The sequence below is a fragment of the Aldersonia sp. NBC_00410 genome, assembly GCF_026342035.1.
GTDB lineage: Bacteria > Actinomycetota > Actinomycetes > Mycobacteriales > Mycobacteriaceae > Aldersonia.
Map to the genome: position 1 here is coordinate 1 of NZ_JAPENM010000006.1, position 56,265 is coordinate 56,265.

A 56,265-nucleotide genomic window follows, 5' to 3' on the forward strand; every position below is an offset into this window, starting at 1 on the left:
CACCGAAGCCGCAGGTGAACACTGGCAGATCCTGACCGGCTGCCGGAAAGGACACGTTCGGCGAGCGCTCGAATCGGACGGCCCGGGGGCGGCGGAGCGCACGCTGCGCGAACTCGTCGAGCGGTTCGGGCGCGACCGGGTGAGCGTGGAACTCACCCACCACGGGGTACCGGACGACGACGAACGCAACGAGGTGCTCGCGCAGCTCGCCGGGCGGGTGGGGCTGCCGGTGATCGCCACCACCGGCGCACATTTCGCCGGACCGGACCGGGGACGGCTGGCGATGACGATGGCTGCCGTCCGGGCGCGACAGAGTCTGGACGAGGCCGCGGGCTGGCTCGCCCCCGTCGGTGGTGCCCATCTGCGGTCCGGCGCGGAGATGGCACGCCTGTTCGCCGCGCACCCGTCGGCGGTGCCCGGCGCCGCCGAGCTCGGCCGCGAATGCGCCTTCGATCTGCGGCTCATCGCGCCCCAACTGCCGCCGTTCGACGTCCCCGCCGGGCACACCGAAAACAGCTGGTTGCGTGAACTCACCGAGCGTGGCGCTCGCCGCCGCTACGGCCCGTCCGAGGAGAATCCGCAGGCCTACCGGCAGCTCGAACACGAGCTGAAAGTCATTGCCGAACTGGGCTTTCCGGGATATTTCCTGGTGGTGCACGACATCGTCTCGTTCTGCAAGGACAACGACATCCTCTGCCAGGGAAGAGGATCGGCGGCGAACTCCGCGGTCTGCTACGCGATCGGCATCACCAATGTGGACCCGGTCCGCAACGAGTTGCTGTTCGAGCGGTTCCTCTCCCCGGAGCGCGATGGCCCACCGGACATCGACGTGGACATCGAATCGGACCGGCGCGAGGAGGCGATCCAGCACGTCTACCACAAGTACGGCCGGGAGTACGCCGCGCAGGTCGCCAACGTCATTACCTACCGCGGCAAGTCCGCGGTCCGCGATGTGGCTCGCGCGCTGGGATTTTCCCAAGGCCAGCAGGATGCCTGGAGCAAGCAGGTGAGCCGGTGGAGCGGGGTGGCGCAGGAGGCCGGGACCGACATTCCCGACGAGGTGCTCGCGCTCGCCGGGCAGATCGAGGGCTTTCCCCGTCACCTCGGCATCCACTCCGGTGGCATGGTGATCTGCGATCGGCCGATCGCCGACGTGTGCCCGGTGGAATGGGCGCGGATGGCGGACCGCACCGTGCTGCAGTGGGACAAAGACGATTGCGCCGCAGTGGGTCTGGTGAAATTCGACATGCTCGGTCTCGGCATGCTCTCGGCACTGCACTACATGATCGACATGGTGGCCGAGCACAAGGGGATCGAGGTCGACCTTGCTCGGCTCGACCTGACCGAAACGGCCGTCTACGAGATGCTGCAGCGGGCGGACTCGGTGGGCGTGTTCCAGGTCGAGTCGCGGGCGCAGATGGCGACGTTGCCCCGGCTCAAGCCGCGCAACTTCTACGATCTCGTGGTCGAGGTCGCGTTGATCCGGCCCGGCCCGATCCAGGGCGGTTCGGTGCACCCCTATATCCGGCGCCGCAACGAGCTGGAACCAGTGACCTTCGACCATCCGTCGCTGGAGAACTCGCTGAAGCGCACGCTCGGGGTGCCGCTGTTCCAGGAACAATTGATGCAGATGGCCATCGACGTCGCGGGGTTCTCCGCGGCCGAAGCCGATCAGTTGCGCCGGGCAATGGGTTCCAAACGGTCGCCCGAGCGGATGGAGCGGATCAAGGGCAGGCTGTACGAGGGCATGCGCCGGCTGCACGGGATTCCCGACGAGGTGGCCGACCGGATCTACGAAAAGCTCTATGCCTTTGCCAATTTCGGTTTCCCCGAAAGCCATTCGCAGAGCTTCGCGGCGCTGGTGTTCTACTCCTCGTGGTTCAAACTGCACCACCCTGCGGCCTTCTGCGCAGGCCTGCTGCGCGCCCAGCCGATGGGGTTCTATTCGCCGCAGACGCTGGTGGCCGACGCGCGCAGGCACGGGGTGCTGGTGCATGGGCCCGACATCAACGCAAGCCTCGCCGAGGCCACGCTGCGGGAACGCGGCGCCGAGGTGCAACTCGGACTCGCCGCGGTGCGTCACATCGGCGACGAACTCGCCGAACGGATCGTCGCCGCCCGTGTCGACGATGGTCCCTACCGCTCATTCCTCGATCTCACCGGTCGGGTGGAACTGACTGTGGCACAGGCAGAGTCGCTGGCGACCGGGGGTGCGCTCGGCAGCCTGGGGATCGATCGCCGTGAGGCGCTGTGGGCGGCCGGCGCCGCGGCCGGGGAGCGCCCGGACCGGCTGCCGGGGCTCGGCGCCGCCACCACCGCGCCCGCGTTGCCGGGGATGAGCGATGTCGAACTTGCCGCCGCGGACGTCTGGGCGACCGGCATATCACCGGGTGTCTACCCGACGGAATTTCTGCGTCCACAACTCGCTGCGCTCGGCGTGATACCCGCAGCCGGGCTGCTCGATGTCCCGGACGGGCAGCGGGTACTTGTCGGGGGTGCGGTGACGCACCGGCAGCGACCGGCGACCGCGGCCGGCGTCACCTTCATCAACCTCGAGGACGAAACCGGCATGGTCAACGTCGTGTGCTCGGTGGGTTTGTGGTCGCGTTACCGCAAGCTCGCGCAGTCCGCCCCCGCGCTGCTGATCCGCGGCAAGGTGCAGAACGCCGAGGGCGCGGTGACGGTGGTGGCCGACCGCCTGCAGCGAATGGACCTACGGATCGTCGGCAAGTCACGCGACTTCCGCTGACCCGGCCCAGGCCTATCCGATCCCACATCGTGGATGGAAGATCGTCGCGTCAGGCGGAGTGAACGGAAGCGTTCACTCCGCTCAACGCAACAAATCTTCCGTTCACGACGCAACAGATCTTCCGTTCATGAACGCGCGCACAGCACTACTGCCCGCCCGCGAACCCGGTCTGGCGCCACGCCTCGTACACCGCCACCGCCGCGGCGTTGGACAGATTCAGCGAGCGCCGACCGGCCAGCATCGGGATGCGTAGCTGCTCGGTCACGTGCGGGTCGGCGAGCACTTCCGCCGGCAGCCCGGTCGGCTCGGGGCCGAACAGCAACACGTCGCCATCGGCGTACGCGACATCTGCATACGACGTCGTGCCGTGCGCGGTGAACGCGAACACCCGCTGCGGCGCCAGCGCCGACCAGGCGGCGGCGAGGCTCGAATGCACGGTCACCGAGGCGAGGTCGTGGTAATCCAGTCCGGCGCGGCGCAGCTTCGGCTCGCTCAGGTCGAAGCCGAGCGGCTCCACGAGGTGCAGCGCGCATCCGGTCGCCGCTGCAAGCCGGATCGCGTTCCCGGTGTTCGGCGGGATTCGGGGCTCGAAGAACATCAGGTGAAGCACCCGAACAGCTTGTCACCCCCCGGCAGATCTCGGGTCGGGCACATTTGGGTGCGGCAGCAGCGATGCAGCGGATAATGGCGGTATGTCGACCGTCTCGCCCGACGGCACCATCACGGGCGATGTCCACACCGTGGTGGGCGATTACTCGGACGCGCAGCTCGCCGGGCAGCGTTGGAGCAACCGCCGGTTCGATCACGTCTCATTCCGCGAGGCGGACCTCGCCGGGTTGCACACCGAGCGGGTGACCTTCGTCGGCTGCGACTTCACCGGTGCCGACATGACTGGCTCTCGGCACCTGGCCACGACCTTCCGGCGGTGCACCTTCGTCGGAACGATCCTGTGGCACAGCCTGTTCCGGAGCTGCTCGATGCTGGGGTCGGATTTCCGCGGATGCCGGATGCGGCCTATCGAGTTCGACGGGGTCGATTTCACCCGGGCCACGCTGCGCGGGGCGAACCTGCGCGGAGCCGATCTGTCCGGCTGCCGGTTCCGCGAGGCGAGCCTGGTGCAGGCCGACCTGCGCGGCGCCGAGCTGCAGTCGGTGGACATGCACGGCGCTCGGACCACGGGTATCCGGCTCGAGTTCGCCGACCTGCGCGGCGCCCACGTCGATCCGCAGCTTTGGACCGGCGCGCTGCTCACGCATGCCCGGATCGAAGTGCCACAAGCGGCTGCCTATGCGGCTGCGCACGGCCTCGTGGTGGACTGACCTCGCGCCGTCGTCGGCGTCTTGCGTCCGGCGGGGCGCAGCCGTCTGGAAGAATCGGCACCGTGACCGAACGCAGCTCCGCATCCACCGCAACTGCAACCATCCTCGACGGTAAGGCGACCCGCGACGAGATCTTCGTCGACCTCGCGGAGCGGGTAGCGAAACTGCGTGCGGTGGGCATCACGCCGGGACTCGGCACGGTGCTCGTCGGTGACGACCCCGGTTCGGCGGCCTACGTGCGCGGTAAGCACAACGATTGCGCGAAGGTCGGCATCACCTCGATGCGCCGTGATCTGCCGGCGGATACCACGACCGAGCAACTCAACGACACGATCGACGAGCTCAACGCGAACCCGGACTGCACCGGCTACATCGTGCAACTGCCGCTGCCGCGCCATCTCGACGAGAACGCGGCGCTGGAGCGAATCGACCCGGACAAGGACGCCGACGGCCTGCACCCGGTCAACCTCGGTCGCCTCGTACTCAACGAGACCGCGCCACTGCCGTGCACCCCGCGCGGCATCGTGCACCTGCTGCGGCGCTACGAAATCCCGATCAACGGTGCGCACGTCGCGATCGTCGGGCGCGGTGTCACCGTCGGTCGCCCGCTCGGGTTGTTGCTGACCCGGCGCAGTGAGAACGCCACCGTCACGCTCTGCCACACCGGCACCCGCGATCTCGCCGCGGTGGTCCGGCGCGCGGACATCATTGTGGCTGCGGCCGGTGTGCCGGGGCTGATCACCGCCGACATGGTCCGGCCCGGTGCGGCGGTGCTCGATGTGGGCGTCAGCCGTACCGAGGAGGGGTTGCGCGGTGACGTCGCCGCGGACGTCTGGGACGTTGCCGGCTTCGTCTCACCGAACCCCGGCGGTATCGGACCACTGACTCGGGCGTTCCTACTCACCAACGTCGTCGAGCGCGCCGAACGCACACTGGCAGGTTCGGCGAATTGACCGCGCGGTTGCGGGCAAACCTGCCGATGCTGGCCGTGCTGGCCGTCATCCTGGTCGCCGCCGCATTGGTGATCTCCGATCGCTGGCGCCGTGGCGCGACCGTGTTCGGGGTGGCCACCCTGCTGGCGGGCGCCTGCCGGGCGGTCCTGACCGACGATCAGGCCGGTCTGCTCGCCGTGCGTAGCCGCACATTCGACACCGCGGCGCTGCTCACCGTCGGATCGATCATCGTCGCGCTCGCAACCTCGATCGACCCGCTCGGCAGCGACTAGCGGATCAGCGTGCGAGCCCCAGCCGAGCCAGTTCCATCGTCCGGCCGACGAGCTTGGCGACCGGCACCTCCTCGGTGAGGAAGCCGTCGTGCCCGTCCTTGGACGCGATCACCTCGAGCCCCTCGCAACCGGGCAGGCCGTCGGCGATCTCCCGCACCGTGCGCAGCGGATAGAGCCGATCGGAGTCGATGCCCGCGACGACCGTCGGTACCGGCGTAGCCGCCAGCGCGGCGGCGACGCCACCGCGCCCGCGGCCCACATCGTGCCGATTGAGTGCCTCGGTGAGCAGGACGTATGTCGACGGGTCGAACCGTGCGATCAACTTGTCCGCCTGGTGGTCGAGGTAGCTCTGCACCGCATAGCGGCCCCCCCGCGTCGGGTCCTCACTATCCTGCGCCGAGTTCTCGAACCGGTTGTCGAGTTCGAAATCGGTGCGGTAGGTCAGGTGCGCCATGCGGCGGGCGATGCCCAAACCGGTCGTCGGGGTTCGCCCGGTGCCGTGGTAGTCGCCACCCTGCCAGTCCGGGTCGGCCTGAATGACCGCGATCTGGATGGTCTGGGTACCGATCTGGTCCGCGGTGGCGCGCGGGCCGACCGCGAGCACCAGAGCACTGCCGACCCGCTCGGGCACGGTGATCATCCACTCGAGCACCCGCATGCCGCCCATCGAGCCGCCCACCACCGACGCCAGCCGTTCGATGCCGAGCACATCCGCCAAGGCGATCTCGGCCGCGACCTGATCGCGGATCGAGATGAGGGGAAATCGCGAGCCCCACGGTTCGCCGTCCGGTGCCGGAGACTGCGGCCCGGTGGTGCCACGGCAGCCGCCGAGCACGTTCGTCGCCAGGACGCACCACTCGTCGGTATCGAGCGGCTGTCCAGAACCAACCATGCCCTCCCACCAGCCCGGCGACGGATGATTCGGACCGGCCGGACCGGTCACGTGCGAATCACCCGTCAACGCGTGTTCGACCAGGACGAGATTGTCGCGCGTCGGTGACAGCTCACCCCAGCGCTGGACGGCGAGCGTGACGTCCGGAATGACCTCCCCGGACTCGAGGCGCAGGTCGCCGATCGAGATGTGGCCGAGAGTGCCGTCGGGGGCCGGCAGGGCCGCTCCGGTCGGGCGGGTGGGATCGAGCATGGCTGTCACTGTCATACCACCGCCGCGAATCCAGATTCGAGGTCCGCGATGATGTCGTCGATTCCTTCGATCCCGACGGCCAGGCGGACGAGCCCCGGCGTGACTCCGGACGCCAGCTGTTCCTCTGGGGTCAGCTGCGAATGGGTCGTGGAGGCGGGGTGGATCACGAGCGAGCGCACATCACCGATGTTAGCGACATGGCTGTGCAACACCAGAGCATCCACGAATCGCTTGCCCGCATCGACGCCGCCGACGAGTTCGAACGCGACGATCGCACCCGCGCCGCACGGGGCGATGACCTTTCCGCGTTCGTACCACGGTGACGTCGGCAGCCCGGCGTAGGCGACCGACGTGACGGCCCGGTGTGCCTCCAGGTATTCGGCGACCGCCTTGGCGTTGCTCACGTGCCGTTCGACGCGCAAGCTGAGCGTTTCCAGGCCCTGGCTGATCAGGAAAGCGTTGAACGGCGAGATCGCCGATCCGAGATCGCGCAGCAGCTGCACCCTGGCCTTCAGCGCGAACGCCGGCGCACCCAGATCGGCGAACACCACACCGTGGTAGCTCGGGTCGGGCTCGGTGAAGCCGGGGAAGCGGGGCTTGCCGTCCGCGTCGGTCACCGTCCAGTCGAACGTGCCGCCGTCGACGAGCACACCGGCGATCGCCGAGCCGTGCCCACCGAGGTACTTCGTCGCGGAGTGCACGACGATGTCGGCACCGTGCGCGAACGGTTGGATCAGGTAGGGAGTGGCCACCGTGTTGTCGACGATGAGCGGCACACCGGCCTCGTGCGCGACCGCGGAGACACCGGGAATGTCGAGGATGTCGTTCTTCGGATTGGAGATCGTCTCCGCGTAGAACGCCTTCGTGTTCGGCTGGACCGCGGCCTTCCACTGCTCGAGATCGTCGGGGTCTTCGACGAAGGAGACCTCGATGCCGAGCTTGGGCAGGCTGTAGTGGAACAGGTTGTACGTGCCGCCGTACAGTCGCGGGCTGGACACGATGTGGTCGCCCGCGTTGGCGATGTTGAGGATCGCGAACGTCTCGGCGGCCTGCCCCGAGGAAAGCAGCAGTGCGGCGACGCCACCCTCGAGCGAGGCGACGCGCTGCTCGACGGCGTCCTGCGTCGGGTTCATGATCCGGGTGTAGATGTTGCCCGGCTCGGCAAGCCCGAACAGCGCGGCGGCGTGCTCGGTGCTGTTGAAGGTGTAGGACGTGGTCTGGTAGATCGGCAGCGCGCGGGCATTGGTGCTGCTGTCGGGGATCTGGCCCACGTGGACTTGCTTGGTTTCGAACGACCAGTTCGCGGTCGGGTCGGCCGGGACGGTCAGGTCGTCGGGAAGGTTCAGGTCGGCGTTCTCGGACATGGAATTCTCCGCTGGCGTTGAAGTGTGCAGGTGGGGGTTGGGCTCGGTCAGCGGCGACAACAACACATGGAAAAGCACCTCCGTAGGGGCTTGGTCCGTCCCCACACGGACCGCGCTTGCTCTCGGCGGAAACATCTCGACCGCCGAACAACCAGGTCATCACCCGGAGCACCCCACCGCGGAAGGAGGGTTGCCGACCAGCGAGCCGGGGCTTGGCGCTGGCACTCATGACCTGGTGCGAAGTTTAACCATCTGGCGTGGCCCAACGTAATAGGCATCTGCACACGGGCCCGGATCGCTAACACCGTTCTCCGGGACCGCCCCACTAAACCTGCGTCGCCCACTGCGCGGCAGTAGTCTCGAGATGCTTATGCGAGGTTGAGTAGGGATGCTGTATTTCCGCCCTCGGCGGAGGCCGACAATGACACCTCGGCGAAGGCCGACAATGACAACTGCAGACGCCGACTGCTACGCGGATAGACGCGGAGTACTAGTTTGTCTGTTGACGGCTGCGACCTCCTACAAGGGGGTCTCTCGCGGCCGCAGGCGAGGGAACCTTCCTCTGCGTAACGGATTCAGGAGGACGCGAAGCACCCATGACCAAGATCAAGGTCGAAGGCACGGTCGTCGAACTCGATGGCGACGAGATGACGCGGATCATCTGGCAGTTCATCAAGGACAAGCTGATCCACCCGTATCTCGACGTCAACCTCGAGTACTACGACCTGGGCATCGAGTATCGCGACGAAACCGACGACCAGGTGACGATCGACGCCGCCAACGCCATCAAGAAACACGGCGTGGGTGTCAAGTGCGCGACCATCACCCCGGACGAGGCGCGCGTCGAGGAATTCGGTCTCAAGAAGATGTGGCGGTCTCCGAACGGGACCATCCGAAACATTCTGGGCGGCACCATCTTCCGTGCCCCGATCATCATCTCCAACGTGCCGCGTCTGGTGCCGGGCTGGACCAAGCCGATCATCATCGGCCGCCACGCCTTCGGCGACCAGTACCGCGCCACCGATTTCAAGGTGCCCGGACCCGGCACGATCACGGTCACCTACACACCGGAAGACGGCAGCGAGCCGATCCAGCACGAGGTGGTGCGCTTCACCGAGGAGAGCCTCGGCGGCGTGGTGCAGACGCAGTACAACTTCACGCAGTCGATCATCGACTTCGCGCGGGCCTCGCTCAACTACGGCCTGCAGCAGAACTACCCGGTGTACCTGTCGACCAAGAACACCATCCTGAAGGCCTACGACGGCCAATTCAAGGACACGTTCCAGGAGATCTACGACACCGAGTTCCAGACCCAGTTCGAGGCGGCCGGGCTCACCTATGAGCACCGGCTCATCGACGACATGGTCGCCTCCTCCATGAAATGGGAGGGCGGCTACGTCTGGGCCTGCAAGAACTATGACGGCGACGTGCAGTCCGACACCGTGGCGCAGGGCTTCGGTTCGCTCGGCCTGATGACGTCGGTGCTGCTCACCCCGGACGGCCAGACCTGCGAGGCTGAGGCGGCGCACGGCACCGTCACCCGGCATTTCCGCCAGCACCAGCAGGGTAAGCCGACCTCGACCAACCCGATCGCATCGATCTTCGCGTGGACGCGCGGCCTCGAGCATCGCGGAAAGCTGGACAGCACCCCCGAGGTGATCGGCTTCGCGCAAGCGCTCGAAGACGTGGTCATCAAGACCGTCGAGGGCGGGCAGATGACCAAGGACCTCGCGGCGCTCGTCGGCGGCGATCAGGGCTATCTGTCCACCGAGGAATTCCTCGGCGCACTCGACGAGAACCTGCAGAAGGCGCTCACCTGACGTTGCCCCCGATGCGGCGGTGATGGACTTCACCGCCGCATCCGGGAAGATCGACGGGCGGCCGTGTTGTTGGCCGAAGATATGGCCGAAACTCTCGAGCACGGGTCCGTGACCGCCGAACAGACCGCGTCCGACGGGCCCACCGACGGTGCCGCCCGCACCGGATGGGCCAAGCGGGCGATGGTGGCGCTCGCGCTCGGGGGTTTCGGGATCGGCACCACGGAGTTCGTCGCAATGGGCCTGCTGCCCGACATCGCGACCGGCCTCGACATCTCCGAGCCGACCGCAGGACACGTCATCTCCGCCTACGCGCTCGGCGTCGTCGTCGGCGCGCCGGTCATCGCGGCGCTGACCGCCCGCGTACCGCGCAAGATCCTGCTGGTCGCGCTGATGGTGGCGTTCACCATCGGCAACGCCGCGACCGTCTTCGCGCCCGGTTACGGCGCACTGATGGCGTCACGCTTCATCGCCGGCCTGCCGCACGGCGCCTACTTCGGCGTGGCGGGGCTGGCCGCAGCGTCACTCGCGCCGGTGGGCAAACGGGCCAAGGCGGTCGCGCTGGTCATGCTCGGACTCAGCGTCGCAAACGTGATCGGGGTGCCCGTCGCGGCCTGGGCGGGCCAGCAGTTCGGCTGGCGCAGCGCGTTCGGCATCGTCACCGTGATCGGCGCCGTGACGGTCGCGGCGCTGTGGCGCTTCGTGCCCGAATTGCACGGCTTCAAGGCCACCAACCCGGCCACCGAACTCGGGGCGCTTCGGCGCAACCAGGTGTGGTTCACCCTCGCGGTCGGCACCGTCGGCTTCGGCGGGATGTTCGCCGTCTACACCTACGTCAGCACGACGCTGACCGACGTCGCGGGACTGCCGTCGAGCCTGGTGCCGATGGTGCTGATGATCTACGGCACCGGGATGGTGGTCGGCAACCTGTTCGGCGGGTGGCTCGCCGACCGCGCGCTGGTCCCCGGATTGTTCGCCGTTCTCGTCGCGCTCATCGTGGTGCTCGCGCTGTTCATCGTCGCCGCGCACAACCCGATCACCGCGGTCGTCGTGCTGTTCGCCATCGCGGTCGCCGGCACCGCGCTCGTGCCCGGCCTGCAGACCCGGCTGATGGACGTCGCCGCCGACGCGCAGACGCTTGCCGCATCGCTGAATCACGCCGCGCTCAACATCGCCAACGCCGGCGGTGCCTGGCTCGGCGGCCTGGTCATCGCGGCCGGGCTCGGTTACACCGCGCCCGCCGCGGTCGGCGCGCTGCTCGCGGTGGCCGGCCTGGTGGTGCTCGCCTTCGCGCTGCGCGGGCGCGGCGGGGTGCGTGCCACGGCAGAGCCTGTCACCGTCGCCGGTTAGGGTTTGCGACCGTGCCTCTGATCGTTTCCACCGTGAACGTCAACGGAATCCGCGCGGCCGCGCGCAAAGGCCTGCTCGGCTGGCTCGACAGCACGACCGCCGACGTCGTTGCGCTGCAGGAGACTCGGGCCACCGAGGAGCAGGCGCAGGCCGCGCTGGCGCCGGCGGTCGCGCGCGGCTGGCACCTGGTCGGCGCCGAGCCCGAGGCGAAGGGGCGCAGCGGGGTCGCGATCCTGTCCAGGCAGCGCCCCGAGGCGGTGCGGGTCGGCTTCGGCGACGGTGAGTTCGCCGCGTCGTGCCGATACCTCGAGGCCGATTTCGGACCGGTCGCGGTGGCCAGCGTCTACGTGCCCTCCGGTGACGTGGGGACCGAACGGCAGGACGCGAAGTACCGATTCATGGACGCCTTCGCCGCGCACTTGACGGCCCGGGTCGCCCAACTGCAGGCGGTCGGCCGCGAGCTGCTGGTATGCGGGGACTGGAACATCGCGCACGCCGAGGCCGACATCGCCGCGTGGAAGTCGAACCTGAAGTCCTCGGGGTTCCTTCCCGACGAGCGGGCCTGGCTCGACGGGTTGATCGGGCCTGGAGCGGTGCTGGTCGACGTCGTGCGGCGGCTGTATCCCGACGTCGCCGGGCCGTATTCGTGGTGGTCCTATCGCGGCCGCGCGTTCGACAACGACGCGGGCTGGCGCATCGACTACCACATGGCGACTCCCGGGCTGGCCGAGCGTGCGAAGCAGGCCACCGTGGAACGCGCGCCTGCCTACGATCAGCGCTGGTCCGACCACGCCCCGGTGACTGTCCAGTACCGCTGAGTGGGCTGTGGTCGGTGACGTGGAAAAATCGGTGACCATGTCCACTCCCGCAGCTGCCAAGCCCCGCGTCCTTTCCGGTATCCAGCCCACCGCGGACTCGTTCCACCTGGGCAACCTGCTTGGCGCACTGCGGTACTGGGTTGATCTGCAGAACGACAACGAGGCCTTCTACTTCATCCCCGACCTGCACGCGATCACCGTGCCGCAGGATCCGAAGGCGCTGCGCAAGCGCACCCGGATCGCCGCGGCGCAGCTGCTCGCACTCGGCATCGACGCGGAGCGCTCGACCCTTTTCGTGCAGAGCCAGGTGCCCGAGCATGCACAGCTCGCCTGGGTGCTCAACTGCATCACCGGTTTCGGTGAGGCCAGCCGGATGACCCAGTTCAAGGACAAGGCCGCCAGGCAGGGCAGCGACAACGCCAGCGTCGGCCTGTTCACCTATCCGATCCTGCAGGCCGCCGACATCCTGCTCTACCGGCCGCAGTTGGTGCCGGTCGGCGAGGATCAGCGCCAGCACCTCGAGCTCACCCGCGACCTGGCGCAGCGGTTCAACTCGCGGTACAAGAAGACGTTCCTTGTCCCCGAGGCCTACATCATCAAGGACACGGCGAAGATCTACGACCTGCAGGACCCGACGTCGAAGATGAGCAAATCCGCCGCCTCGGACGCCGGCCTGATCAACCTTCTCGACGACCCGAAAATCTCGGCGAAGAAGATCCGGTCCGCGGTCACCGACACCGAGCGCGAAGTCCGCTACGACCCGGCCAACAAGGCCGGCGTGAGCAACCTGCTGGTCATCCTCGCCTCGCTCACCGACCGGCCGATCGTGACGCTGGAAGCCGACTATGCAGGCAAGGGCTACGGCGATCTGAAAGGCGACGTCGCCGACGCGCTCGGCGAGTTCGTGTTTCCCTTACAACAAAAGGTGGAACATTTCCTGTCGGACGAGGCGGAGCTGGACCGGATCCTCGCGCACGGCGCGGACCGGGCCCGCGAGATCGCGTCTCGCACGCTCGACACGGTGTACGAACGAGTGGGGTTCCTGGCCCCGAAGGGGTGAGACCTATACCCGACGTCAAGGCGACGCTGCAACGACTGCGCGAGCGGCACTGGATCGACCATGTCCTGCGAGCGTGGGAGCGATATCAGCAGCAGCGCGGTGACCACTACGCCGCCGGCATCACCTATTTCACGGTGCTGTCGTTGTTCCCGCTGCTGATGGTCGGTTTCGCCGTGGCCGGGTTCGTCCTCGCGGGCAACGAAAGCCTGCTCACCGACGCGCAGAACAAGATCACCGAGAACGCGCCCGGCGATATGGGCCAGCAACTCAACGACATCATCGATCAGGCCATCAATTCGCGCGCCAGCGTGGGCGCCATCGGTCTGCTCATCGCGCTTTACTCCGGGCTCGGTTGGATGAACAACCTGCGCGCCGCGTTGACCGCACAGTGGGACCAGGAGCACGAAAAGGGCAAATTCGTGATGACGAAGGTTCGCGATCTGGGCGCGCTCGCCGGGCTCGGCATTGCTCTCGTGATCTCGTTCGCGGTCTCGGCGCTCGGTTCCGGTGCCGTGCTGCGACAGTTGCTCGACTGGCTCAACCTCGACGATGTGACCGGGGTCGGTGTCGTCCTGCGGGTGGCCGGGATCCTCGTCGGTATCGCGGCGTCCTGGGCGGTCATGGTCTGGGTGATCGCCCGAATGCCGCGCGAGCCGGTCACTTTGGCGAGTGCGGTGCGGGCGGCGTTGATCGCGGCCGTGGCGTTCGAGGTGTTCAAACAGGTCGGTGTCGTTTACCTGGACAAGGTGCTGCACAGCCCGGCCGGGGTCGCATTCGGTCCGATCATCGGCATCATGGTCTTCGCCTATTTCACCGCGCGGATCGTGCTGTTCTCGACGGCCTGGGCGGCCACGGCGCCAGAAAACCTGGCGTTGGTTCCGGTCCCACCACCGGCCGGTGCGGTGATCGCGCCGCGCCTCGCGGTGCGTGGTGGACCGTCGTTCGCCGAGGGGGCCGCGCTCGTCGGGGCGGGTGCGCTCGCCGTGCTCGGTCTGTCCGAACTGCGCCGGCGCAAGTAGCGGTTTTTCTTGGTCGGCGGCCGCTGAGTCGCTGCTCGTGCTCAGTTCGTCGACGCGACGGTTTCGGCCTCGCGCATGGCCTGGCGTGCTCGGGAACTCATCCTGATCGAGGGCACCACCGCCCCGGCACGACGGGAATATGCGTAGGCCCATAGTGCATTTCGATCGGCGCGGCTCACGGTGATGCCGAGCAACTCGCGTGCTCGATCGTGCTGGAGCGCCCGGACGACGGGGCGCGGAATCGACCGCACCGACCAGTCGTTCGGGCTGAGGACCTGCGACCGGTACTGCTCGAAATGCTCACTCACGCGCAGTTGGGATCGGCAGGCATCGTCGAAGTAGCCGTCGAATTCACCCCACGTGGCCGGCACCATTCGGTCGGATATCCCGTACTTGCGATACCACGTGCAGGTCTCCTGATAGAGCTGCTCGAGTTCGTCGGATGCGAGCGGGCGGATGAACGTGGTGATCATCGTGACCAAGGTGTCGACGTAGGTGGCATGTTGGAAAAAGAAGAGTTCCGGGTTCAGCGCGTGGTACCGATTGCCTCGATCATCTCGGCCCTTCATGTGTTCGTGTGCGTACCGCATGAAGTGCTTCGTCTCCTTCTGCGAATACGCCATTCCGACCAATTGCGGGACGGTGCGCTTCTTGTGCAGCCAGAGGCGAGTCGGGGTCAGGGAGTACTCGGCGGTCGCGGCCGCGATTGCGGGGTGCAGCATCTGCAAGGTGACGGCACGGGGCAGCGTGAGTACGAAGCGCCGGTCGCCGAGGTAGCGCCACAACAACGAGTTCGGGCCGAGTTCGCTCATGGTCTCCTGACGACGGTGTCAGCGGCGCTTGCGCGACAGAGCCGCGGCCACCACGACCAGCACGAGGACCAACAGCGACCCACCGAACAGCACGGCAAGCCTGACGGCATCGGTGTCGGCGGCCGTGTCGGATGCAGCTTCTTCCGGGGCAGTGATGGGCGGCGCGGCGAGCGTGGCCGCCGAGCCGTTCGGCCAGGAGTCGGTCTTCGTCGGGCCGCCATCGTCGGTACGACCTGCACCACCGTCGGTACGGCGCTCACCGACGACGGACAGGGTGCCAATTGTCGCGTCCCGGTCGAGACCGAATCCGTAGTCGAGCAGGTGGGCGCCCTGCTCCCAGGGCCGAATGGGCCGGACATCGGCGGCCATCAGGGTGACGGACAGCCGCCGGCCGTCGCGTTCGGCGCCGGCAACGAAGGTGTGGCGGGCGTCGTCGGTGAATCCGGTCTTCCCGCCGAGGGCGCCGTCGTAGTTGTAGAGCAACTGATTGTCGTTCGCGATCGCGAACGGCGGATGGTCCTTGTCGTCCGGGATGCGAGGGTCGGCCGGGTACCCGGGGAACTCCGCCTGCTCGGTGTGCACCAGTTCGGCGAACGTCGGGATGCGCATCGCTTCACGGAATAGCAGCGCCAGATCGTAGGCCGACGACGACATCCCCGGGCCGTCCAGGCCCGCGGGTGTGGCCGCGCGGGTGTCGCGGGCGCCGAGCGACTTCGCGAGGTCGTTCATTTTCGCCACGGTCGCGGCGTCGCCGCCGAGTTGCGTGGCGACCGCGTGTGCGGCGTCGTTGCCCGATGCCATCACCAGCGCGTGCATGAGTTGCCGGTTGGTGTACTGACCGCCCGGGCCGATACCGACGCGGGTGCCTTCCACCTCGGAGTCTTCGATCGTGCCGGTCACCGTCTTGTTCAGGTCGAGCTCGCGCAGGGCCACCAGGGAGAGCAGGATCTTGATCGTGCTCGCGGGCCGGTAGCGCCCGTGGGGGTCCTTCGCCGCGAGGACTTGGCCGGTATCGAGGTCGGATACCACCCATGACGTGGCCGAGATGTCGGCCGGCACGGGCGGCGCACCATCGGGCGTGACCACACCGCACCCGCCGAGCTCATCCCCGCCGACCGGGTCGGCCGGAACCGCGAGTGGGGTCGGTGTCGGATTGCCCGGCGCAGGTACCTCGGATAGGTCGATGGCCGGGGCGGGTGCGCGTTGGAACGGGCAGGCGTCGGTATTCGGACTCGTGAACGGCGTGCTGGTGACGGTGCTGTTGTCCGGCTGCGCCGTCGCGGCAGCGCACCCCAGCCCAATCAGGGCTGCGGTCAGCAACACCGGGCCGATTACGCGCACGCTCATTGGGAGTGCAGCGTAGGTCACGCGCACGTCGCCGACCAAAAGCCGCGCCGTAGGTCACCGCGTCACAGCCATGCAGCATGCGTCACCCGATGGCGCCGTGAGTGCGGCCCGGCTCAGGCAGTCGGGACGGGGTTGACGAACTCGACGATCTCGTCGCAGGCCGAGGGTTCGAGGTAGCCGCAGGTCTCGAGTTTGCCGGTGCGGTACATGCCGGGCTGCCCGACCATCCAGTCGCCCTTTTCGCCGAGGTAGAAGACGTAGAGGAAGGTGCCGTCGACGGCGACGATGCTGAACGGCTCGCCCTGCCATTTGCACATGGACTTCACATAGACCAGCTTCTCGACCGCGGCGCGTGCGACGGTCTTGATTCCGGCGACGGTGGGAATGGCCGACGTGCTGAATCCGGCCGGGACGTCCTCACCGTCGTAGACGCGCAGCACGACGTTCGCGTCGGAGGTGGTGGCGTGATACTCGCGGCCCTCGAAGGTCGCATAGAACCCGGTGGCCCGCGGGCGTTCAATTGCCAAAGCCGGTCACCCCCACCCATTCCTTGTTGCCGGTGAGGATCGCGGCGAGTTGCTCCTCGCCCTCGGTGGGGATGAACCACAGCTCGGCGCCGGGATCGAGCACGCCGTCGATCATCCAATACTCGGGCAGGTTGTAGTTCTCGCCGCCGGTGAACCCGTTGCCGAGATAGGGCGGTCCGTAACCGAGGTCGACGCCGCCCGCCTTCCCGATGCTGCGCGCCAACGGCTTGTCGGTGACGTAGGCGCTGGCGACCGCGTCGGTGGTGAACCGCAGCGCGTACAAGGGCTCCTCGGGCTTGAAATGCGAACCGGGATAGTCCAACCGCAGTGCGTGATACAGCGCCCTCGCGCCGGTCACCTGCATCGCATGCATGGCCAGTGTCACGAACCCATTCACCACGTCGGGCAGTCCGCTGAAGTACGGCGACACCGCATTGGCGCGCAGCTGATCGCCCTCGATCACCGAAATAACCCGCTGCCAAATAGGTTTCGGGGGCGGGGCAGTCATCGGGGCTCCTGTCCGGGTAGCGGGATCTCGGTCGCGGTTTCTTGGAAGTCGGCGAGATCGCCGAGGGGTGCTTCGCCGTAGATGTCGTACTTATCCGGCCGCTCCATGCCGTCCCACCGCACGACCTTGTCGAGATCTCGGCCGATGTACGCGAGGTATGCGGTGTCGCCGACGAGACGAGTTATCTCGAAGGGCTCGCCGCGATACGTGCAGGTCGTCTTCACTCTGGTGAGTCGATCGACTTCACCGACCGGGACTCGGCGCTGGCCCACAAACCAGGCGAAGCCCGACGGCTCGAAACCCTCCGGCAGGTCGGGACTCGACGAGTAAAGGAGAACGGTATCTCGTAGATGTTCTGCGAAGTACGAATTGCCACGCCAGGCGGCGTATTCGCCGCTGATCTTCGGGCGAATTGATGTCAACTCACTACTCCGATCCACTTCTTCTCTGGCGACAGTACCGCTACGAGCGTTTCGGAGCCGTCGGGGTCGATCCGATACATTTCGGCGCCTGGGTTCATGCGCTCGGCTTCGCCGAGGAAGTACTCGGGGACGGTGTGAGTATCGCTCGCTGTGAATCCGGTGCCGGTGAACGGGTATGCGTACCCCGGATCGAAACTCGGTCCGTGTCCGGCGAGTTCAGAGAGTTGACCGTCGGGTATGTGCAGGTTGTCGTGGCTGTCCAGATCGAACCGCATGGCAAAGACCGGTCTATCCGGCGACAATGGTGACCCGTCATAGTCGAGCGCGAGGGCGTCGAAGATGCTTTCGGGTGTGGTCAGTGTCGCGGTATCGGCGGCGGACGTAACCGAACCCCGCACGCTGCCCGGGTGGTAACTCGTCGAGTTGTTTTGCCTCGCTTCAGCATCTGCCTCATGCGTGACCTTCTGCAGCGGCTCGCCCTCGACCAAATCCGGGAATGCGTTCCGGAAACCGTGCACCAGTTCCCGATCATGCCCGTTCAGCCAGCCCGCCTCCTGCACGAGCAGCGGCTGGATGTCGTCTCGGGTCAACCCCCGGTCGGCCAGCCACGCATACGCCGCTTCGAAACGAGATTGCAAGGCTTGCAACTGTTCCCGGGAGGCCCACACCCGGTGTCGAGTGCCATCGGCGAGGTCGACATAGCGCGGCTCGGGTGTTCCACCGTTGACCGAAGGATCCCCAATCGGTGGTTGGTCCGGCGGTCCGCCATTGTTGCCGCCGTGACCATTGACAGCGGCTTGGCGGGGAGTGTCCGTCCCCAGTGGTACCACCGCCGCGACGTGCGGCATGGCGGCGGCGCGGGCCGGCTCCGGGGCTCGCGCCGGCGCCTGACGTGCGTCCGCGGGTGTCTCCGGCGGTCGGACCACCTCGGGCCGGGCGGTCGGGCCGGCGCTGGGCTGCGGCGATTGCGCTGCGGGCGGTGCGTTCGTTGCGTGCACCGGGGCGACCGCCGGATTACCGGCGGCCGGCGGGGGAGCGCTCGACCCGGGATTCGAGGTGACCGGCGACGAGGTGCTCGGCGAAAAGCCTGTAGGAACAGGCGAACTCGGTGCCCCGGTTGCCGCGGTTGGTGGCGCGTGCGGCGCGGAGGTCGGACCGGCGGACGGTGATGTCGCGGCGCCGGAGGGGGTTTCGCCCGAGGGTGTCAATGTCGATGTCGATGTCGGAGCGGACGTCGGCGCGGTGGGGGGTGCGGTGTTGGCGGCGGAACTGGCGTGTGTCCGTGCCGGGTCGGTCGAGCCGCCTGTCTCGGGACCGGGCTCGGTCGTGCCGGTACGAACCGGTTCGGACGGTGTGGTGTCCACATCGCGCGTTGCCGGGGTTTGGGCGGCGACCGCATGATCCGTCGGTGTGGATTGCGTCTCGGGTGTGGTCGTCACCGCGGGCTCGGAGCCATGCCCGGCCGGTTCCGGTGTCGGCGAATGCTGCTGGGTGCCTGCGGGATTTGTGGCATCTGATGAATCGATATGGCCACCAGGTGGATTGGTCGTCTCGAGTCCGCCCGCACCTTCGCGCGCGCCACCGACGCCACCGCCGACCGCGCCGGAGGTCAACGTCTGCCAGTTCACCTCGTCCCCGGTCGCCGCGGTGGATGCGACAGAGCCCGCGGCACCGGCAGTGGCGCCAACCCCGGCGTGCTCTGCCATCCGGGTCAACGGTGCGGCACCATCGGGCACGAGGCCGCCGAGGCCGCTGCTGACGCCACTGGATACGACCTCGTCCACCGCACCCGACAGCGCCGACTTGCCGATCGAAGCCATGTCGAGGTCGTCTCGGCGCCCGGTCGCCGCCTGCCAGCCCTGGATTCCCGCGTCGAGCCCACCCTGCGTGAGCGCACCGATGAGCGCGTGCCGGCCGGCCGCGAGTGCCAGCTGCTTCGCGGCCTGCATGGTGAGTTGCGCGAGCAGCTTTTGGACAAGCTCTCGAATGATCATCCGGACGGTGACCTGCGTGGCCGCCTCCGCGGCGGCCCCGGCTGCCGCACTGGTACCGAGCGAGATGACGAGCGTCGCTGCAGCGGCAGCCAATTCCGCGGCCAGGATCGTGAGCGCAGCGATGATCATGAGCTTGGCGTGCTCGATATCGGTGGCGCCCTTGTCGAGCGTGTCGGCGAGGTGCTCGCATACCTCGATGAGCTGGCCAACCGCGCCGTCGCCGCCGATCTGCCGCCAGAAATCCGCCATCGCGTCGTGCGTGTCGCCCTCGATGGTGACGAGCGCCTTCGACATTGCCTCGGCCGCCTCGCCGTCGAGCTGGTTGAGCGCGCTCGCGGTGCCGACCCAGGAATCGGCCAGTCGGCGCATCGCGGTTTCGTCGCCGTCCGGCCAGTCCGAGCCGACCGCCACCGACGCGACCGACCGAAGCCAGCCGGGTATTTCTATACCCACTACATCGACCCGTCGAGCGCGCCGCCGAATTGGGTGTCGGTGTCGTCGTAGTTGTCCGCCGTGTGCACCATGCGGTCCCGCATCGACGTCAGCACCTGTGCGAGCTTGGCGACCGTGTCGACGGTGGGCGCTACGTCACCGACATAGCTCTGCGCGAACGACTGGCCGCTCTCATCGGCGCCCCAGCATTCGCCCTCGGCAGCCAGTGCCGATGACAGGTTCCGTTGCGCCGATTCGACCGCATCGGCCAATTCGACGAAACGGGGTGCGACCGCGCGCAGCGCAGCTGGGTCGACGCAAACCTCGGCGCCCATCGTCCGTCCCCCAATTCGCCTCGCGCTGTGCAGTCCCCTTCACTTGATAGGACTCGGCAGCGCCGCGATCGGTTCCACCGAAAACGAAACGAGGGCGCGGCCGGTATCGAAACCGGCCGCGCCCTCGTGCAGAGCATGCGTCGAAAAGATCAGCGCGCGAACAGCAGTGCGCGCTTGACCTCCTGAATCGCCTTGGTCACCTCGATGCCGCGCGGGCAGGCGTCGGTGCAGTTGAACGTGGTGCGGCAGCGCCACACACCCTCGACGTCGTTGAGGATGTCGAGACGCTCGGTGGCGGCTTCGTCGCGGCTGTCGAAGATGAACCGGTGCGCGTTGACGATCGCCGCCGGGCCGAAGTAGCTGCCGTCGTTCCAGTACACCGGGCACGAGGTGGTGCAGCAGGCGCACAGGATGCACTTGGTGGTGTCGTCGAAGCGGTGCCGGTCGGCCTGGGACTGGATGCGCTCGCGGGTCGGCTCGTTGCCGGTGGTGATCAGGTACGGCTTCACCGCGCGGAACGCGTCGAAGAACGGCTCCATGTCGACGACGAGATCCTTTTCGACCGGCAGGCCGCGGATCGGCTCGACGGTGATGGTGAGCGTCTTGCCGTCCTTGGGCAGCATGTCGCGCATCAGCACCTTGCAGGCGAGCCGGTTCACACCGTTGATCCGCATAGCGTCCGAGCCGCACACGCCGTGTGCACACGAGCGGCGGAACGTGAGCGTGCCGTCGAGGTAGCTCTTGACGTAGATCAGCAGGTTCAGCAGCCGGTCCGTCGGCAGGCAGGGCACCTGGAAGCTGTCCCAGTGCGCGCCGAGATCGTTCTCCGGGTTGAGCCGTGCGATCCGCATCGTCACCATGACCGCACCCTCGGGAACGGGGGGCTGGCTCGTGCCGGCGGACTGCGGGGTATCCAGTGACGTCGTCATCAGTACTTGCGCTCCATCGGCTCGTAGCGGGTCTGCACCACCGGCTTGTAGTCGAGGCGGATGTCGGAGAGCAGCGAGTCGCCTTCCTTGTACGCCATGGTGTGCCGCATGTAGTTCACGTCGTCGCGGTTCGGGTAATCCTCGCGAGCATGTCCGCCGCGGGACTCCTTGCGGTTGAGCGCGCCAACCACTGTGACCTCCGCGAGCTCGAGCAGGAAGCCGAGTTCGACGGCCTCGAGCAGGTCGCTGTTATAGCGCTTACCCTTGTCCTGCACCGTGATTCGGTCGTAGCGCTCCTTGAGCGCGTGAATATCGGTGAGCGCCTGCTTGAGCGTGTCCTCGGTGCGGAACACCGAAGCGTTGTTGTCCATCGTGCGCTGCAGCTCCGTGCGGATGTCCGCGACCCGCTCGTGGCCTTCGCCGGAAAGGATCCGGCTCATCCACGTTTCGACCATGCCCTCGGGGTTCTCCGGCATCTCGACGTGTTCGTGACGAAGCGCGTACTCGGCCGCGGCGATTCCCGAGCGACGACCGAACACGTTGATGTCGAGCAGCGAGTTGGTGCCGAGGCGGTTCGCGCCGTGCACCGACACGCAGGCGCACTCGCCGGCGGCGTACAGGCCGTGTACGACCTCGTCGTTGTTGCGCAGCACCTCGCCGTTGATCCGGGTCGGGATGCCGCCCATGACGTAGTGGCAGGTGGGGAACACCGGCACCAGTTCGGTGACCGGGTCCACGCCGAGGTAGGTGCGGGCGAATTCGGTGATGTCGGGGAGTTTCTCCTCGAGCACGTCCTCGCCGAGGTGCGTGACGTCGATGTAGACGTAGTCCTTGTTCGGACCGGCGCCGCGTCCCTCGAGCACCTCGAGCACCATCGAGCGGGCGACAATGTCGCGGGGCGCGAGGTCCTTGATGGTGGGGGCGTAACGCTCCATGAAGCGCTCACCGTCGGCGTTGCGCAGGATGCCGCCCTCGCCACGGACCGCCTCGGAGATGAGGATGCCCAGGCCGGCAAGACCCGTCGGATGGAACTGGTGGAACTCCATGTCCTCGAGCGGCAGTCCCTTGCGGAACACGATGCCCATGCCGTCGCCGGTGAGCGTATGCGCGTTCGAGGTGGTCTTGTACATCCGGCCCGAGCCGCCGGTGGCGAACACGATGCTCTTGGCCTCGAAGACGTGCAGTTCGCCGGTGGCGAGCTCGTAGGCGATGACGCCGGTCGCGGTGAGGCCGCGGTCGGTCTCGGTCAGCGAGATGTCGAGCACGTAGAACTCGTTGAAGAACTCGACGTCGTGCTTGACGCAGTTCTGGTACAGCGTCTGCAGGATCATGTGGCCCGTGCGGTCCGCGGCGTAACACGCGCGCCGGACGGGCGCCTTGCCGTGGTCACGCGTGTGGCCGCCGAAGCGACGCTGGTCGATCTTGCCCTCGGGCGTCCGGTTGAACGGCAGACCCATCTTCTCCAGGTCGAGCACCGCATCGATGGCTTCCTTGGCCATGATCTCGACGGCGTCCTGGTCGGCGAGGTAGTCGCCGCCCTTGACGGTGTCGAAGGTGTGCCACTCCCAGTTGTCTTCCTCGACGTTCGCCAGCGCCGCACACATGCCGCCCTGGGCAGCGCCGGTGTGGCTGCGTGTCGGATACAACTTGGTCAGGACGGCGGTGCGTGCGCGAGGACCGGCTTCGATCGCCGCACGCATACCTGCGCCGCCGGCGCCGACGATGACGACGTCATACCGATGATGCTGCATTGAAGCTTGCTCCCCTAGTTGGCCGGGATGTTCGGGTCGAAGGTGAAGATCACGTAGGTACCCAGACCCACGATGAGGATCATCGACAGCGCCAGCAGCGTGTTCAGCCAGAACCGCGTGGAGTCCTTGCGGGAGTAGTCCGCGATGATCGTGCGCAGCCCGTTACCGCCGTGCAGCTGCGCGAGCCACAGCATCGTCAGATCCCAGAGCTGCCAGAACGGGCTCGACCAGCGGCCGGCGACGAACGCGAAGTTGATCCGGTGCACACCCTCGTCGAGCATCAGCATGATGAACAGGTGGCCGAACACCAGCACCATGAGGGCGAGGCCGGAGAACCGCATGAACAGCCAGGCGTAGAGCTCGAAATTGCCCTTCGAGGCTCGGCGCGGCGAGCGGGGGTTGTCCAGGCTGGCGGGCCGGTCGTAGGACTTGGCGAGAACCTTCGCTTCTGTCATGGCTCAGTGCTCCCGGTTCTTCGCTGCGCTCATCAGTTCCCCGCAAACATGTTGTAGAAGATGCGGCCAGCGCCCGGGATCATCACGACGAACCAGATGCCGATGATGATCCACAGCATCAGGCGCTGGTACTTGGGGCCCTTCGACCAGAAGTCGACCAGCATGACCCGGACACCGTTGAGTGCGTGGTACAGCACCGCGGCAACGAGAGCGAGCTCCATCAGCCCGACGACCGGGTTCTTGTACGTTTCGATGGCGGCGTCGTAGGTGTCCGGGCTGACCCGTACCAACGCGGTGTCGAGAACGTGCGCGAACAGGAAGAAGAACACTGTCACGCCGGTGATGCGGTGCAGTACCCATGACCACATACCCGGGTCGCCCCGGTACAAGGTCCGCCTGGACTCCTTCGTCGGAGCCGCTTCCGTCGTGCTTGTCATCGAATGCTGTGCCTCCAACGTCGTCGATGTGCGCGGGGTGGGTCATGCAACGTCGAGCGTGGGGTTCAGCACGGGGGCGCTAGAACTGCGCGCTCCGGCTCGACGCGGACTTGAACCGGCTGTGGTGAACTTTAATCCCCTGTGAAACCAGGGAACTAGCGCGGTCGGTCGAACGTTCGGCGCGAAAGGCCGTTCTTAGGTTTGCCTGTCCAAATACATTCGGACGTCGTGGCGCCGGGCCGGAACCGGACGCGGCGTCGTCGGAAAGGTGGCCCGGATGCCGGAAGTCGACTGGAAAATGCTGCGTGCCAGGGCATTCGATGTGATGCAACGGGCGTATGCGCCGTACTCGGCGTTTCCGGTCGGGGCAGCGGCGGTTGTTTCCGACGGTCGGATCGTCGCCGGATGCAATGTGGAAAATGTCTCATACGGCCTGGGGCTCTGCGCCGAATGTGTACTCGTCGGTAACCTCGTCTCCTCGGGTGGCGGGCGCCTGATCGGGTTCTCGTGTTGCGACAGCCGGGGCGAAATTCTGATGCCGTGCGGGCGGTGCAGGCAGCTCTTACTCGAGCACGGCGGCCGGCAGCTGCTGGTCGACCATCGCAGCGGGCCCGTCGAGCTGAACGCCTTGCTGCCCGACGCTTTCGGGCCGGACGATCTGGCGGCGGGTGCGCTCGAATGAACGGAAGATTTGGTGCGCTGAACGGAGTGAACGCTTCCGTTCACTCCGCGACGGACCGTGCATTCCACGACGTCGTCTCGATCATCCGGGCGAAGCGGGACGGGCACGCCCTGTCCGACGCGCAGATCGACTGGGTGATAGCCGGGTTCACCCGCGGTGAGGTCGCCGACGAACAGATGGCCGCGCTCGCGATGGCCGTCGTGTGGCGCGGCATGACCCGGGCCGAGACCGATCGGTGGACGGCCGCGATGATCGCCTCGGGCAGCCGGATGGACTTCACCGACCTGCCGCGACCCACCGTCGACAAGCACTCCACGGGCGGCGTCGGAGACAAGATCACGCTGCCACTCGCGCCGCTGGTCGCGGCGTGCGGTGCCGCGGTGCCCCAACTTTCGGGTCGCGGGCTCGGCCATACCGGCGGCACGCTGGACAAACTCGAATCGATTCCCGGCTGGCGCGCAGATCTCGAGCCCGCCCGGATGCGCGAAATCCTCGCCGACCCCGCGATCGGTGCGGTGGTGTGCGCGGCCGGAGCCGACCTCGCGCCGGCCGACAAGCGGCTCTACGCCTTGCGCGATGTCACCGGGACCGTCGAGTCGATCCCGCTGATCGCCAGCTCGATCATGAGCAAGAAGATCGCCGAGGGCACCGGCGCGCTCGTACTCGATGTGAAGGTGGGCAGCGGCGCGTTCATGAAGGAGCGCGCACACGCGGACGAACTCGCCACCGCGATGGTGGAGATCGGTACGGACGCGGGACTGCGGACCGTCGCGCTGGTCACCGCGATGGACACACCGCTCGGCCGAACCGCGGGCAATGCGCTCGAGGTCGCCGAGTCGGTGGAGGTCCTGGCCGGCGGGGGACCCGCCGACGTGGTGGAGCTGACGCTCGCGCTGGCGCGGGAGATGCTGCTCGCGGCCGGGATCGACGGCATCGACCCGGCGGACCGGCTCGCCGATGGCACCGCAATGGACCGCTGGCGCGCAATGATCGCCGCGCAGGGCGGCGACCCGGATGCGGCCCTGCCTCGTGCCCGGCATACCGAGGTAATCCGTGCGCCCGAAGCAGGTGTGCTGACCAGGATGGACGCCATGGCCGTGGGCCTGACGGCGTGGCACCTCGGCGCGGGGCGGGCCAAGCAGGGCGATCCGGTCTCGGCCGGGGCGGGCGTGGAAATGCACGTCAAACCCGGAGATTCGGTCGGGGTGGGCGATGCGTTGTTCACGCTGCACTTCGACGACGAAAGGCAGGACGAGGAGGGTCGATTCAACCGGGCCGGACGGGAGTTGGCGGGTGCCTGGGAGATCGGGGCCGACGCGCCGCAGGCGGTCCCGTTGATCCTGGACCGCATCGGGGACTGAGGCCGCTCAACCCACGTCGCGCAGTGCGGTGGATTGTCCGGGTGCGACCGTGTCGAAGCGTTGCCGCGGCAGCCCGGCGAGAACGGCGCAGATCCCACCGCCGGACCACGACACAACTCAGCGTGATCTCCGCTATCCAGCCCCACTCCTGCTCGACGATCACCGCGTCGTCGATGCGGATCGCGGCGCTGAACGTGAGCTGGATGCCCGCGAACAGATTGCCCAAAGTCGACTGCGCCGCCAGTGTCGCGTGCGTATCACGGTTCCCGGTTACGTCGCAGAGATTTCGCGCGCTGTTCGCCGCGTCGTCGGCCGCCGAGCCCCGGCATCGGGCGCGGACCGGCGCTAGTGTCTGAACATGAACGCTCCCGAGGTTCCCGCCCCAACCGGGCCAGCACCACTGGACCGAGCCTCCCTCAGGCAGGCCCCCAAGGCCCTGCTGCATGATCACCTCGACGGTGGCCTGCGACCGGCGACAGTGCTCGAACTCGCGCGCGAATGTGACTACACGCAGCTGCCCACCGACCATGCCGACGACCTCGCGGTGTGGTTCCGCGATGCGGCCGACAGCGGCTCACTCGAGCGCTACCTGGAAACGTTCGATCACACGGTCGCGGTGATGCAGACGCCCGAGGGTTTGCAACGGGTGGCGCGCGAATGCGCCGAGGATCTCGCCGACGACGGTGTGGTCTACGCCGAGGTTCGATTCGCGCCCGAGCAGCACCTCGGGCGGGGGCTCACCCTCGACGAGGTGGTCGAGCACACGCTCGAGGGATTCGCGCAGGGAATTTCGGCGGCCGCCGCGCGCGGCCGGGTCATCCGGATCGGCTGCCTGCTCACCGCGATGCGCCACGCCGCACGTTCGCGCGAGATCGCGGAGCTGACGGTCCGGTTCCGCGACCGGGGGGTGGTCGGTTTCGACATCGCCGGCGCCGAGGCCGGCTACCCGCCGAGCCGGCACCTCGACGCGTTCGAATACATGCGGGCGAACAACGCGCACTTCACGATTCACGCCGGCGAGGCCTTCGGGTTGCCGTCCATTCACGAGGCGATCGCATTCTGCGGTGCGGACCGGCTCGGCCATGGCGTTCGGATCGCCGACGACATCGTGGAGTCCGACGGCGATGCGCGACTCGGGCTGCTCGCCGGTTACGTGCGCGACAAGCGGATTCCGCTCGAGCTGTGCCCGAGCTCGAACATTCAGACCGGCGCGGTGAAGAGCATGGACGAGCACCCGTTCGGGTTGCTCGCCCGGCTGCGGTTCCGGGTGACGGTCAATACCGACAACCGGCTGATGAGTGACACCACGATGAGCCAGGAGATGCTGCGGCTGGTCGAGTCGTTCGGCTACGGCTGGAGCGACCTGGAGCGGTTCACGATCAACGCAATGAAATCGGCGTTCATCCCGTTCCCGGATCGGCTGCGGATCATCGACGAGGTGATCAAGCCGGGCTATGCCGTGCTCATCGGCTGAGCCGGTGCCGCACCGCGCCTGCGTCCGGGTCAGACCTGGCGCAGCCGGGTTTCGAACTCCCGCACCAGGCCCCGCCATGACTCCGCCTCGGCGGCGAACGGCGGGCTCGGCGCCATCCGGTTCGGGTCCGGGTTCAGGAGGTAGGACACGTACCAGCCGAGCGGCGTCGACGATGCCAGCGCATTCGAAGTCTCCTCGTCACCCACGTAATCGGCTGCGTCGGTGAGTAATTCGACTGCCAGATCGAGCTGGCCCATGTCGACGGCGGCTGGGCCCTCGGCCAGGTCGTCGGCCAGGCCGGGTAGGACATAGATGTTCTCGTCGGTGATTTCGACCTCGAGCGACCCGTCCACGGCGAGCGCCTGAACGTCGGCGAAGGTGCTCACCCGGACCAGGTCGTGTTCATGGTCGTCGGCGAGATAGCGCGCGAGCGAACGCTCGGAGGCGAACACGAAGATCGCGTCCTTGCGGCCGAGGAACACCGGGTCGTCATCGAGGTAGCAGCGCAACGTGAACCAGATGCGGTCGCTGGTGATGATCTTGATCGGATCGATGCCGACCTCGGACCAGAACGTCTCGTCCTCGTCTTCGTCGTCTTCGTCGTCCGCCTCGTCGTCTTCTGCTGCGGCACCGGAGCCCGCGACCGCGGTGCCCGCCGCCGCGAGGTCGACCGTCTCGAACTCGGCCTCGTCATCGGAATCGGCATCGTCGTCGGCCTCGACGATATTCTCCGCGGCCGCGACGAGTTCGGCCTCCGCGACGTCGACCGCTGCCGAATCGACGTCCGGGACTGTGATCACCTCGTCGATCGCGTCGAGCACGCCGTCCCAGTCCTTGGCGATCGCCGTGCCGATCCGGTCCCACAGCTCGAGTCCGTCGCGACCGTCGAATACACGTACCCCCGCGGACACCATGCTCAGCACCGGGTTTGCGCCGAAGAACTTGGTCACCGCTTCGAGTTCGCAGACCTCGCCGATCGTGCGGACCATGCTCAGCGTCTGGTCGAGTTCCTCGACGACGTCCGGATCGGGATCGCTCGCGGCCAGCTCCGGGACGGCGATCAGGTCGAATGCGGCGCTCTCGTCCGGTTCGAACTCGGTGGCCGACAGTGCTGTCACGGTGCGCCACGCCGGATGATCGACGAGGTCGTTGTCGGCGTTGGAGCGGACGAACGCAGCCAGTTCGGCGATCGACTCGAATCCGTAGAGGTCGTCACCGTGGCCGAGGAACGCTTCCCACTCGTCGTCGCCCTCGCGCCACGCCGGTGCCCAAAGGGTGACGAGGTCGCCGTCGGTCAGACCGAGTTCGATAGGAACGATGTCTCCGGAAGCCATGCCGCTGAGCCTATCGACTCGGATGCGAGCTTCTCACCCGACCTGTCCGCCGAATTCGGCGGACAACCGTTCGATGACCCGTGCACGCTGCCGCGCGGCGTCCACAGCGGCCTCTGCGCAGGTGCGGGTGACCAGCGGCCCGATCTCCGCGGGCGGGTGAGCGGTGATGGCCTCGGCCAGGCGCAGATCGACGAGCGCGCCGTTGCCATCGACCTCGGCGGTGACGAGTCCGTCCTGCGCGGTCGCGACTCCGCGGACCTGCGAAATGCCGTGCAGTGCTGCTTCCAGGTTCTCCAGGCGCGCGGTCGCGCTCGCGACCAGCGCATCCATCTCGTTGCCGCTCATACCCGCCGCATCCAGGTCGTAGGGGAGAGGTCGGCGTCATCGGCCGCCGCGAGCCGCTGATCCACTTCCGTGCGCGTCGGCAGCCCGAGTCGATCGAGGACCTCCGCGGTGATGCCCGCCTCGGCGAGTTCGACCCGTCGCCGGGCGCGCGCCTCGAGCGCGGCGGACCGGGACAGCCGCAGAATCTCCGCCGCGAGTGCTTCGGCGCCGTAGCGCAGTTCGCGGCGATCCACCCGGATGTCGGTGGGCAGGCCCTGATCGTTCGCTCGGACCGCGAGCGTGCCCTGGCGGTTCGTGCTGGTGGCATGGGTGACCTCGGGGATCGGCCCCGGAGTGCGCGGCTCGCTCATGCCTCACCTGCCGATGCGGTCGGTCGGTAGAAACCGTAGAACTGCATGCCGATGTTCTCCGTTCTGATCGGTCCGGTGCTGACCGGGTCGCCCGCCTCGACGAGCTGGCCGTTCCCGATCACCATCGCGACGTGGCCGTCCCACACGGCGAGGTCGCCGGGCATCAGGTTGTCCTCCGAGATCTGCAGGTGGCCGACCTGCTGCTCCTGCGCGAGCCTGGGCAGATCCACCCCTGCCTCGCCGTACGCGTACTTGGTCAGTCCGCTGCAGTCGAGTCCCTCGCCGGGGCTGTTGCCGCCCCAGACGTATGGCACGCCCTGCTGGCTCAGCGCAGCGCGCACCGCGGTGGCGGCCTCTTCGTTGGGGGCGACCGCGGTGCTGCCGTCGGGCAACGTGATCTCCACACCCCGACCGGCGAGCTTGTGTTCACCGGGGCCGGCGCCTGCGCCGACCTGTTCGCTGTCGCGTCCGCGCTGCAGCGCCGCGGAGCGGCTGCGCCCGTGCGACGGCGAGGAAAAGACGCTCGACATGCCGCTTGCACCGCTGCCGCCGCCCGACAGCCCGCTCGCGACCTTCGACGCGGCATCGCTCACCTGCGAGGGAGCCGCCGACGCGGCGTGCGTCGGCGTTCCGACGCTCGCCGGTGCCGTGGGGACCTCGGGTGCTGTCAATTCGGTCATGCGGGCGGTGTGCGTACTCAGCTGTGCGCGCACCTTCGCCACGACCGCGAGTGCACGGTTGAGGTGTTCGATCGCGGCAGTGACGATCATCGCCAGCCCGGCCGGCGTCACCAGCGTCGGTGCCGCGGCGACGGCGATCGAGATGAACGACTGCAGGATGCCCTCGAGCTCGACGAGACCGGCATTGACATCGGCACTGGCCGCGCCGACCACGTCGGCAATCGAGTTTCCGCGATCGGAGATCTGGACCGACGAGTCCTGGACGGCCTGCGCCTTGGACACCGCAGTGCCGGCCGCCCTGCCGCGCCAGCCTGCGTCGAGATCCGCGACCGCATCCCGGCCGATGGCGTGCACGGCGTCGATCGCGGCCGAGGACAGCCGCAGCGCGTCGGCGGGGCCGCCCGAGGGCAGAACTCCGCTCCCGAAGCTGCCGAGCAGGTCCGTGATGGGGGCGGCGAGAACGGCGGGGTCGATCACCCGTCGACCCCGCCCGCGATTGTGCCCAGTCCGACCGCGTGCGCGGCATCCGTCCCGGCATAGGCGGCGGCTGTGCCGATCGCGGCGTCACCGATGCCGGCCAGCGTGCTCGAAGCCTGCGCAATGGCGCCGAGATGCGCGGCGTGCGCGCTCGCGAACGCGGCCAGGAAGTCGCCGCCGATCAGGCCGAACACCGGGCCGAGCAGCTCCGGACCTGCGACGGCGGCGGTCGCCGCGGCAGTGGTCATCGATGCGGCCATGCCGGCCGCCGTGGCGCCGTACGCCGCGATACCCGCCGTATCGGCGGTGACCTCGCTCATCGCATGTCCCCCGGGGCTCGACAGATTTCCTCGACATGTTGGACGCAACCGATCGCGCCACGGTTCCGACCTTCCGCGACCGGGCTGCGTCGGCATTATTGTTCGAGCCATGCACACGCATGTGGTCGATCACCCGCTGGCGGCTGCGTTGCTCACCTCGATGCGCGACGAGCGCTCCTCCAATGCGGCGTTTCGTGCGGCGCTCAGCGGCCTCACCCGCATCCTCGTGCATGAGGCGACCCGCGATGCACCGGTCGAGACGTTCGAGGTCACCACGCCACTGACGACGACCGTCGGATACCGGCTCGCCCGCCCGCCGCTGCTGGTTCCGGTGCTGCGCGCCGGGCTGGGCATGGTGGAGGAGGCCAGCAGGCTGATTCCGCAGTCCCGGGTCGGCTTCGTCGGTATCGCCCGCGACGAACAGACGCATCAGCCGGTGCCCTATCTCGAGTCGCTGCCCGACGATCTGTCCGACGTGCCGGTCTACGTGCTCGATCCGATGCTGGCGACGGGTGGCTCGATGTTGCACACACTGGAGTTGCTCGTCGCCCGCGGTGCTCGCGACATCACCGCGGTCTGCGTGGTCGCGGCGCCGGAGGGACTGACGAAGCTGGAGCAAGCCGGGCTGCCGGTGCGGGTGTTCACCGCCGCGATCGACGAGGGGCTGAACGAGAATGCCTACATCGTGCCCGGACTGGGGGATGCCGGGGATCGGCAGTTCGGGCCGCGGTAGCTCGGAGCAGCATTACGACTCCTGCAGATCGTCCTGTGCCGCGGTGTCGCGTTGGATCGATTCCCTGGTCCAGAAGGCGCTGACTGCCCACCCGCAACAGAAGATCCCAACTCCATTCACAACCGACCGCAGCGCCGATTGGCCGGAGTCGGCGAGACCGACGATCAGGAACAACGACAAGGGGAGGAGGAAGACGATCTCGCGCCGCTTCAGCAGATCTGCGTCCTTGAACATCCGCACTCCTCGTCGCTCCAACAATTCATCCAGTTTGGCAGCGGCGTCGACAGTTTCGGCGGACATTCGGAAGTTCGGGACGGTGGGCGGCTTTCAGAGCTGTTCGCACCAGCTCCGCAGTTCGCCGAGGCGCTGCACGGCGCGCACGTGCGCGGTGGTCAGTTCGGCTTTGCCGGCGACCCGCTCGACCACCTCGAGATAACACTTCAGCTTCGGCTCGGTTCCCGAGGGCCGCACCACGATCCGGCTGCGCGCACCTGTGAGAATCAGCGCGTCGGTGCGCTGCAGTCCGCGTCGCTGCAGCAGATCGGTCGCCTCGACGGGCTCACCCGCCACCTCGGTCGGCACCGCCGAGCGCAACTGCGCCATGATCGCCTCGATCACGCCGAGATCGTCGACTCGGCGCGAAACCTGATCGGTCGCATGCAGACCGAACTCGCGCGCGAGGTCGTCGAGCAGCGCGGGCAGGGTGGTGCCGCGCTCCTTGGCCCCGGCGGCCAGGTCCGCGGCGAGCACGGCCGCGGAGATGCCGTCCTTGTCGCGCACCGCATCCGGGTCGACACAGTGACCGAGCGCCTCCTCGTAGGCGTAGACCAGCCCGTCACCGGCGCGCACCAGCCACTTGAACCCGGTGAGCGTCTCGGCGTGCCGGGCACCGCGCGCGCGGGCGAGTTTGCCGAGTAGTCGCGACGACACCACGGTGCTGGCCACCAGTGCATCCGCGGGGGCGGTCGCGAGCACGTGCTCGCCGAGCAGCGCGCCGGTCTCGTCGCCGCGCAGCATCCGCCAGCCATCCGCGTCGCGCACGCCGAGCGCGCAGCGGTCCGCGTCGGGATCCAATGCCACGGCCAGGTCGGCGTCGACCCGCTCGGCGAGAGTGAGCAGCAGGTCCGTGGCGCCGGCTTCCTCCGGGTTCGGGAACGCGACCGTGGGAAAGTCGGGGTCGGGTTGGTACTGCTCGTCGACCACGTGCAGGTCGGTGAAGCCGGCCATCCGCAGCGCCGCGAGCGCCGTCTCGCCGCCGACGCCGTGCAGCGGGGTGAGTGCGATGCGCACGTTTCGCTCGGTGCCGTGCGGCAGCGACGCGACCCGGGCGAGGTAGCGCTCGACGAGTTCGTCGCCGATCGGTTCGACCTGGCTGCGCGGCACCGCAGCGGCCGGACCGACCGCGTCGATCTTGGCCTCGATCTCCCGGTCCGCGGGTGAAATGAGTTGCGCACCACCGGAAACGAAGACCTTGTAGCCGTTGTCGGTGGCCGGATTGTGCGACGCGGTGATCTGCACCCCGGCCACTGCGTCGAGCGCGCGGACCGCGAACGCGGTCAGCGGTGTCGGCAGCGGGCGCGGGAACAGCCGCACGGCGAAGCCGGCCGCGGCGAGCACCTCGGCGGTGATCGCGCCGAACTCGCGCGAACCGTGCCGCGCGTCGTAGCCGACCACGACCACGCCACCGCCGAGGCAGCGCTCCTGCAGCCATGCCGCCAACCCCGCGGTGGCCCGCGTGACCACGTCGGGATTCATCCCGTCCGGGCCGTCGCGTAGCGGGCCCCGCAAACCCGCGGTGCCGAACCGCAGGCTCATGACGCCACCGGATCGTCTGACCCCGCCGGATCGTCGAGACGTTCGAGCACCCCACGCAGCAGCCGCCCCAGCCGCGGTGCGGCGGCGGCGCCCTCGGCCAGCACTTCGGCGTGCGCGAGATGCTCGCCGGTGATGCCTGCGGCCAGGTTGGTGACCAGCGAGATGCCGAGTACCCGGGCGCCGAGCGAGCGGGCCGCGATCGTCTCGTTCACCGTCGACATGCCCACGAGGTCGGCCCCGATCGCGCGCAGCATCCGAATCTCGGCGGGCGTCTCGTACTGCGGTCCGCGCAACCCGGCGTACACCCCGGTCGCCAGCGTCGGGTCCACGTCGAGCGCGAGCCGGCGCAGCGCCGGGTCGTAGGCATCGACCAGGTCGACGAAGTGCGCACCCTGCAGCGGCGAGTCTCCGGTCAGGTTCAGATGATCATCGATGAGGACCGGCATGCCGACCCGGTAATCGGCGTTGATCCCGCCCGCCGCGTTGGTGAGCACGATGGTGTGTGCCCCCGCCGCGACCGCCGCGTGCACGGGGTGGGCTACCTGGATCGGCGAGTAGCCCTCGTAGAGATGGTTGCGTCCCATCATCACCAGCACCGGGCCGCCGACGAGGTCGATGGAATGGATGACGCCGTGATGCCCTGCGGCGGTGGGGGTTTCGAAACCGGGGAGCTCCGCCATCGGAATGGTCGCGGTGGGCTCGCCGAGTTCGGCGACGGCGGCCTGCCACCCCGAGCCGAGGACGACGGCGGCGCGGTGCGCGGTCCTGCCGGTGCGCTCGGCGATCATCGCGGCGGCATGCGAGGAATCCATGAAGAGCACCCTAGCTATCCTGCCGGTATGCCATTTCTCGAGCGCGACGGCGACATCTACGTACTCAGCTTCGGCACTCGCGAGGGGACCGACAGCGAGAACCGCTTCCATCCGGATTGGATCGACGAGTTCCACGCCCTCCTCGACGAGGTGCAGGCGCATGAGGGGCCGACCGCGCTGGTCACCACCGCGACCGGCAAGTTCTACAGCAACGGCCTGGACACCGACTGGCTGTTCGCGAACATGGGCGAGATGCACGGCTACCTCGACCGGGTGCACACGATCTTCGCGCGGCTGATCGTCTTCCCCATGGCGACCGTCGCCGCAGTGAACGGGCATGCCTTCGGCGCGGGCGCGATGACCGTGAGCTCGCACGATTTCCGCGTGATGCGCGGCGATCGCGGCTACTACTGTCTGCCCGAGGTGAACCTCGGTATGCCGTTCACGGTCGGGATGAACGCGCTGGTCCGCAACCAGCTCGGCGTGCGGACCGCGGTCGCGACGATGACCACGGGCCGCCGCTTCGGGGCGGCGGACGCGATCACGGCGGGCATCGTGGACGAAGCGGCGGATGCGGACAAGCTGGTGGAGACCGCGGTCGCGCGCGCGGGCGCCCTGGCGCAGAACCGCGGTCCGGCGATCGCCCGCATCAAGGCGGACCTGCACGCCGACACGCTAGCCGCGCTGGCGGTGGCCAATACGGCGGAGAACCTCGCCTTCGGCAGGGGCTGATCGCCGCGGAGTGAGAGACTGGGCCGTATGGCTTCGGACAACCGGCAGGTCGGCGGGCGCGACGCGATCGCGGTCGCCGACCGCGTCGTCGCCGCGTCCGCAGCGGCCGACGTGGCCATCGATCTCGCCGCCCGCGATCTGATCGAGTTGTCGCATTCGATTCACGCGGAACCGGAACTGGGTTTCGAAGAGGTCAAGAGCGCGGCAAAGGTGACCGAGTTGCTCGCGCAGCGCGGCTTCGAGGTGCAGGCCGGCGTCGCCGATCTGCCGACCGCGTTCACCGCGACCTTCGGCAGCGGCGATCTGGTCATCGGGATCTGCGCCGAGTACGACGCACTTCCCGAGATCGGACATGCGTGCGGGCACAACATCATTGCTGCGTCCACGGTCGGTGCCGCACTCGCACTCGCGGATGTCGCGCAGCAGTGCGGGCTCACCGTCAAGGTCTTCGGCACACCTGCCGAGGAAGACGGCGGCGGCAAGGTGCTCATGCTGGAGCGAGGTGCGTTCGACGGTGTCGCGGCGGCGATGATGGTGCACGCCGGCCCGGTCGACATCGCCGGGGCGACGTCGCTGGCACTCGCCGACCTCGCAGTCACGTTCGCCGGCCGGGAGGCACACGCGTCGTTCGCCCCACAGTTCGGCCGCAATGCGGCGGACGCGGTGACGGTGGCGCAGGTCGGGATCGGGCTGCTGCGCCAGCATCTCGTGCCGGGCCAGCAGGTGCACGGCATCGTCACCGACGGCGGCACGGCGCCCAACGTCGTGCCCGACCGTGCCGAGATGCGCTTCAATCTGCGCGCAGCCACCAATGATTCGCTCGCCGACCTGCAGGGACGGATAGCGGACTGTTTTGCCGCAGGGGCGCTGGCCACCGGCTGTACGCACGAGGTTCGCACCGCGACCCCGACCTACACCGCACTCACGCCCGATCCGCGTCTGGTGCAGGCATATCGTGAAGTGGTCATCGAGCTGGGGCGCACTCCGCTCGCACCGGAATTGGAAGGATCGCAGCCGCTCGGCAGCACGGATATGGGCAATGTAACCAACGTCATACCCGGTATTCACCCGATCATCGGGATCGACTCGGAGGGCTCGGTGCCGCACCAGCGCGCTTTCGCGGCGGCGTGCGCGAAGCCCTCGTCGGACCGGGCCGTCATCGACGGTGCGACTGCACTGGCACGCACCGCGATCCGGGTGAGTTGCGACCCGGGCGAACGCGACCGCCTGCTGGCCGGAGTCGTGCGCCGCACGGCGGTCGGCGCGGGAGGCCGGTGATGGCGGACTTCCTCGAAACCTGGCTCGACGGGAACCGGCAGCGGTTGACGCAGTGGCGCCGACAGATTCACGCCAATCCCGAACTTGCACACAGCGAATACGCCACCACCGAGCTGGTGGCGGCGGAACTGGCGTCGGCAGGGATGTCGCCCAAGGTGCTGCCTGGCGGAACCGGACTGATCTGCGATATCGGCCCCGATACCCCGCGGATCGCGCTGCGCGCCGACATGGACGCGCTGCCGATGCAGGAGTTCACCGGTGCCACTTATGCCTCGACGGTGCCGGGGGTGGCGCATGCCTGCGGGCATGACGCGCACACCACGGTGCTGCTCGGTGCGGCGCTCGCGCTCGCGCAGGCGCCCGAACTGCCGGTCGGTGTCCGGTTCGTCTTCCAGCCTGCGGAGGAGACCATGCCCGGCGGCGCGATCGACGTGGTCGCCTCCGGCGCGATGAGCGGGGTGAAACAGATCTTCGCGCTGCACTGCGATCCACGGCTCGAGGTCGGCCGGGTCGGCGTCCGGGTTGGGCCCATCACGTCGGCGGCCGACACCGTCGAACTCGTGCTCGACTCGCCCGGCGGGCACACGTCGCGGCCGCACCTGACCACGGACCTGGTGTACGCGATCGGCACCGTGATCACCGGCCTGCCCGGGATGCTCAGCCGGCGGGTGGACCCGCGTACCTCCACCGTCATGGTGTGGGGCGCGGTCAACGCAGGTCAGGCGCCCAATGCGATCCCGCAGACGGGCATGCTGACCGGCACGGTCCGCACCGGCGATCACGAGACGTGGGCAATTCTCGAACCCCTCGTCCGCGAGATCGTGCACGGCCTGCTCGCGCCGACCGGGGTGCGCTACCAGCTGAACTACCGGCGCGGCGTTCCGCCGGTGGTCAACGACGAGCACGCCACGAGGGTGTTCGAGGACGCGATTCGCGCCACCGGCCACGACGCCCTCGCGGACACGATGCAGTCCGGGGGTGGCGAGGATTTCTCCTGGTACCTCGAGGAGGTGCCGGGGGCGATGTGCCGGCTCGGCGTGTGGTCCGGCGAAGGAGCACAACTCGATCTGCACCAGCCGACGTTCGACATCGACGAGCGCGCGCTCGAGGTGGGCGTGCGGGTGATGGCGAACGTCGTTCTGGCCGCGGAGTAACCGGGGTCAGCCCACGCAGACCGGTTCGGTACCGGCCGGCGCAGCCGCGGGCCGGGCACGTCGCGCGGCTGCCGCCGCGAGCAGCACGAGCGCAAGTACGAAGATCGCGTAACCGATTGCGGTACTTCGCAGTCCGAACTCTGCGGCGGCCAGGCCGGCGACCACGGCGGGTACCGCGAAACCGGTGTAGCTGACCAGGAACATCGAAGCGAATACCTGTCCGCGGTCGGCCGGGGCGGTGGCCGCGGCGAGCGAGCCGATCACTCCGACGAAGGTGGTGCCGAACCCGAACCCGGAGACCGCGAGCCCCGCAATGTAGGGAGCAATCGATGTGGTGAGCACCGCCGCGAGGGTGATCAGCAGGCCCACGAACAGCCCGCTGTAGCCGATCGCCAGCTTCGTGCCTGCCGACATCCCGGCCGAGGCCAGCGACGCGATCGCCGCCGAGGCGAAGAAGGTGAACAGAATCGCCGCTGCCGATGCGTGATTCGCGACGCCGAGCAGGTGGTCGACGATCGACGATCCGAGCGAGAGTTGCAGGCCGCCCAGGGACCAGGTGGCGACCATCGCGGGGACCGCGGCGAGGAAGACCGGCCGGGTGGCGACCGGCAGCGCGGCCCGCGGCGCAACGGTCCGCGCCAGATGTGCGCGTGAGTCGAAGCCGACTCTGGCCGACGATTCCGGCACCAGTACCAACGCGGCGAGGAGCACAACGAAGACCCCCGCGGTGATCGCGTAGACCAGCAGGCGCGGCGCCGGGGCGTATTGCACCAGGGTGCCTGCGACGATGACGCCGAACGCCAAACCCACTCCCGGCATGGCGCTATTGGTCATCGAACCGATGCGCTCGTTCGGCTGCAGGTCCAGCATCGCGGCACTGAGTGCACCCAGTACGGCCCCGGTGGCGAGGCCTTGCAGGATGCGGGCGGCGAGCAGCATGCCCACGCCGTCCGCGGAGATGAAAAGGAACATCGCCACGATCAGCATGGCCAGCGAGACCGCGATCACCGGCCGCCTGCCGACGTGGTCGGAGAGGGAGCCGACGGTCAGCAGACTGCCGAGCAGTGCGACCACGTAGATCGCGAAGATCGCCGTCAGTGTGAACGAGGAGAATCCCCAGAGTTGTTGATAGACAGGATAGATCGGCGACGGAGCGGATGAGGCGAACAGGACCGCCGCCGTCGTCAGGCCGACGAACGCGAACGCGGCTGTCGGGTGCATCGTCCGAGTGGGTGGGCGGAGGATCCGGGTGGTCACGATGTGTCTCCTCACGGCTAAAGCAAATGCAATTGCTTTTGCATCACCGTAGGCCGGTCCTGGTGCAAAAGCAAATCTATTTGCAATAATGGTGGACATGACCACTGCCAGCAGCACCGCCCGCCGCCCGGGTGGACGCAGCGCCCGCGTCCAAGAGGCGGTCTACCGGGCGGTGGGTGCGCTGGTCAGCACCGGTTTCCGGGACACCATGACGGTGCCGCAAATTGCCGAGACGGCAGGGGTGAACCCGACCAGCATCTACCGCCGGTGGGGCAGCGTTGAGGTGCTACTCGAGGAGGTCGCGGTGGCCGTCCTGACGCGCGACGAGCCGCTTCCCGACACCGGCAGTATCGCCGGAGATCTCGAGATCTGGGCACAGGCGATCGCCGAGGACATCGGTCGGCCGGAGCGCATGGTGTACCTGCGGGCGATGGTCGCCGCGCGCGAGGACATCGTCGAGGCATGCCCGTGCTGGGAGGTCCGCCGCGAGCAGGCCGGCGAGTTCGTGCGGCGCGCCGGTGCGCGTGGCGAAACGACGCCCGAAGTCAGGCAGATTCTCGATCACATTGTCGCGCCGCTCTACCATCACGCGGTCTTCGGCCTGCCCGGCGGCGCCGACTACTCGCGGCGTCTGGTCGCCGACGTGATGTCGATGGCATCCTGATCGACGGCGTGATGTCGATGGCGTCCTGAGTCAGCCGGAACCGAAGTTGCCCGGCCCCACGTTGCGGCTGTTGCGGGTCTGCAGATCGCGCACGTATGCGGTGGGCGCGCCCGCCTTCTCGGCGGCATCGGCCATCACACCGAGGTAGCGCGCCGATGGCAGACCGCCCTCATACGCGTCGAGCACATAGAGCCAAGCCAGCACGGGCCCGTCGAGACCGCCCGTAGGGGTGCCGGTGGTGTCGATGCGCACCCGGATCTTGCGGTGAATCCCGAAGTCGGAGCCTTCCCAGCGGTCCAGGCGTTGCTCGTCCTCGATCGACACGTCGTAGAGCACCACGAACACCCGGGATCCGGGTTCTTCGACCACGGTGGCGAGCGCGCCTTCCCAACCGATATCGCCGCCGCTGAAGGTCAGTCGCCACCCGTCCAGCCAGCCGGTTCCCGCCATTGGTGAATGGGGACAACGTTCGAGCATTTGCTCGGGATCCATGTTGGACCCGTAGGCGGCATAAATCGGCACGACGGCAAGCCTAGCCAATCGCTATCCCATACCGTTGCAGATGAGTCGGAGATCTCGGCGGCACGGATCGGAGATCCCAAATGGCAGCGGATGGGAGCAGGGCATGACTCGGATCGTGATCATCGGCGGGGGACCGGCGGGCTACGAGGCAGCCCTGGTGGCGGCCCAGCACGGCGGCCAAATCACCCTGATCGACTCCGACGGAACCGGCGGCGCGTGCGTGCTGTGGGACTGCGTGCCGTCGAAGACGTTCATCGCCTCGACCGGTGTGCGCACCGACCTGCGCCGGGCCAACGACCTCGGTATCTCGGTGCATCCCGAGGACGCGACAGTTTCTCTGCCGCAAATTAATTCACGCGTGAAGAGCCTGGCGAAGGCGCAGTCCTCGGACATCAGGACGCGGTTGCAGACGGTCGGCGTGCGGGTGCTGACCGGCCGTGCGCAGCTCACCGACCGGATGCGTGGGATGGCCGCCCATCAGGTGCATGTCGACCTCGACGACGGCACCGACCGGGTGCTCGACGCCGACGTGGTGCTGATCTGCACCGGCGCGAGCCCGCGGGTGATCCCCGGCGCGGAACCGGACGGCGAACGAATCCTCAACTGGCGCCAGATCTACGACCTCACCGAACTGCCCGAGCATCTCGTCGTGGTCGGTTCCGGTGTCACCGGCGCCGAGTTCGTTTCGGCCTACACCGAGATGGGGGTGCCGGTCACGCTGGTGTCGAGCCGCGACCGGGTGCTGCCGCACGAGGACGAGGATGCCGCACTCGTGCTCGAGGACGCGTTCGCCGAGCGTGGCGTGCAGCTGGTCAAGCACGCGCGGGCGGACTCGGCCAAGCGTACCGATTCCGGTGCGGTGGTCACGCTGTCCGACGGCCGCACCGTCGAGGGTTCGCATGTGCTGATGACCGTCGGGTCGATCCCGAACACGCGCGATATCGGCCTGGACAAGGTCGGCATCACCACCGATCGCGGCGGGTACCTGCGGGTGGACCGGGTCTCCCGCACGCCGGTGTCGGGGATCTACGCCGCGGGCGACTGCACCGGGTTGCTCCCGCTGGCCTCGGTCGCCGCGATGCAGGGCCGGATCGCGATGTACCACGCACTCGGCGAGGGCGTGAGCCCGATCCGGCTCAAGACGGTCGCATCGGCCGTATTCACCCGTCCCGAAATCGCGACGGTGGGCGTGAGTCAGCAATCGATCGACGATGGCGAGGTGCCCGCGCGCACCGTGATGCTGCCGCTGAATACCAATCCGCGCGCGAAGATGTCGAGCCTGCGACGCGGCTTCGTCAAGATCTTCTGTCGCCCCGCGACCGGTGTGATCATCGGCGGCGTCGTGGTCGCCCCGATCGCCTCCGAACTGATCCTGCCGCTGGCCATGGCCGTGCAGAACAACCTCACCGTCAACGATCTCGCGCAGACGTTCTCGGTGTACCCGTCGCTGACCGGCTCGGTCACCGAAGCGGCGCGCCAGCTCATGCGCCACGATGATCTGGACTAGCGCTAGTCGTCGACCCACCCGTAGGTTCGTTCGACCGCGCGGTTCCAGTGCGCGTACAGGCGACGCCGTTCCTCGGCGCCCATCTGCGGTTGCCACGTCTTGTCCTCGGCCCAGAGCTCGCGGATGTCGTCCTCGGTCCATTGCCCGACCGCGATGCCCGCGGCGTAGGCGGCACCGAGCGCGGTGGTCTCGGTGACCACCGGTCGCACCACGGGCACGTCGAGAATGTCGGCCTGGAACTGCATCAGTGTGTCGTTGACGACCATGCCGCCGTCGACCTTGAGCGTAGTGAGGGCGACGCCGGAATCGGCGAGCATGGCTTCGGCGACCTCGCGGGTCTGGTACGCCGTGGATTCCAGTGCCGCCCGGGCCAAGTGGGCCTTGGTGACGTATCGAGTGAGCCCGGAGATCACCCCGCGGGCATCGGATCGCCAACGCGGAGCGAATAATCCGGAGAAGGCGGGCACAATGAACGCGCCGCCGTTGTCCTCGACCGTATTCGCCAGCTCCTCGATTTCGCTTGCCGAGGAGATGATTCCGAGGTTGTCGCGCAGCCATTGCACCAGCGATCCGGTCACCGCGATGGAACCCTCGAGCGCGTAGACCGGGTCGGCGTCACCGATCCGATAGCAGACCGTGGTGAGCAGGCCGTTGTCGCTGGACATCGGCTCGGTCCCGGTGTTCAACAGCATGAAATTGCCGGTGCCGTAGGTGTTTTTGGCCTCGCCGGGCGAGAGGCACGCCTGGCCGAACGTCGCCGCCTGTTGATCGCCGAGGATGCCGGCGATCGCGACTCCGGCCAACGGGCCGTCCGCGATATCCGCGTAGTGTTCCGAGGAGCTGCAGATCCGCGGCAGCATCGACTCGGGCACGCCGATCTCGGCACAGATTTGTGAATCCCATTGCAGCGTGCGCAGATCCATCAAGAGTGTGCGTGAGGCGTTGGTCACGTCGGTAAGGTGTTCGGCGCCGCCGGTGAGGTTCCACACCAGCCAGGTGTCCATGGTGCCGAAGCACAGCTCGCCGGCTTCGGCTCGGTGGTGGGCGCCGTCGACATGGTCGAGAATCCAGCGCGCCTTCGGGCCGGCGAAGTAGGTCGACAGCGGCAGCCCGGTCTGCTCGCGGTACCGGCCGGCGCCGTGCGACCCGCCGATTTCCTCGCAGAGCGCCGCCGTTCGGGTGTCCTGCCAGACGATCGCGTTGTGGATCGGTTCGCCGGTCTTGCGGTCCCACACGACCGTGGTCTCGCGCTGGTTGGTGATGCCGACCGCGCCCACGTCGGACCCGTCCGCGCCCACCGCGTCGAGCGCCTCGGCGATCACCGCCTGCGTATTGCGCCAGATTTCGGCCGCATCGTGTTCCACCCAGCCGGGCCGGGGGAAGATCTGCTCGTGTTCGCGCTGCCCGACGCCGGCCACCGTGCCGCGCTGGTCGAACAGGATGCATCTGGTCGACGTGGTGCCCTGGTCGATCGCGGCGATATACCGGCTCACTCACTCATCTCCTCTGCCTCGCGCGCGCACCGGGCGTCCGTGCCGCCTCATTACCGGCAAAAAGCTACTAGCCTGACTGTCGATCCGTCGATCAATCACGGGAGGAGTCGGCCTTGGCCAAGGAGCCCGGACCCCACCTGCTCGGTCCCGAGCAGCGTACGGACGCCTGGACGAGGCTGGGCAAAGAGCATTTCGACGTGGTGGTGATCGGCGGCGGGATCGTCGGCACCGGCGTCGCTCTCGACGCCGCGACGCGTGGGTTGACCGTCGCGCTGGTCGAGGCGCGCGACTACGCCTCCGGCACATCGAGTCGGTCGTCGAAGATGTTCCACGGTGGACTGCGCTATCTCGAGCAATTGGAGTTCGGCCTGGTGCGCGAGGCGCTGCGGGAGCGCGAGCTTTCGCTGACCACGCTCGCGCCGCACCTGGTCAAGCCGCTGCCGTTTCTGTTCCCGCTCACCAAGCGCGGCTGGGAGCGGCCCTACATCGCGGCGGGCATGCTGCTCTACGACAAGCTCGGTGGCGCGAAGTCCGTTCCGGCGCAGAAACATCTGACTCGCTCCGGCGCTTTGCGACTGGCTCCCGGGTTGAAAGGCAACTCGCTGATCGGCGGGATCCGCTACTACGACACCGTGGTCGACGATGCGCGGCACACCATGACGGTGGCCCGCACCGCGGCGCACTACGGTGCGGTGTTGCGCACGTCGACGCAGGTGGTCGGGTTTCTGCGCGAGGCCGATCGGGTGTCGGGGGTGCGGGTGCGCGACACGGAGGACGGCCGCACTTCCGAGATCCGCAGCCATGTCGTGATCAACGCGGCCGGGGTATGGACCGACGAGATTCAGGCGCTGTCGCGGCAACGCGGACGGTTCCGGGTGCGGGCGTCGAAGGGCGTGCACATCGTCGTGCCGCGCGACCGGATCGTCAGCGAGGCCGCGATCATCCTGCGGACGACCAACTCGGTGCTGTTCGTGATCCCCTGGGGCAGCCACTGGATCATCGGGACCACCGACACCGACTGGAATCTCGATCTCGCGCATCCGGCGGCGACCAAGGCCGATATCGACTACATCCTCGGCCGGGTCAACGACGTCCTGGTCACTCCGCTCACGCACGCCGACATCGACGGCGTCTACGCCGGGCTGCGGCCGCTGCTCGCGGGGGAGAGTGACGATACGTCCGCGCTGTCGCGCGAGCACGCGGTGGCGCGGGTCGCGCCGGGCCTGGTCGCGATTGCCGGCGGGAAGTACACCACCTACCGAGTGATGGCGCAGGACGCGGTCGATCTGGCCGCGGCGGACATCCCGGCGCGGATGTCGTCGTCGATCACGGAGAAGGTGCCGCTGCTCGGCGCGGAAGGTTACTTCGCGCTGGTGAACCAGACCATCCGGCTCGGTGAGATTCACGGCCTGCACCCGTACCGGGTCAAGCATCTGCTCGACCGGTACGGCTCGCTCATCGACGAGGTGCTCGATGTCGCGGTCGGCAAGCCGGAGTTGCTGCAGCCGCTGACCGACGCGCCGGCCTACCTGCAGGTGGAGATCGTGTATGCGGCCGCCGCCGAGGGGGCGTTGCATCTCGAGGATGTGCTCGCACGACGGACCCGGATCGCGATCGAGTACTCGCATCGCGGGGTGAACTGCGCCGAACAGGTCGCCCGGCTGATGGCGCCGGTACTCGGCTGGGACGACGCCGATATCGACCGCGAGGTCGCCACGTACCTCGCGCGGGTGGATGCCGAGGTGCGCTCGCAGGCCCAGCCCGACGATGCGTCCGCCGACGAGTTGCGCGCGGCGGCGCCGGAGGCACGCGGTCAGATTCTGGAACCGGTGCCGATCGCCAAGTAGTCGAGCGGCACCGGGGGTTCAGGGTGTCGCGACGCGCCGGAACCGTCGATCGGTCGGTGGTGCCTGGTCCCGGTACGGGTTGTAGTGCTTCGGGTCGTGCCACTCGTCCGCCGGTGGCATGAACGCGATCGGCGCCTCGAGCAGCGGGTGGTCGGCCGGGATGCGCCCGGCTTCGCGAGCGTTGCCCTGCAGTGCGCGCGGGTGCTGCCGATGCTGTGCAGGCATGAACTTGTCGACGATCCGCAGTGCCTGTCCGACGCCACGGTGCAGAACCTCGTCGACCGGGGTCCAGCGGTAGCCGAGCTTCTTGCGGACCGGCGGGTCGAACAACCCGACCGTGAGCCATTCGAAGCCGACCGCGAAGAACGGACGGACCAGCGGCCAGAGCTCGTCGGGAAGCCAGGGCACGATCGGCGGTTTGTCGATCGACTTCAGATCGAGGACGCCCCGGGTTGCCTTGTTGTCCTCGAGCACGTCCCGGCACATGTGGTCCCAGTACTGCTGGAACTCCTCCCACGTCTCGGGCATCGCGCGGTCGCTGACGCCGTAGAGCCGGTACCACTGCTTGTGTTCGGCAAACAATTGCCGCTTTTCGGCCTCGGTGAGCCCCGAGCCGAAGCGTTCGGCCACGAGCAGGACGCCGACGAAGAACGTGGCATGCGCCCAGTAGAACACGTCCGGATCCAGCGCGTGGTAACGCCTGCCCTGGTCGTCGACGCCCTTGATGTCGCGGTGGTAGTCGCGGATCTCCTGCGCGGTCATCGCCGCACGGTCGCCGTCATAGACGACGCCCGCGATCGGGAAGACCGAGCGGAACAGCCGCTGCCAACGTTCGTCGAAAAACCCGGAGTGCTGCTCTACCGCGGCGCCCAGTTTCGGGTGCATGTTCTGCATTGCGCCTGCCCAGGGGCCCTGCAGCAGGGCTCGCCAGTCCCCGAAGTACTTCCAGGTGAGCGAATCGGGGCCGAGCGGTTGGGGAGCGCCGACGCATTCGTTCTGACTACGCATGTTGTCAGACTACGATCATCGGAATGGCCGGTCAAGGTTCGCGCAGTTGGGCAGGGGTCGACCTGTCCGAGCGGCAACGCATCCGACGCGCCGAGCTGCTGCAGGCCGGGATCGAACTGCTCGGCGCACCCGAGGGGCCCGCGGTCAGCGTCCGGGCGGTGTGCCGGCGCTGCGGCCTGACCGAGCGCTACTTCTACGAGAGCTTCGCCGACCGGGAGGAGTTCGTGGCGCAGGTGTACGGCTACGTCACCGACGAGGCCCGCAACGCGCTGATCGGGGCGGTGCTGAGGGCCCCGACGCCGGAGGCACGCGCACAAGCCGCGGTCGAATCGTTCGTGCAGCTGATCATCGATCGTCCGACGATGGGCCGCGTGCTGCTGATCGCACCCTTGACCGAGCCGAGTCTCGGCGGGCGCGGGTTGCAGTCCGCGCCCGCGTTCGCGATGCTGATCGGCGATCAGCTCGATCCGCTCACCGATGTGGCGGACCGGCAACTGCTCTCGGTCGGCCTGGTCGGTGCGCTCGCGAGCCTGTTCATCGCCTATCTCGACGGCACCATCGACGTGGGCCGGGATCGCTTCATCGCGCACTGCGTGGACCTGCTGACGAACGCCTACTCCTGGCAACGCGGACAGAAGTAGATCCGGCGATCCTGCTGCGTCCCACCCTCGCCGAGCGGTCCGGTGGCGATCCGCGCCGATCTGCAACGTGGGCAAGGCATTCCGGTGCGGCCGTACACCAGCGGTCGGTGTATCCGAATCTTGGCCGAGGCGTCCAGGATTCGCTGCGTCTCGTCGACGAGTTCGCCGAGATTCTCGACTTCGCGGACCGGACGGCGCGGATGCACACGCGCAAGCCAGCACCCCTCGTTGCGGAAGATGTTGCCGATCCCGGCGAGGTTGCGCTGATCGAGCACGGCGAGCCCCACCGGTCGATCGGGGTCGGCAGTCAGCCGGCGCAGCGCTTCGGCGCGGTCCCAGTCCGGCCCGAGCAGGTCGGGGCCGAGATGCCCGACTGCCTCGTCCTCCCGGTCGCGCGCGAGCACCTCGACCTTGCCGAGCGAGAACCCCACCGCGACCGCGTCGGCGACGCCCAGAATCGCGCGCGCGGTGAATCCCGGTCGACGCCAACGCTGTCCGGGCGCATACACCTGCCAGACGCCTTCCATCTTCAGGTGGGTGTGGATCGAGTAGCGATCGATGCGGACGAACAGATGCTTGCCGCGGCTGCCGACCTCGTCCACGACGTGACCGCGGAGATCGACCGTGGCGTACCGGGGCACGCGCAGATCGCAGACGGTCAGTTCCTTGCCGGCGAGGGCGGTGCGCAGCCGGCCCGCGGCGCGGTAGACGATGTCACCCTCGGGCACCGGCGCTCCCGGCTTGCTCACACACGGCGCAGCCTCCGGCTACACACGGCGCAGCCTCAGCCCGCGCGGGGTCGGGGAGAAACCCGCGCCGGTGAGCAGCCGGCCGATCGCGCTCCCATGCGCGGTCTCACCGTCGATCCGCTCGACCAGGATCGACGAGACGCGGCGGTGCTTCACCAGGCCGGCCAGTGCTTCGGCGGCCTGCGACAACACCGACTCGTCGGTGCTGAAGGACAGCAACGACTTTCCGCCGCGTTCGACGAACAGCACGAGTTCGCCGTCGATGAGCACGACCATGGCGCCCGCCTTACGGCCCGGCAGGTGTCCGGTTTCGGTGACGCCGGCCGGCCAGGCGAGCGCGGCGCCGTAGGGGTTGGCGGGGTCGCAGGCAGCGAGCGCGATTGCGACCCGGTCGCGGCGGTCGTCATCCTGCGCACGCACCCGGTCGACGACATCGGAGGTGGCGAATTGCGCGCCGCCGAGTCCGTTGACGAAGTAGCCGCGCCGGCAGCGGCCGCTGTCCTCGAAGCCGGTCAGCACGCGGTACATCAGTGAGAAACCGCCCGGCACTTCCTCGTTCATCACCGAGCCGCGGGTGACGATGCCGTAGCGGTCGAGCAGGAGGTCGGCGGTGGCGTGCGCGAGGACGGTGGCATCGGGCTCGGGGGTGGGTAACAGCGCCCAGCGGCCGGACACCGTCGGCGGCCCGGATCGGGTCGGCATCGCCGGGCGCGGCACCGGACGGTATGCGCGCGTGCGGGGTGCGCGCCGCGGCGTGCGGTGGCTCGTGGTGGTACGGGTGGTCCCCGACATGAGCGCGCGCAGCGGCGCGAGCGTGTCCCCGGACAGGAAACCGGCCCAGACCAGATCCCACAGGGCTGCAGTGAGTTTCGTGTCGTCCACGGCGGCACCGAGTGCGGCGCCGACGGCGTCGGAGAGTTGCCGGAAGAAGAACGCGCCACCGCTGTCGAGCTGGGCGAGGATCTGCTCGTGCAGTTCGGTGAATTCGATCTCGGTGGCCGACGGCAGCGTCAGCGGCGCCTGCTCGGCCAGGTGCAGGCACACCCAGCCGTCCTTGGCGGTGATCGAACCGCGGCCCGACCAGAGCACCTCGCCGGTGGCGGTGAGTTCGTCCAGCATCGCCGGTGCATAGTCGGCGACGCGGCTGGGCAGGATCAGCGATTCCCACGCCGACGCCGGAATGGGCACGCCCGCAAGCTGTTCCACCACGGTTGCGACACCGTCCACGCCGCGTAGTTGGGCGGCTCCGTTGTCACCGCCGCGTAGCTGTCCGCCGAGGTGCTGCCAGGAGGGCAGAAACCGGCCCAGCGCGGCGGTGGAGACCGGCTCGATCTCGGCGCGCGCCGCGGCGAGCGACCGGCGCCGCAATCGGCGCAGTACCTCGGTGTCGCACCACTCGGCACCGGTGCTGCCCGGACGGAACTCGCCGGCCACGACCCGGCGTTCGGCGGCGAGTTTCTGCAGGGCGGCGGCGGCGATCGCTGTGCCGATCGCGAACCGCGCCGCGACCGCGGTGGTGGCGAAGGGTCCGTGCGTGCGGGCGTAGCGGGCGATGAGGTCGCCGAGCGGGTCGGCGACCGGCTCGGCGAATGCCGTCGGCGTGCCGACCGGCAGGGGGACACCGAGCGCGTCGCGCATCCGGCCGGCATCCTCGACGGCGATCCACCAGGTGCTGCCCGCATAACCGACGGTGAGCGCCCGCCGGGCCGCGGCGAGTTCGGCGAGGTACTCCGCGGCGGGACCGTCGGTGCGTTCGTCGATTTCGGCGAGCGTCGACGGCCCGAGCAGGCGCAGCAGATCCGCGACGCCCTCTGCATCCCGGGCGTGCCGGTCGGCGGGCAGCCGCTGCAGTTCCTGCTCGGTGCGCCCGATGACGTCGGCGTCGAGCAACTCGCGCAACTCGACCCGACCGAGCAGTTCGCTGAGCAGTGTGGAATCCAGCGACAGTGCCGCGGCGCGCCGTTCGGCGAGTGGGCTGTCGCCCTCGTACATGAACGCGCCCACATAGTCGAACAGCAGCGCGTTCGCGAACGGCGACGGTGATTGTGTCTCGACCTCGACGATGCGCAGCCGGCGCTGCGACAACCGCCCGAAAAGCTCACGCAGGGCGGGCAGGTCGTAAACGTCCTGCAGGCACTCCCGGACCGACTCGAGCAGGATCGGAAACGTCGGGTACTTGCGTGCCACCTCCAGCAGTTGCGCCGATCGTTGCCGCTGCTGCCACAGCGGTGCACGCTTACCGGGGTCGCGGCGCGGCAGCAGCAGCGCGCGCGCCGCGCACTCACGGAAGCGGGACGCGAACAACGCCGAGCCGCCGACCTGTTCGGTGACCAGCTCCTCGATCTCGTCGTGCTCGAAGACGAACAGGTCCGCACCGGGCGGCTCGTCGTCGGTGTCGGGCAACCGAATGATGATGCCGTCGTCGCCCGCTGTCGGCGCCGCGTCCACCCCGTAGCGCTCGCGCAGGCGCGCACCGATCGCGAGCGCCCACGGCGCGTGCACGGGCAACCCGAACGGTGAGTGCAGCACGAGCCGCCAATCGCCGAGTTCGTCGCGGAAGCGTTCGACGACCAGCGTCCGATCCGAGGGGGTCTGGCCGGTCGCGGTGCGCTGTTCGTCGATCAGCGCAAGCAGGTTGGTGATCGCGTTGTCGTCGAGACCGGCATCGCGGCAACGCTTCTCGATGGCGGTTCGGTTCTTGCCGCTAGCCTCGCGCAGGAACGCCCCGAGCGCTTCACCGAGTTCGGCGGGGCGACCGAGGCCATCGCCGTGCCAGAACGGCAGCCGCCCGGGCTGACCGTAGGCGGGGCTGACCATCACGCGGTCATGGGTGATCTCCTCGATCCGCCAACTGGTGGCGCCGAGTGCGAAGACGTCCCCGACGCGGGATTCGTAGACCATCTCCTCGTCGAGTTCGCCTACCCTGGAGTTCCGTTCGCCGACCATGTAGACGGCGAATAGGCCGCGGTCGGGGATGGTGCCGCCCGAGGTGACCGCGAGCCGTTGTGCGCCCGGGCGGCCGGTGAGTGTGCCTGCATCGCGGTCCCAGACGAGCCGCGGCCGCAATTCGGCGAATTCGTCGGAGGGGTATCGGCCCGACAGCAGGTCGAGCGTCGACTCGTACGCCGACCGCGGCAGGGTGGCGAAACTGCCCGTCCGCCGGACCGCGTCGAACCAGACGTCGACATCGAGCGGTTCGAGCGCGCACGCCGCGACCGTCTGCTGGGCGAGTACGTCGAGCGGATTCGCCGGGATGCGCAGCGACTCGATTTGGCCGGCTGTCATGCGCATCGACGCCACCGCGCAATGGATCACGTCGGTGCGGTGCTTGGGAAACAACACGCCCCGCGAGATCTCGCCGACCTGATGGCCCGCCCGGCCGACCCGCTGTAGCCCGCTCGACACCGACGGCGGTGCCTCCACCTGGACAACGAGATCGACTGCACCCATGTCAATTCCGAGTTCGAGGCTGCTGGTCGCGACCACACAGCGCAGCCGTCCGGATTTCAGGTCGTCCTCGATGAGCGCGCGCTGGTCCTTGCTGACCGAGCCGTGGTGCGCACGAGCGAGCAACGCTTCGGCGCCGTGGTTGACCTCGCCGGTGGCGCCGATCAACGAGGGCGGCGCGTGCGCGGTGTCGACGCCGTTGCCGACGCGCTCGGCGTACACCTCGTTCAGCCGCGCCGTGAGCCGTTCGGCGAGTCGGCGCGAGTTTGCGAAAACGATCGAGGAACGGTGCGCGAGAACGAGATCGACGATGTTCTCCTCGACATGCGGCCAGATCGAACCGGCCGAGTGCTCGCCGTTTTCGTCGGTGACACCGAGTTCGGTCATGTCCTCGATCGGCACCTTCACCGTCAGATCGAAGGTCTTCGGTGCGGGCGGGGACACGATGGTGATCGGCGCGACACCGGTGAGGAACCGGCCCACCTCCTGGGGCGGGCGCACCGTCGCGGAAAGTCCGATGCGTTGCGCGGGGCGTTCGAGTTGGGCGTCGAGCCGTTCGAGCGTCAACGCCAGATGCGCGCCGCGCTTGGAGCCGGCGATGGCGTGCACCTCGTCGACGATCACGGTGGTGACTTCGTCGAGCGTCTCCCGTGTTGCCGAGGTGAGCATGAGGTAGAGCGACTCGGGCGTGGTGATGAGGATGTCGGGCGGGGTGCGAGCCAGCAGCCGTCGGTCCGCCGGGCTGGTGTCACCGGAGCGAACGCCGACGGTGATGTCGGGCAGCGGCAGATCGAGCCGCGCCGCGGTTTGGGTCACGCCGACCAGGGGCGAGCGCAGATTGCGTTCCACGTCCACGGCCAGCGCCTTGAGCGGGGAGACGTAGACGACCGAGGTCTTCCCGGTCCGCTCGGCGCGGTTCGCGAGCTGATCGATCGACCAGAGGAAGGCGGAGAGTGTCTTGCCCGAACCGGTCGGCGCGATCACCAGGGTGTGCTCGCCGCGCGAGATCGCATCCCACGCGCCGAGCTGTGCGGCCGTCGGCGCCGGGAAGGCGCCGTCGAACCACTGCTGGGTGGCGGGTGAGAACTGCACGGTGTACATCTTGCGCCGCGGGTCCGACAGGATCATCCGGACGGGGAACCACCGCCCAGTTTTCGAGCGGGAGCGCGGGATCCCGCGCACGGTGCCGGAAACTGGGCGCGGATGTTCGGTAGCGCCGAGTAGCGTCTACCCGATGGCGACGGTGGTTCGACTCCTTCTGGTGAGTCACGCCAGTACCGAGGCGCTGCGCAATGCGCGATTCCCGGCCGATGAACCGCTCAACGAGACCGGGCGGAAGGCGGCCGCCGGTGCGGCGTGGCTGAGTGCGCACAAGCTGCAGGTGGCCCCGGAGCTTCGGACGCGGGAGACGGCGTCGGCGCTCGGAGTAGAGGGACACGCCGAGCCCGAACTGCGCGACGTCGACTACGGAAAATGGCGCGGCCTGTCGATGGACGACGTACCGGTCGAGCAATTGTCGGCGTGGCTGTCCGATCCCGCTGCCCGGCCGCACGGTGGCGAGTCGATCGTGGAGTTGATCGCCCGGGTGGCCGGGTGGTTGACCGCCGTCGCAGCCGCGGAGACCGACACGCTCGCTGTGACCCATCCTGCTGTCGTGCGTGCAGCGCTGTTGGTGACGCTGAAGGCACCGGCCCAGTCGTTCTGGCGAATCGACATCGCGCCGCTCACTGTCACGCGGTTGCACTGCCGCGGCGGGGTGTGGACATTGCGGGGAACGGGCCACGATTCGCCGCGCTTGACGCCTTAGCTCATGACCGGGTGGTGACCTCGATCTGTGGCGCCGCCCGCAGCGTTTGGTACACCACGCAATAGCGCTCGGTCAGCCGCTGCAGCGTTGCCAGTTGCTCGGCGTCGGCATCGGTATCCAGCTCGAAGGCCAGCCGGATCGACCGGAAGCCGACCGGCGCGGTCTTGTCCACGCCTAGTGTGCCGCGGAAATCGAGGTCACCTTCGGCGCGGACCGTGCCGGAACGAATGTCGAGTCCGAGCGAGGTCGCGACGGCGCGCAGGGTCACGCCGGCACAGGCGACGAGTGCCTCGAGCAGCATGTCCCCGGAGCAGGCCAGGGTGCCGTCGCCGCCGGTTGCCGGATGCAGCCCGGCTTCGACCACCGCCCGGCCGGTCTCGACCTTGCAGGACACGCCGAGGGCATCGAGTTCGCCGTTGGCGCGCAGCGTGATCAGTGCGCTGCCAGGATCGTCGCGATACCGCTGCTTGAGCGGGGTCTGGATGGCGCGTAGGTCGTCGGCATGCATCGTGTCCTCCGGGGTCGTGGGCGTACCTCCTCGTATACGCCCAGGTGCGCGTAGACGTTCACCGAATCAGTGGGTTGCGATGGCCGGCGGATGGTCCTCGCGACCGGACCGAGTCTCGGGCGAGAGATCGGAACCTGTCGGTGCCCCTCGATACACTTCGATCATGCTGGGGGGCATAGATATTGCGGAGGCGTTGGACGCGCTCGACGCGGCGGTGTCCATGGTCGCCGGGCTCGATTTCGAGGCGATGAGCAGCGCTGGCCGGTTGGCGGTGCTGCGCGAGCTCGAGGCCGCTTCTCGGCGGCAGACCAGCGTGGGTTATGAACTGCTGCAAAGCCTTCGCGATCATCGGACGCTCGCGGATTTCGGTGGCGAGAATACGCATCAGGTCGTGGCGGACGCGTTGCGGATCACCCGGCTGGACGCGAAGAAACGCTTCGACACCGCCGAGCAGTTGGCGTCACGCGCCTCGTTCACCGGGGAGCCGCTGGTACCGGAGCTGGCGGCGACCGCCGAGGGTGTCCGGAGCGGCGTGCTCGGTGACGGGCATGTGCAGGTGATCCGCTCGTTTCTCAAACATCTGCCGCATGCGATCGACGCCGGCACCCGCGAGCACGCGGAGGCGCAGCTGGCGGGATTTGCGGAGTCGATGCGCCCGGATGAGTTGCGCAAGGTCGCCGACCGGCTTGCGGCGTATCTGAACCCGGACGGGGAGTTCGATGAGATCGACCGGGCCCGCAAACGCGGGCTCTGGCTCGGTAAACAGGACTTGGACGGGATGAGTAGCTTGACCGGACGCCTCGATCCGGAATTGCGGGCCTTGTTCGAGCCGATCCTCGAGAAGCTCGCCGCTCCCGGGATGTGCAACCCGGCGGATGAGTCGCCGCGGGTGGATGGTGAGCCGGACGAGGAGACCTCCCGGCGAGACAACCGCTCGATGGGTCAGCGGCACCACGATGCGGTCAAGGCGATGTGCCGCGCCCTGCTCGCTTCCGGTGAGCTGGGTCGGCATCGGGGCCTGCCGGTGACGGTGATCGTGTCCACCACGCTGCAAGAACTGAAGGACCTGGCGGGGCCGGCCGCGACGGCGGGCGGGTCACTGCTGCCGATGCGGGACCTGGTGCGGATGGCCGCGCACGCGCACCACTATCTGTGCATTTTCGATGACGTTGATCAACGGGTGTGGAATCTGGGCCGGTCCAAGCGGATCGCATCCCCGGATCAGCGGATCGTGTTGCATGCGCGCGATATCGGCTGCAGCTACCCCGGGTGCACCATGGCTGGCTACCGCGCCGAGGCCCACCACGTGCGCGAGTGGGCCGATGGCGGCGCGACCGATATCGAGAACCTGACCTTCGTGTGCCCGGCGCATCACAAACTGGCCGGCCCTGGTGAGGATCAGTGGCGCACCCACCGCTACCGCGGCCACACAGCCTGGATCCCACCAAGGCATGTCGACCCGCGACAACGCCCAAGGATCAACCACTTCCACCACCCGGGTGACACGCTCACCGACAACGACGGCGATCCGCCGTGACCGCCCGCCCGCTCTCGGGGCAGGCTCGCGCGGCTACCCGAAGTCCACCCCCTGCGCCAGCGGCAGCTCGTCGGAGTAGTTGATCGTGTTCGTCGCCCGGCGCATGTAGCCCTGCCAGGCGTCCGTGCCGGATTCGCGGCCACCGCCGGTCTCCTTCTCGCCACCGAACGCGCCGCCGATCTCGGCGCCCGAGGTGCCGATATTGACGTTCGCGATTCCGCAGTCCGAGCCGTCCGCGGCCAGGAAACGCTCGGCCTCGCGTTGGTCGGTGGTGAAGATCGACGACGAGAGTCCTTGCGGCACATCGTTGTGTAGTGCAATTGCTTCGTCGAGGGTGTCGTAGGTGAGCACGTACAGAATTGGGGCAAACGTCTCTTCGCGCACCACCGACGTCTGCGCCGGCATCCGCACGATCGCCGGACGCACATAGAACGACTCGGATCCGTTGACGTCCACCCGTTCGCCGCCGGTCACGTCACCGCCGTCGCTGCGGGCTTTGTCCAGCGCGGTCTGCATCCCGTCGTAGGCGCGTTCGTCGATCAGTGGGCCGACGAGCACGCCCTCGTCGAACGGATCGCCCACGCGCAGCCGGGCATAGGCAGAGGCGATACGGTCGGTCAGCTCATCGGCCACCGAACGATGAGCTATCAACCGCCGCAACGTCGTACACCGCTGCCCGGCGGTGCCTGCTGCCGAGAACACGATGCCGCGGACTGCCAGTTCAATGTCCGCCGACTGCGTCACGACCGCACCGTTGTTGCCGCCGAGCTCGAGCAGACAGCGTCCGAAGCGGGCCGCGACGCGAGGAGCCACGATCCGACCCATCCGCACCGATCCCGTCGCGGACAGCAACGCGACGCGGGCATCGTCGACGAGGCGCTCGCCGACGGCACCGCCGCCCTGCACCAACTGATGTACATCCGGGTCGGCGCCGGTATCCAGGCACGCCTGCCGCAGCAACGCCGCGCAGGCATGGGCGGTCAACGGGGTGGCCTCCGACGGCTTCCACACCACGGTGTCCCCGCAGACCAAGGCGATCGCGGTGTTCCACGACCAGACCGCGACGGGGAAGTTGAACGCGGAGATAACCCCGACCACGCCGAGCGGATGCCAGGTCTCCATCAGCCGGTGTCCCGGCCGCTCCGATGCCATCGTCCTGCCGTACAGCTGGCGCGACAGGCCGACCGCGAACTCGCAGATATCGATCATTTCCTGGACCTCGCCGAGGGCCTCGGATTCGATCTTGCCCGCCTCCAGCGTCACCAGCGCGGCGAGCGTCGCCTTGTGCTCGCTGAGCAACTCGCCCAATCGCCGGACGACGGCGGCGCGCTGTGGTGCCGGCAGCGTTCGCCAGCGAACGAATGCGTTGTGGGCCAAAGTGATCGCGTGATCGACATCGTCGGGTGTGCTGATCGCCACGGTGCCGAACCGTTCGCCCGTGATCGGGCTGCGAGCGGTGAGGCCCGATCCGGTGTCGAGCGCAACGGGCGCATCGAGGCCGTGCAGTGCGTCGGTGAGCCGAGTATGCAGCGTTGACATTCGGGGTCCTTCCGTCCGGGTGGGTGGCGTCGTTTCGGCCATGTCGGCGCTATCGGCTGGGTTAGCCTTCGATTGTGGCGGAAATATCGAGGCAATCCCCGTCCGTCGCGCCCGCGCCGCGCGAGGAACCGGCGAAGCCCGCGTTGGACGACATCGATCGGTTGCTCATCCGCGAACTCGTCGTGGATGGTCGCGCCACATTGTCCAATCTCGCCGAGAAGGCCGGCCTCTCGGTGTCGGCGGTGCAGTCGCGGGTGCGGCGCCTCGAATCTCGCGGGGTGATTCGCGGATACACCGCGAAGGTGGATCCCGCGGCGCTCGGCCAGATGCTGTCGGCGTTCGTCGCCATCACCCCTCTCGATCCATCGCAGCCGGACG

At 68.1% G+C, this 56,265-nt stretch carries 54 protein-coding genes and 1 riboswitch (1 of these 55 only partly in view); of the genes, 23 read left to right on the plus strand and 31 right to left on the minus strand.

Annotated features, from left to right (window positions below; translation table 11 throughout):
• Window positions 1-2,749 (plus strand): error-prone DNA polymerase (locus OG921_RS14840; protein ID WP_266113249.1); only part of this gene is annotated, 2,749 nt, incomplete at its 5' end.
• A 145-nt stretch (window positions 2,750-2,894) separates the two neighbouring features.
• Here OG921_RS14840 and OG921_RS14845 read toward each other — a convergent pair.
• Window positions 2,895-3,359, minus strand: a complete 465-nt coding sequence (locus tag OG921_RS14845; RefSeq protein WP_266113250.1) for a tRNA (cytidine(34)-2'-O)-methyltransferase — start codon at window positions 3,357-3,359, stop codon at window positions 2,895-2,897.
• Window positions 3,360-3,441: 82 nt separating this feature from the next.
• On the opposite strand from OG921_RS14845, the gene OG921_RS14850 reads away from it, so the two are divergent.
• The 3 genes from OG921_RS14850 to OG921_RS14860 all read left to right on the plus strand — a co-directional run bounded on the left by OG921_RS14850 (window position 3,442) and on the right by OG921_RS14860 (window position 5,293).
• A complete protein-coding gene (locus tag OG921_RS14850) occupies window positions 3,442-4,068 on the plus strand; it encodes a pentapeptide repeat-containing protein (protein ID WP_266113251.1) in 627 nt (208 codons plus the stop codon).
• Window positions 4,069-4,130: 62 nt separating this feature from the next.
• Complete coding sequence (locus OG921_RS14855; RefSeq protein ID WP_266113252.1) at window positions 4,131-5,021, plus strand: bifunctional methylenetetrahydrofolate dehydrogenase/methenyltetrahydrofolate cyclohydrolase; 891 nt, start codon at window positions 4,131-4,133, stop codon at window positions 5,019-5,021.
• A gap of 26 nt (window positions 5,022-5,047) precedes the next feature.
• Window positions 5,048-5,293, plus strand: coding sequence for a DUF3017 domain-containing protein (locus OG921_RS14860; protein ID WP_266113593.1), 246 nt, complete (start codon window positions 5,048-5,050; stop codon window positions 5,291-5,293).
• A gap of 4 nt (window positions 5,294-5,297) precedes the next feature.
• Here OG921_RS14860 and OG921_RS14865 read toward each other — a convergent pair whose 3' ends face one another.
• Together OG921_RS14865 and OG921_RS14870 are read right to left on the minus strand one after the other, a co-directional pair.
• Entirely contained in the window at window positions 5,298-6,452 is a 1,155-nt protein-coding gene (locus OG921_RS14865; RefSeq protein ID WP_266113253.1) for a homoserine O-acetyltransferase, read from the minus strand.
• Window positions 6,449-7,801: a bifunctional o-acetylhomoserine/o-acetylserine sulfhydrylase gene (locus OG921_RS14870; protein WP_266113254.1), complete on the minus strand. Its 1,353-nt coding sequence runs from the start codon at window positions 7,799-7,801 to the stop codon at window positions 6,449-6,451. The genes OG921_RS14865 and OG921_RS14870 overlap by 4 nt, the downstream gene beginning before the upstream one ends.
• A 107-nt stretch (window positions 7,802-7,908) precedes the next feature.
• Window positions 7,909-8,034, minus strand: a riboswitch (SAM riboswitch).
• Between the two features lie 363 nt (window positions 8,035-8,397).
• Between OG921_RS14870 and OG921_RS14875 the strand changes: the two genes are divergently transcribed.
• The 5 genes from OG921_RS14875 to yhjD all read left to right on the plus strand — a co-directional run bounded on the left by OG921_RS14875 (window position 8,398) and on the right by yhjD (window position 13,865).
• Window positions 8,398-9,621: an NADP-dependent isocitrate dehydrogenase gene (locus tag OG921_RS14875; protein ID WP_266113255.1), complete on the plus strand. Its 1,224-nt coding sequence runs from the start codon at window positions 8,398-8,400 to the stop codon at window positions 9,619-9,621.
• Between the two features lie 180 nt (window positions 9,622-9,801).
• A complete protein-coding gene (locus OG921_RS14880) occupies window positions 9,802-10,968 on the plus strand; it encodes an MFS transporter (RefSeq protein WP_266113594.1) in 1,167 nt (388 codons plus the stop codon).
• 11 nt (window positions 10,969-10,979) lie between these two features.
• On the plus strand, window positions 10,980-11,786 hold the full coding sequence (locus tag OG921_RS14885) for an exodeoxyribonuclease III (protein WP_266113256.1): 807 nt from the start codon (window positions 10,980-10,982) through the stop codon (window positions 11,784-11,786).
• A 37-nt stretch (window positions 11,787-11,823) separates the two neighbouring features.
• Window positions 11,824-12,846 carry a tryptophan--tRNA ligase gene (gene trpS, locus OG921_RS14890; RefSeq protein ID WP_266113257.1) on the plus strand — a complete coding sequence of 341 codons (1,023 nt, stop codon included), beginning with the start codon at window positions 11,824-11,826 and terminating at the stop codon, window positions 12,844-12,846.
• The gene (yhjD, locus tag OG921_RS14895) at window positions 12,843-13,865 is read left to right on the plus strand and encodes an inner membrane protein YhjD (protein WP_266113258.1); all 1,023 of its coding nucleotides are present in this window, start codon (window positions 12,843-12,845) and stop codon (window positions 13,863-13,865) included. The genes trpS and yhjD overlap by 4 nt, the downstream gene beginning before the upstream one ends.
• A gap of 41 nt (window positions 13,866-13,906) precedes the next feature.
• On the opposite strand, the gene OG921_RS14900 is transcribed toward yhjD, so the two are convergent.
• The 11 genes from OG921_RS14900 to sdhC all read right to left on the minus strand — a co-directional run bounded on the left by OG921_RS14900 (window position 13,907) and on the right by sdhC (window position 23,814).
• Window positions 13,907-14,677 (minus strand): oxygenase MpaB family protein, encoded by a 771-nt coding sequence (locus OG921_RS14900; RefSeq protein WP_266113259.1) that lies wholly within the window; start codon window positions 14,675-14,677, stop codon window positions 13,907-13,909.
• Window positions 14,678-14,695: 18 nt separating this feature from the next.
• The gene (locus tag OG921_RS14905; protein ID WP_266113260.1) at window positions 14,696-16,024 is read right to left on the minus strand and encodes a D-alanyl-D-alanine carboxypeptidase family protein; all 1,329 of its coding nucleotides are present in this window, start codon (window positions 16,022-16,024) and stop codon (window positions 14,696-14,698) included.
• Window positions 16,025-16,137: 113 nt separating this feature from the next.
• On the minus strand, window positions 16,138-16,551 hold the full coding sequence (locus OG921_RS14910; RefSeq protein ID WP_266113261.1) for a hypothetical protein: 414 nt from the start codon (window positions 16,549-16,551) through the stop codon (window positions 16,138-16,140).
• Window positions 16,541-17,059: a hypothetical protein gene (locus OG921_RS14915; protein WP_266113262.1), complete on the minus strand. Its 519-nt coding sequence runs from the start codon at window positions 17,057-17,059 to the stop codon at window positions 16,541-16,543. Before OG921_RS14915 ends, OG921_RS14910 begins: the two co-directional genes overlap by 11 nt.
• Complete coding sequence (locus tag OG921_RS14920) at window positions 17,056-17,481, minus strand: hypothetical protein (RefSeq protein ID WP_266113263.1); 426 nt, start codon at window positions 17,479-17,481, stop codon at window positions 17,056-17,058. Before OG921_RS14920 ends, OG921_RS14915 begins: the two co-directional genes overlap by 4 nt.
• Window positions 17,478-19,928: a hypothetical protein gene (locus OG921_RS14925; protein WP_266113264.1), complete on the minus strand. Its 2,451-nt coding sequence runs from the start codon at window positions 19,926-19,928 to the stop codon at window positions 17,478-17,480. The genes OG921_RS14920 and OG921_RS14925 overlap by 4 nt, the downstream gene beginning before the upstream one ends.
• On the minus strand, window positions 19,928-20,242 hold the full coding sequence (locus OG921_RS14930; RefSeq protein ID WP_266113265.1) for a WXG100 family type VII secretion target: 315 nt from the start codon (window positions 20,240-20,242) through the stop codon (window positions 19,928-19,930). The genes OG921_RS14925 and OG921_RS14930 overlap by 1 nt, the downstream gene beginning before the upstream one ends.
• A gap of 149 nt (window positions 20,243-20,391) precedes the next feature.
• The gene (locus tag OG921_RS14935; RefSeq protein ID WP_266113266.1) at window positions 20,392-21,171 is read right to left on the minus strand and encodes a succinate dehydrogenase iron-sulfur subunit; all 780 of its coding nucleotides are present in this window, start codon (window positions 21,169-21,171) and stop codon (window positions 20,392-20,394) included.
• On the minus strand, window positions 21,171-22,922 hold the full coding sequence (sdhA, locus tag OG921_RS14940) for a succinate dehydrogenase flavoprotein subunit (protein ID WP_266113267.1): 1,752 nt from the start codon (window positions 22,920-22,922) through the stop codon (window positions 21,171-21,173). The genes OG921_RS14935 and sdhA overlap by 1 nt, the downstream gene beginning before the upstream one ends.
• A 14-nt stretch (window positions 22,923-22,936) precedes the next feature.
• A complete protein-coding gene (locus tag OG921_RS14945) occupies window positions 22,937-23,377 on the minus strand; it encodes a succinate dehydrogenase hydrophobic membrane anchor subunit (RefSeq protein ID WP_266113268.1) in 441 nt (146 codons plus the stop codon).
• Between the two features lie 32 nt (window positions 23,378-23,409).
• The gene (gene sdhC, locus OG921_RS14950) at window positions 23,410-23,814 is read right to left on the minus strand and encodes a succinate dehydrogenase, cytochrome b556 subunit (RefSeq protein ID WP_266113269.1); all 405 of its coding nucleotides are present in this window, start codon (window positions 23,812-23,814) and stop codon (window positions 23,410-23,412) included.
• A gap of 277 nt (window positions 23,815-24,091) precedes the next feature.
• Between sdhC and OG921_RS14955 the strand changes: the two genes are divergently transcribed.
• Together OG921_RS14955 and OG921_RS14960 are read left to right on the plus strand one after the other, a co-directional pair.
• A complete protein-coding gene (locus tag OG921_RS14955; protein WP_266113270.1) occupies window positions 24,092-24,496 on the plus strand; it encodes a cytidine deaminase in 405 nt (134 codons plus the stop codon).
• Window positions 24,497-24,522: 26 nt separating this feature from the next.
• Window positions 24,523-25,857 carry a thymidine phosphorylase gene (locus OG921_RS14960; RefSeq protein ID WP_266113271.1) on the plus strand — a complete coding sequence of 445 codons (1,335 nt, stop codon included), beginning with the start codon at window positions 24,523-24,525 and terminating at the stop codon, window positions 25,855-25,857.
• On the opposite strand, the gene OG921_RS26620 is transcribed toward OG921_RS14960, so the two are convergent.
• Window positions 25,763-26,302: a mechanosensitive ion channel family protein gene (locus OG921_RS26620; RefSeq protein WP_323182790.1), complete on the minus strand. Its 540-nt coding sequence runs from the start codon at window positions 26,300-26,302 to the stop codon at window positions 25,763-25,765. The two genes, OG921_RS14960 and OG921_RS26620, sit on opposite strands and share 95 nt — an antisense overlap.
• Here OG921_RS26620 and OG921_RS14970 point away from each other — a divergent pair.
• Window positions 26,216-27,331: an adenosine deaminase gene (locus OG921_RS14970; RefSeq protein WP_266113272.1), complete on the plus strand. Its 1,116-nt coding sequence runs from the start codon at window positions 26,216-26,218 to the stop codon at window positions 27,329-27,331. The two genes, OG921_RS26620 and OG921_RS14970, sit on opposite strands and share 87 nt — an antisense overlap.
• Window positions 27,332-27,360: 29 nt before the next feature.
• Here OG921_RS14970 and OG921_RS14975 read toward each other — a convergent pair whose 3' ends face one another.
• Genes OG921_RS14975 through OG921_RS14995 form a run of 5 tightly spaced genes read right to left on the minus strand, consistent with a single transcriptional unit; the run spans window position 27,361 to window position 30,837 of the window.
• Complete coding sequence (locus OG921_RS14975) at window positions 27,361-28,665, minus strand: primosomal protein (protein ID WP_266113273.1); 1,305 nt, start codon at window positions 28,663-28,665, stop codon at window positions 27,361-27,363.
• Window positions 28,666-28,698: 33 nt separating this feature from the next.
• On the minus strand, window positions 28,699-29,010 hold the full coding sequence (locus OG921_RS14980; RefSeq protein WP_266113274.1) for a YbaB/EbfC family nucleoid-associated protein: 312 nt from the start codon (window positions 29,008-29,010) through the stop codon (window positions 28,699-28,701).
• Window positions 29,007-29,360 (minus strand): hypothetical protein, encoded by a 354-nt coding sequence (locus OG921_RS14985; protein ID WP_266113275.1) that lies wholly within the window; start codon window positions 29,358-29,360, stop codon window positions 29,007-29,009. The genes OG921_RS14980 and OG921_RS14985 overlap by 4 nt, the downstream gene beginning before the upstream one ends.
• Window positions 29,357-30,517 (minus strand): C40 family peptidase, encoded by a 1,161-nt coding sequence (locus tag OG921_RS14990; protein WP_266113276.1) that lies wholly within the window; start codon window positions 30,515-30,517, stop codon window positions 29,357-29,359. The genes OG921_RS14985 and OG921_RS14990 overlap by 4 nt, the downstream gene beginning before the upstream one ends.
• Entirely contained in the window at window positions 30,514-30,837 is a 324-nt protein-coding gene (locus OG921_RS14995) for a type VII secretion target (RefSeq protein WP_266113277.1), read from the minus strand. The genes OG921_RS14990 and OG921_RS14995 overlap by 4 nt, the downstream gene beginning before the upstream one ends.
• 109 nt (window positions 30,838-30,946) lie before the next feature.
• Here OG921_RS14995 and upp point away from each other — a divergent pair, with 109 nt between their 5' ends.
• Window positions 30,947-31,570, plus strand: coding sequence for a uracil phosphoribosyltransferase (upp, locus tag OG921_RS15000; RefSeq protein ID WP_266113278.1), 624 nt, complete (start codon window positions 30,947-30,949; stop codon window positions 31,568-31,570).
• A gap of 12 nt (window positions 31,571-31,582) precedes the next feature.
• Here upp and OG921_RS15005 read toward each other — a convergent pair whose 3' ends face one another.
• From OG921_RS15005 to OG921_RS15015, 3 genes are all read right to left on the minus strand, one after another.
• On the minus strand, window positions 31,583-31,804 hold the full coding sequence (locus OG921_RS15005; RefSeq protein ID WP_266113279.1) for a hypothetical protein: 222 nt from the start codon (window positions 31,802-31,804) through the stop codon (window positions 31,583-31,585).
• 93 nt (window positions 31,805-31,897) lie between these two features.
• Window positions 31,898-33,385 carry a phospho-sugar mutase gene (locus OG921_RS15010; protein WP_266113280.1) on the minus strand — a complete coding sequence of 496 codons (1,488 nt, stop codon included), beginning with the start codon at window positions 33,383-33,385 and terminating at the stop codon, window positions 31,898-31,900.
• Window positions 33,382-34,197 (minus strand): purine-nucleoside phosphorylase, encoded by an 816-nt coding sequence (locus tag OG921_RS15015; RefSeq protein ID WP_266113281.1) that lies wholly within the window; start codon window positions 34,195-34,197, stop codon window positions 33,382-33,384. The genes OG921_RS15010 and OG921_RS15015 overlap by 4 nt, the downstream gene beginning before the upstream one ends.
• A 27-nt stretch (window positions 34,198-34,224) precedes the next feature.
• Between OG921_RS15015 and OG921_RS15020 the strand changes: the two genes are divergently transcribed.
• The 3 genes from OG921_RS15020 to OG921_RS15030 are packed head-to-tail and all read left to right on the plus strand — an operon-like array spanning window position 34,225 to window position 37,361.
• A complete protein-coding gene (locus tag OG921_RS15020) occupies window positions 34,225-34,929 on the plus strand; it encodes an enoyl-CoA hydratase-related protein (protein WP_266113282.1) in 705 nt (234 codons plus the stop codon).
• A 27-nt stretch (window positions 34,930-34,956) separates the two neighbouring features.
• Window positions 34,957-36,207: a M20 family metallopeptidase gene (locus OG921_RS15025; protein ID WP_266113283.1), complete on the plus strand. Its 1,251-nt coding sequence runs from the start codon at window positions 34,957-34,959 to the stop codon at window positions 36,205-36,207.
• Window positions 36,207-37,361, plus strand: coding sequence for a M20 family metallopeptidase (locus OG921_RS15030; protein WP_266113284.1), 1,155 nt, complete (start codon window positions 36,207-36,209; stop codon window positions 37,359-37,361). The genes OG921_RS15025 and OG921_RS15030 overlap by 1 nt, the downstream gene beginning before the upstream one ends.
• Before the next feature lie 6 nt (window positions 37,362-37,367).
• Here OG921_RS15030 and OG921_RS15035 read toward each other — a convergent pair whose 3' ends face one another.
• Entirely contained in the window at window positions 37,368-38,618 is a 1,251-nt protein-coding gene (locus tag OG921_RS15035; protein WP_266113285.1) for an MFS transporter, read from the minus strand.
• Between the two features lie 88 nt (window positions 38,619-38,706).
• On the opposite strand from OG921_RS15035, the gene OG921_RS15040 reads away from it, so the two are divergent.
• A complete protein-coding gene (locus tag OG921_RS15040) occupies window positions 38,707-39,282 on the plus strand; it encodes a TetR/AcrR family transcriptional regulator (protein WP_266113286.1) in 576 nt (191 codons plus the stop codon).
• A 30-nt stretch (window positions 39,283-39,312) separates the two neighbouring features.
• Here OG921_RS15040 and OG921_RS15045 read toward each other — a convergent pair whose 3' ends face one another.
• Window positions 39,313-39,804 carry a gamma-glutamylcyclotransferase gene (locus OG921_RS15045; RefSeq protein WP_266113287.1) on the minus strand — a complete coding sequence of 164 codons (492 nt, stop codon included), beginning with the start codon at window positions 39,802-39,804 and terminating at the stop codon, window positions 39,313-39,315.
• Between the two features lie 103 nt (window positions 39,805-39,907).
• On the opposite strand from OG921_RS15045, the gene OG921_RS15050 reads away from it, so the two are divergent.
• Window positions 39,908-41,311, plus strand: a complete 1,404-nt coding sequence (locus tag OG921_RS15050; protein ID WP_266113288.1) for an NAD(P)H-quinone dehydrogenase — start codon at window positions 39,908-39,910, stop codon at window positions 41,309-41,311.
• A 2-nt stretch (window positions 41,312-41,313) separates the two neighbouring features.
• On the opposite strand, the gene glpK is transcribed toward OG921_RS15050, so the two are convergent.
• Entirely contained in the window at window positions 41,314-42,804 is a 1,491-nt protein-coding gene (gene glpK / locus OG921_RS15055) for a glycerol kinase GlpK (RefSeq protein ID WP_266113289.1), read from the minus strand.
• Window positions 42,805-42,917: 113 nt separating this feature from the next.
• On the opposite strand from glpK, the gene OG921_RS15060 reads away from it, so the two are divergent.
• Entirely contained in the window at window positions 42,918-44,651 is a 1,734-nt protein-coding gene (locus OG921_RS15060; RefSeq protein WP_266113290.1) for a glycerol-3-phosphate dehydrogenase/oxidase, read from the plus strand.
• Window positions 44,652-44,669: 18 nt separating this feature from the next.
• On the opposite strand, the gene OG921_RS15065 is transcribed toward OG921_RS15060, so the two are convergent.
• A complete protein-coding gene (locus tag OG921_RS15065; protein ID WP_266113291.1) occupies window positions 44,670-45,659 on the minus strand; it encodes an oxygenase MpaB family protein in 990 nt (329 codons plus the stop codon).
• A 23-nt stretch (window positions 45,660-45,682) separates the two neighbouring features.
• Between OG921_RS15065 and OG921_RS15070 the strand changes: the two genes are divergently transcribed.
• Window positions 45,683-46,300, plus strand: a complete 618-nt coding sequence (locus OG921_RS15070) for a TetR/AcrR family transcriptional regulator (RefSeq protein WP_266113292.1) — start codon at window positions 45,683-45,685, stop codon at window positions 46,298-46,300.
• On the opposite strand, the gene OG921_RS15075 is transcribed toward OG921_RS15070, so the two are convergent.
• Both OG921_RS15075 and OG921_RS15080 read right to left on the minus strand, forming a co-directional pair.
• Window positions 46,273-47,028 (minus strand): DNA-formamidopyrimidine glycosylase family protein, encoded by a 756-nt coding sequence (locus tag OG921_RS15075; protein WP_266113595.1) that lies wholly within the window; start codon window positions 47,026-47,028, stop codon window positions 46,273-46,275. The two genes, OG921_RS15070 and OG921_RS15075, sit on opposite strands and share 28 nt — an antisense overlap.
• Before the next feature lie 39 nt (window positions 47,029-47,067).
• The gene (locus tag OG921_RS15080) at window positions 47,068-51,624 is read right to left on the minus strand and encodes an ATP-dependent helicase (protein ID WP_266113293.1); all 4,557 of its coding nucleotides are present in this window, start codon (window positions 51,622-51,624) and stop codon (window positions 47,068-47,070) included.
• Window positions 51,625-51,730: 106 nt separating this feature from the next.
• Between OG921_RS15080 and OG921_RS15085 the strand changes: the two genes are divergently transcribed.
• Entirely contained in the window at window positions 51,731-52,303 is a 573-nt protein-coding gene (locus tag OG921_RS15085; RefSeq protein WP_266113294.1) for a histidine phosphatase family protein, read from the plus strand.
• A 1-nt stretch (window position 52,304) separates the two neighbouring features.
• Here the strand turns inward: OG921_RS15085 and OG921_RS15090 are convergent, their stop codons facing one another.
• Window positions 52,305-52,811: an OsmC family protein gene (locus tag OG921_RS15090; RefSeq protein WP_266113295.1), complete on the minus strand. Its 507-nt coding sequence runs from the start codon at window positions 52,809-52,811 to the stop codon at window positions 52,305-52,307.
• A gap of 220 nt (window positions 52,812-53,031) precedes the next feature.
• Here OG921_RS15090 and OG921_RS15095 point away from each other — a divergent pair, with 220 nt between their 5' ends.
• The gene (locus tag OG921_RS15095) at window positions 53,032-54,348 is read left to right on the plus strand and encodes an HNH endonuclease signature motif containing protein (RefSeq protein WP_323182804.1); all 1,317 of its coding nucleotides are present in this window, start codon (window positions 53,032-53,034) and stop codon (window positions 54,346-54,348) included.
• Between the two features lie 33 nt (window positions 54,349-54,381).
• Here the strand turns inward: OG921_RS15095 and OG921_RS15100 are convergent, their stop codons facing one another.
• Window positions 54,382-55,887 (minus strand): aldehyde dehydrogenase family protein, encoded by a 1,506-nt coding sequence (locus OG921_RS15100; protein ID WP_266113297.1) that lies wholly within the window; start codon window positions 55,885-55,887, stop codon window positions 54,382-54,384.
• A gap of 83 nt (window positions 55,888-55,970) precedes the next feature.
• On the opposite strand from OG921_RS15100, the gene OG921_RS15105 reads away from it, so the two are divergent.
• Window positions 55,971-56,265 carry the 5' portion of an Lrp/AsnC family transcriptional regulator gene (locus tag OG921_RS15105; RefSeq protein WP_266113596.1) on the plus strand. The gene runs 191 nt beyond the window's last position, so the window shows 295 of its 486 coding nt (coding positions 1-295); it begins with the start codon at window positions 55,971-55,973; its stop codon lies off the right edge, out of view.

Bases quoted from the DNA above. Each gene is read 5' to 3' on its own strand.
- OG921_RS15070 (WP_266113292.1), top strand. From the start codon at position 45,683: ATGGCCGGTCAAGGTTCGCGCAGTTGGGCAGGGGTCGACCTGTCCGAG.
- OG921_RS14905 (WP_266113260.1), bottom strand. From the start codon at position 16,024: ATGAGCGTGCGCGTAATCGGCCCGGTGTTGCTGACCGCAGCCCTGATT.
- OG921_RS15085 (WP_266113294.1), top strand. From the start codon at position 51,731: ATGGCGACGGTGGTTCGACTCCTTCTGGTGAGTCACGCCAGTACCGAG.
- OG921_RS15065 (WP_266113291.1), bottom strand. From the start codon at position 45,659: ATGCGTAGTCAGAACGAATGCGTCGGCGCTCCCCAACCGCTCGGCCCC.
- OG921_RS26620 (WP_323182790.1), bottom strand. From the start codon at position 26,302: ATGCAGCAGGGCCTTGGGGGCCTGCCTGAGGGAGGCTCGGTCCAGTGG.
- trpS (WP_266113257.1), top strand. From the start codon at position 11,824: ATGTCCACTCCCGCAGCTGCCAAGCCCCGCGTCCTTTCCGGTATCCAG.
- sdhC (WP_266113269.1), bottom strand. From the start codon at position 23,814: ATGACAAGCACGACGGAAGCGGCTCCGACGAAGGAGTCCAGGCGGACC.
- OG921_RS15020 (WP_266113282.1), top strand. From the start codon at position 34,225: ATGCCATTTCTCGAGCGCGACGGCGACATCTACGTACTCAGCTTCGGC.
- OG921_RS14985 (WP_266113275.1), bottom strand. From the start codon at position 29,360: ATGAGCGAGCCGCGCACTCCGGGGCCGATCCCCGAGGTCACCCATGCC.
- OG921_RS14880 (WP_266113594.1), top strand. From the start codon at position 9,802: ATGGTGGCGCTCGCGCTCGGGGGTTTCGGGATCGGCACCACGGAGTTC.
- OG921_RS15050 (WP_266113288.1), top strand. From the start codon at position 39,908: ATGACTCGGATCGTGATCATCGGCGGGGGACCGGCGGGCTACGAGGCA.
- OG921_RS14975 (WP_266113273.1), bottom strand. From the start codon at position 28,665: ATGGCTTCCGGAGACATCGTTCCTATCGAACTCGGTCTGACCGACGGC.
- OG921_RS14945 (WP_266113268.1), bottom strand. From the start codon at position 23,377: ATGACAGAAGCGAAGGTTCTCGCCAAGTCCTACGACCGGCCCGCCAGC.
- OG921_RS15040 (WP_266113286.1), top strand. From the start codon at position 38,707: ATGGTGGACATGACCACTGCCAGCAGCACCGCCCGCCGCCCGGGTGGA.
- OG921_RS14970 (WP_266113272.1), top strand. From the start codon at position 26,216: ATGAACGCTCCCGAGGTTCCCGCCCCAACCGGGCCAGCACCACTGGAC.
- OG921_RS15100 (WP_266113297.1), bottom strand. From the start codon at position 55,887: ATGTCAACGCTGCATACTCGGCTCACCGACGCACTGCACGGCCTCGAT.
- OG921_RS15005 (WP_266113279.1), bottom strand. From the start codon at position 31,804: ATGTTCAAGGACGCAGATCTGCTGAAGCGGCGCGAGATCGTCTTCCTC.
- OG921_RS15080 (WP_266113293.1), bottom strand. From the start codon at position 51,624: ATGATCCTGTCGGACCCGCGGCGCAAGATGTACACCGTGCAGTTCTCA.
- OG921_RS14980 (WP_266113274.1), bottom strand. From the start codon at position 29,010: ATGAGCGGCAACGAGATGGATGCGCTGGTCGCGAGCGCGACCGCGCGC.
- OG921_RS14875 (WP_266113255.1), top strand. From the start codon at position 8,398: ATGACCAAGATCAAGGTCGAAGGCACGGTCGTCGAACTCGATGGCGAC.
- upp (WP_266113278.1), top strand. From the start codon at position 30,947: ATGCACACGCATGTGGTCGATCACCCGCTGGCGGCTGCGTTGCTCACC.
- OG921_RS14900 (WP_266113259.1), bottom strand. From the start codon at position 14,677: ATGAGCGAACTCGGCCCGAACTCGTTGTTGTGGCGCTACCTCGGCGAC.
- OG921_RS14850 (WP_266113251.1), top strand. From the start codon at position 3,442: ATGTCGACCGTCTCGCCCGACGGCACCATCACGGGCGATGTCCACACC.
- OG921_RS15025 (WP_266113283.1), top strand. From the start codon at position 34,957: ATGGCTTCGGACAACCGGCAGGTCGGCGGGCGCGACGCGATCGCGGTC.
- OG921_RS15030 (WP_266113284.1), top strand. From the start codon at position 36,207: ATGGCGGACTTCCTCGAAACCTGGCTCGACGGGAACCGGCAGCGGTTG.
- OG921_RS14935 (WP_266113266.1), bottom strand. From the start codon at position 21,171: ATGACGACGTCACTGGATACCCCGCAGTCCGCCGGCACGAGCCAGCCC.
- OG921_RS15095 (WP_323182804.1), top strand. From the start codon at position 53,032: ATGGTCGCCGGGCTCGATTTCGAGGCGATGAGCAGCGCTGGCCGGTTG.
- OG921_RS15090 (WP_266113295.1), bottom strand. From the start codon at position 52,811: ATGCATGCCGACGACCTACGCGCCATCCAGACCCCGCTCAAGCAGCGG.
- OG921_RS14915 (WP_266113262.1), bottom strand. From the start codon at position 17,059: ATGACTGCCCCGCCCCCGAAACCTATTTGGCAGCGGGTTATTTCGGTG.
- OG921_RS14930 (WP_266113265.1), bottom strand. From the start codon at position 20,242: ATGGGCGCCGAGGTTTGCGTCGACCCAGCTGCGCTGCGCGCGGTCGCA.
- OG921_RS14955 (WP_266113270.1), top strand. From the start codon at position 24,092: ATGCCGGAAGTCGACTGGAAAATGCTGCGTGCCAGGGCATTCGATGTG.
- OG921_RS14860 (WP_266113593.1), top strand. From the start codon at position 5,048: ATGCTGGCCGTGCTGGCCGTCATCCTGGTCGCCGCCGCATTGGTGATC.
- OG921_RS14995 (WP_266113277.1), bottom strand. From the start codon at position 30,837: ATGAGCGAGGTCACCGCCGATACGGCGGGTATCGCGGCGTACGGCGCC.
- OG921_RS14865 (WP_266113253.1), bottom strand. From the start codon at position 6,452: ATGACAGTGACAGCCATGCTCGATCCCACCCGCCCGACCGGAGCGGCC.
- OG921_RS14870 (WP_266113254.1), bottom strand. From the start codon at position 7,801: ATGTCCGAGAACGCCGACCTGAACCTTCCCGACGACCTGACCGTCCCG.
- sdhA (WP_266113267.1), bottom strand. From the start codon at position 22,922: ATGCAGCATCATCGGTATGACGTCGTCATCGTCGGCGCCGGCGGCGCA.
- OG921_RS15010 (WP_266113280.1), bottom strand. From the start codon at position 33,385: ATGAGCCTGCGGTTCGGCACCGCGGGTTTGCGGGGCCCGCTACGCGAC.
- OG921_RS15015 (WP_266113281.1), bottom strand. From the start codon at position 34,197: ATGGATTCCTCGCATGCCGCCGCGATGATCGCCGAGCGCACCGGCAGG.